At 42.1% G+C, this 57,671-nt stretch carries 48 protein-coding genes and 1 pseudogene (1 of these 49 running past the window's edge); 43 read left to right on the forward strand and 6 right to left on the reverse strand.

All coding sequences use genetic code 11. The features are described from left to right. The 9 genes from H6F63_RS03880 to H6F63_RS03915 all read left to right on the forward strand — a co-directional run. Window positions 1-452: transposase (locus H6F63_RS03880; protein WP_190635049.1), on the forward strand; the 452-nt coding region annotated here is incomplete at its 5' end. Continuing rightward, on the forward strand, window positions 453-1,025 hold the full coding sequence (locus H6F63_RS29245) for a histidine kinase dimerization/phospho-acceptor domain-containing protein (RefSeq protein WP_199297662.1): 573 nt from the start codon (window positions 453-455) through the stop codon (window positions 1,023-1,025). 60 nt (window positions 1,026-1,085) lie between these two features. Beyond that, window positions 1,086-1,523: an ATP-binding protein gene (locus tag H6F63_RS29250; protein ID WP_199297664.1), complete on the forward strand. Its 438-nt coding sequence runs from the start codon at window positions 1,086-1,088 to the stop codon at window positions 1,521-1,523. 132 nt (window positions 1,524-1,655) lie between these two features. Then, complete coding sequence (locus tag H6F63_RS03890) at window positions 1,656-2,057, forward strand: response regulator (protein ID WP_190438455.1); 402 nt, start codon at window positions 1,656-1,658, stop codon at window positions 2,055-2,057. Next, complete coding sequence (locus tag H6F63_RS03895) at window positions 2,050-4,149, forward strand: response regulator (protein WP_190635051.1); 2,100 nt, start codon at window positions 2,050-2,052, stop codon at window positions 4,147-4,149. Before H6F63_RS03890 ends, H6F63_RS03895 begins: the two co-directional genes overlap by 8 nt. Window positions 4,150-4,264: 115 nt before the next feature. Next, window positions 4,265-10,909, forward strand: a complete 6,645-nt coding sequence (locus H6F63_RS03900) for a PAS domain S-box protein (protein ID WP_190635053.1) — start codon at window positions 4,265-4,267, stop codon at window positions 10,907-10,909. Window positions 10,910-10,913: 4 nt separating this feature from the next. Then, the gene (locus tag H6F63_RS03905) at window positions 10,914-12,746 is read left to right on the forward strand and encodes a GGDEF domain-containing response regulator (RefSeq protein WP_190635055.1); all 1,833 of its coding nucleotides are present in this window, start codon (window positions 10,914-10,916) and stop codon (window positions 12,744-12,746) included. Between the two features lie 595 nt (window positions 12,747-13,341). Further along, complete coding sequence (locus tag H6F63_RS03910) at window positions 13,342-16,509, forward strand: PAS domain-containing protein (RefSeq protein ID WP_190635057.1); 3,168 nt, start codon at window positions 13,342-13,344, stop codon at window positions 16,507-16,509. Window positions 16,510-16,584: 75 nt separating this feature from the next. After that, window positions 16,585-18,144: an ATP-binding protein gene (locus H6F63_RS03915; protein WP_190635059.1), complete on the forward strand. Its 1,560-nt coding sequence runs from the start codon at window positions 16,585-16,587 to the stop codon at window positions 18,142-18,144. A gap of 136 nt (window positions 18,145-18,280) precedes the next feature. Here the strand turns inward: H6F63_RS03915 and H6F63_RS03920 are convergent. From H6F63_RS03920 to H6F63_RS03945, 6 genes and pseudogenes are all read right to left on the reverse strand, one after another. Then, window positions 18,281-18,601, reverse strand: a pseudogene (locus H6F63_RS03920) (hypothetical protein); the annotation flags it as partial. A gap of 2 nt (window positions 18,602-18,603) precedes the next feature. Further along, window positions 18,604-19,290 (reverse strand): ROK family protein, encoded by a 687-nt coding sequence (locus H6F63_RS03925; RefSeq protein ID WP_190635062.1) that lies wholly within the window; start codon window positions 19,288-19,290, stop codon window positions 18,604-18,606. 145 nt (window positions 19,291-19,435) lie between these two features. Further along, the gene (locus H6F63_RS03930) at window positions 19,436-19,903 is read right to left on the reverse strand and encodes an ABA4-like family protein (protein WP_190635064.1); all 468 of its coding nucleotides are present in this window, start codon (window positions 19,901-19,903) and stop codon (window positions 19,436-19,438) included. Between the two features lie 289 nt (window positions 19,904-20,192). Beyond that, window positions 20,193-21,197 (reverse strand): tetratricopeptide repeat protein, encoded by a 1,005-nt coding sequence (locus H6F63_RS03935; protein WP_190635066.1) that lies wholly within the window; start codon window positions 21,195-21,197, stop codon window positions 20,193-20,195. A 245-nt stretch (window positions 21,198-21,442) separates the two neighbouring features. Then, window positions 21,443-23,341 carry a nucleoside-diphosphate sugar epimerase/dehydratase gene (locus H6F63_RS03940; protein WP_190635068.1) on the reverse strand — a complete coding sequence of 633 codons (1,899 nt, stop codon included), beginning with the start codon at window positions 23,339-23,341 and terminating at the stop codon, window positions 21,443-21,445. 141 nt (window positions 23,342-23,482) lie between these two features. Next, window positions 23,483-23,620 carry a hypothetical protein gene (locus H6F63_RS03945; RefSeq protein ID WP_190635070.1) on the reverse strand — a complete coding sequence of 46 codons (138 nt, stop codon included), beginning with the start codon at window positions 23,618-23,620 and terminating at the stop codon, window positions 23,483-23,485. Window positions 23,621-23,663: 43 nt separating this feature from the next. Between H6F63_RS03945 and H6F63_RS03950 the strand changes: the two genes are divergently transcribed. The 34 genes from H6F63_RS03950 to H6F63_RS04115 all read left to right on the forward strand — a co-directional run. Further along, complete coding sequence (locus H6F63_RS03950) at window positions 23,664-24,497, forward strand: ABC transporter permease (protein WP_190635072.1); 834 nt, start codon at window positions 23,664-23,666, stop codon at window positions 24,495-24,497. Window positions 24,498-24,507: 10 nt separating this feature from the next. After that, window positions 24,508-25,797, forward strand: coding sequence for an ABC transporter ATP-binding protein (locus H6F63_RS03955; RefSeq protein ID WP_190635074.1), 1,290 nt, complete (start codon window positions 24,508-24,510; stop codon window positions 25,795-25,797). A gap of 14 nt (window positions 25,798-25,811) precedes the next feature. After that, window positions 25,812-26,798: a UDP-N-acetylglucosamine 4,6-dehydratase (inverting) gene (pseB, locus tag H6F63_RS03960; protein WP_190635076.1), complete on the forward strand. Its 987-nt coding sequence runs from the start codon at window positions 25,812-25,814 to the stop codon at window positions 26,796-26,798. A gap of 175 nt (window positions 26,799-26,973) precedes the next feature. Next, the gene (gene pseC / locus H6F63_RS03965) at window positions 26,974-28,140 is read left to right on the forward strand and encodes a UDP-4-amino-4,6-dideoxy-N-acetyl-beta-L-altrosamine transaminase (protein ID WP_190635079.1); all 1,167 of its coding nucleotides are present in this window, start codon (window positions 26,974-26,976) and stop codon (window positions 28,138-28,140) included. Next, window positions 28,137-29,018, forward strand: coding sequence for an aldo/keto reductase (locus H6F63_RS03970; protein ID WP_190635080.1), 882 nt, complete (start codon window positions 28,137-28,139; stop codon window positions 29,016-29,018). The genes pseC and H6F63_RS03970 overlap by 4 nt, the downstream gene beginning before the upstream one ends. 4 nt (window positions 29,019-29,022) lie before the next feature. Continuing rightward, window positions 29,023-29,769, forward strand: coding sequence for a class I SAM-dependent methyltransferase (locus H6F63_RS03975; RefSeq protein ID WP_190635082.1), 747 nt, complete (start codon window positions 29,023-29,025; stop codon window positions 29,767-29,769). 6 nt (window positions 29,770-29,775) lie between these two features. Beyond that, complete coding sequence (locus H6F63_RS03980) at window positions 29,776-30,768, forward strand: hypothetical protein (RefSeq protein ID WP_190635085.1); 993 nt, start codon at window positions 29,776-29,778, stop codon at window positions 30,766-30,768. Between the two features lie 3 nt (window positions 30,769-30,771). Further along, window positions 30,772-31,542 carry a glycosyltransferase family protein gene (locus H6F63_RS03985; RefSeq protein WP_190635087.1) on the forward strand — a complete coding sequence of 257 codons (771 nt, stop codon included), beginning with the start codon at window positions 30,772-30,774 and terminating at the stop codon, window positions 31,540-31,542. 2 nt (window positions 31,543-31,544) lie between these two features. Further along, the gene (locus tag H6F63_RS03990; RefSeq protein ID WP_190635088.1) at window positions 31,545-32,834 is read left to right on the forward strand and encodes an aminotransferase class III-fold pyridoxal phosphate-dependent enzyme; all 1,290 of its coding nucleotides are present in this window, start codon (window positions 31,545-31,547) and stop codon (window positions 32,832-32,834) included. A gap of 16 nt (window positions 32,835-32,850) precedes the next feature. Beyond that, on the forward strand, window positions 32,851-33,504 hold the full coding sequence (hisH, locus tag H6F63_RS03995) for an imidazole glycerol phosphate synthase subunit HisH (protein WP_190635089.1): 654 nt from the start codon (window positions 32,851-32,853) through the stop codon (window positions 33,502-33,504). Beyond that, the gene (locus H6F63_RS04000) at window positions 33,486-34,274 is read left to right on the forward strand and encodes an imidazole glycerol phosphate synthase cyclase subunit (RefSeq protein ID WP_190635091.1); all 789 of its coding nucleotides are present in this window, start codon (window positions 33,486-33,488) and stop codon (window positions 34,272-34,274) included. Before hisH ends, H6F63_RS04000 begins: the two co-directional genes overlap by 19 nt. Before the next feature lie 23 nt (window positions 34,275-34,297). Next, on the forward strand, window positions 34,298-35,512 hold the full coding sequence (locus tag H6F63_RS04005; RefSeq protein WP_190635093.1) for an N-acetyl sugar amidotransferase: 1,215 nt from the start codon (window positions 34,298-34,300) through the stop codon (window positions 35,510-35,512). 35 nt (window positions 35,513-35,547) lie between these two features. Continuing rightward, a complete protein-coding gene (locus H6F63_RS04010; RefSeq protein WP_190635095.1) occupies window positions 35,548-36,474 on the forward strand; it encodes a phytanoyl-CoA dioxygenase family protein in 927 nt (308 codons plus the stop codon). Next, on the forward strand, window positions 36,471-37,493 hold the full coding sequence (locus H6F63_RS04015; protein WP_190635098.1) for a class I SAM-dependent methyltransferase: 1,023 nt from the start codon (window positions 36,471-36,473) through the stop codon (window positions 37,491-37,493). Before H6F63_RS04010 ends, H6F63_RS04015 begins: the two co-directional genes overlap by 4 nt. Before the next feature lie 20 nt (window positions 37,494-37,513). Next, a complete protein-coding gene (gene pseG, locus H6F63_RS04020) occupies window positions 37,514-38,617 on the forward strand; it encodes a UDP-2,4-diacetamido-2,4,6-trideoxy-beta-L-altropyranose hydrolase (protein WP_190635100.1) in 1,104 nt (367 codons plus the stop codon). After that, entirely contained in the window at window positions 38,589-39,152 is a 564-nt protein-coding gene (gene pseH / locus H6F63_RS04025) for a UDP-4-amino-4,6-dideoxy-N-acetyl-beta-L-altrosamine N-acetyltransferase (RefSeq protein ID WP_190635102.1), read from the forward strand. Before pseG ends, pseH begins: the two co-directional genes overlap by 29 nt. Beyond that, window positions 39,149-40,201 carry a pseudaminic acid synthase gene (pseI, locus tag H6F63_RS04030; RefSeq protein WP_190635104.1) on the forward strand — a complete coding sequence of 351 codons (1,053 nt, stop codon included), beginning with the start codon at window positions 39,149-39,151 and terminating at the stop codon, window positions 40,199-40,201. Before pseH ends, pseI begins: the two co-directional genes overlap by 4 nt. 47 nt (window positions 40,202-40,248) lie before the next feature. Continuing rightward, window positions 40,249-41,490: a hypothetical protein gene (locus H6F63_RS04035; RefSeq protein ID WP_190635106.1), complete on the forward strand. Its 1,242-nt coding sequence runs from the start codon at window positions 40,249-40,251 to the stop codon at window positions 41,488-41,490. Between the two features lie 156 nt (window positions 41,491-41,646). Beyond that, window positions 41,647-42,246, forward strand: coding sequence for a class I SAM-dependent methyltransferase (locus H6F63_RS04040; RefSeq protein WP_190635108.1), 600 nt, complete (start codon window positions 41,647-41,649; stop codon window positions 42,244-42,246). Further along, window positions 42,243-43,046 carry a methyltransferase domain-containing protein gene (locus tag H6F63_RS04045; RefSeq protein ID WP_190635110.1) on the forward strand — a complete coding sequence of 268 codons (804 nt, stop codon included), beginning with the start codon at window positions 42,243-42,245 and terminating at the stop codon, window positions 43,044-43,046. The genes H6F63_RS04040 and H6F63_RS04045 overlap by 4 nt, the downstream gene beginning before the upstream one ends. 17 nt (window positions 43,047-43,063) lie before the next feature. Then, window positions 43,064-43,885, forward strand: coding sequence for a class I SAM-dependent methyltransferase (locus H6F63_RS04050; protein ID WP_190635112.1), 822 nt, complete (start codon window positions 43,064-43,066; stop codon window positions 43,883-43,885). After that, window positions 43,882-44,571, forward strand: a complete 690-nt coding sequence (locus tag H6F63_RS04055; protein ID WP_190635114.1) for a class I SAM-dependent methyltransferase — start codon at window positions 43,882-43,884, stop codon at window positions 44,569-44,571. The genes H6F63_RS04050 and H6F63_RS04055 overlap by 4 nt, the downstream gene beginning before the upstream one ends. Window positions 44,572-44,573: 2 nt before the next feature. Continuing rightward, window positions 44,574-45,581 (forward strand): glycosyltransferase family 4 protein, encoded by a 1,008-nt coding sequence (locus H6F63_RS04060; protein WP_190635116.1) that lies wholly within the window; start codon window positions 44,574-44,576, stop codon window positions 45,579-45,581. Then, window positions 45,578-46,693 (forward strand): glycosyltransferase family 4 protein, encoded by a 1,116-nt coding sequence (locus tag H6F63_RS04065; RefSeq protein WP_199297668.1) that lies wholly within the window; start codon window positions 45,578-45,580, stop codon window positions 46,691-46,693. Before H6F63_RS04060 ends, H6F63_RS04065 begins: the two co-directional genes overlap by 4 nt. Window positions 46,694-46,874: 181 nt before the next feature. Next, the gene (locus H6F63_RS04070) at window positions 46,875-48,020 is read left to right on the forward strand and encodes a glycosyltransferase family 4 protein (RefSeq protein ID WP_190635118.1); all 1,146 of its coding nucleotides are present in this window, start codon (window positions 46,875-46,877) and stop codon (window positions 48,018-48,020) included. Continuing rightward, window positions 48,017-48,772, forward strand: coding sequence for a class I SAM-dependent methyltransferase (locus H6F63_RS04075; protein WP_190635120.1), 756 nt, complete (start codon window positions 48,017-48,019; stop codon window positions 48,770-48,772). The genes H6F63_RS04070 and H6F63_RS04075 overlap by 4 nt, the downstream gene beginning before the upstream one ends. Further along, complete coding sequence (locus tag H6F63_RS04080; protein WP_190635122.1) at window positions 48,769-49,791, forward strand: glycosyltransferase family 2 protein; 1,023 nt, start codon at window positions 48,769-48,771, stop codon at window positions 49,789-49,791. Before H6F63_RS04075 ends, H6F63_RS04080 begins: the two co-directional genes overlap by 4 nt. Beyond that, on the forward strand, window positions 49,791-50,924 hold the full coding sequence (locus tag H6F63_RS04085; protein WP_190635124.1) for a glycosyltransferase family 4 protein: 1,134 nt from the start codon (window positions 49,791-49,793) through the stop codon (window positions 50,922-50,924). The genes H6F63_RS04080 and H6F63_RS04085 overlap by 1 nt, the downstream gene beginning before the upstream one ends. After that, the gene (locus tag H6F63_RS04090) at window positions 50,900-51,856 is read left to right on the forward strand and encodes a glycosyltransferase family A protein (RefSeq protein ID WP_190635126.1); all 957 of its coding nucleotides are present in this window, start codon (window positions 50,900-50,902) and stop codon (window positions 51,854-51,856) included. Before H6F63_RS04085 ends, H6F63_RS04090 begins: the two co-directional genes overlap by 25 nt. A gap of 4 nt (window positions 51,857-51,860) precedes the next feature. Beyond that, entirely contained in the window at window positions 51,861-52,688 is an 828-nt protein-coding gene (locus H6F63_RS04095) for a class I SAM-dependent methyltransferase (protein WP_190635128.1), read from the forward strand. Window positions 52,689-52,795: 107 nt separating this feature from the next. Then, complete coding sequence (locus tag H6F63_RS04100; RefSeq protein ID WP_199297670.1) at window positions 52,796-53,965, forward strand: glycosyltransferase; 1,170 nt, start codon at window positions 52,796-52,798, stop codon at window positions 53,963-53,965. Between the two features lie 5 nt (window positions 53,966-53,970). Further along, complete coding sequence (gene asnB / locus H6F63_RS04105; RefSeq protein WP_190635130.1) at window positions 53,971-55,926, forward strand: asparagine synthase (glutamine-hydrolyzing); 1,956 nt, start codon at window positions 53,971-53,973, stop codon at window positions 55,924-55,926. Window positions 55,927-55,980: 54 nt separating this feature from the next. Continuing rightward, window positions 55,981-57,285, forward strand: a complete 1,305-nt coding sequence (locus tag H6F63_RS04110; protein ID WP_190635132.1) for a nucleotide sugar dehydrogenase — start codon at window positions 55,981-55,983, stop codon at window positions 57,283-57,285. A 2-nt stretch (window positions 57,286-57,287) separates the two neighbouring features. Then, window positions 57,288-57,671, forward strand: the start of a protein-coding gene (locus tag H6F63_RS04115) for a class I SAM-dependent methyltransferase (RefSeq protein ID WP_190635134.1). The gene runs 477 nt beyond the window's last position; 384 of the gene's 861 nt are visible here — the first part of the coding sequence; it begins with the start codon at window positions 57,288-57,290; its stop codon lies beyond the right edge, outside the window.

Here is a 57,671-nt window from a genome sequence, read left to right on the forward strand (position 1 = left end):
TGGGAGGACTGAGGTACTCAGACAAGAAAAGATTCGTAGACTTTTTGGATAAAGGCAATGCAGATAACTTTTACAAAGTCCTTAAAAACTTTTATCAAGAGCTAATTTACGAATGGGTAGAAGTTGGTAATCAAGCCAAAGACTTTGCCGATAAAGGAGCGAAGATAGTTATCATTCTTGATAATGCAAGTTTTCACAAGAAAGAAGAGTATATCAAGAAGATTGAAGCAGAGATGCCGAATCTTCATTTAGAATTTCTTCCGGAATATAGCCCGGATTATAACTTAATTGAATTGGTATGGCATTCTACAAAAGAATATGTGGCTAATCGACTATTCAAATCAGTTGAGGAGCTAGAGTATTTATTACATCGGCTTTTAAATGAAGGAGAGCTGGTTATTAAGTGGGGACGAAAGCTCAAAAACAAAGGTAATGCTTTTATCACAATTTAAATGCACAACAGCTTAGCGCGAGATATAAGCGATCGCAAAGCCGCTGAAGAAGCCTTGCATCAAAAAAATGAGCAATTAGCTAACACTCTGCAAGAACTAAAACTTACCCAACAAGAGCTGATTCAATCAGAAAAAATGGCTGCTCTCGGACAACTTATTGCTGGCATAGCTCACGAAATAAATACGCCACTGGGAGCAATTCGGGCATCAATTGGCAATATCTCTACTGCTTTAGATAACTCAATTCGACAATTACCTCATCTATTCCAGCAACTTTCCCTCGAACAGCAAACTTATTTTTTTGCATTATTAGAAGCCACCCGACAAAACCAACCAATCCTTTCATTTAGAGAGGAACGACTGCTTAAACGCGCCCTTAAGAAAGAATTGGAAACTCAGGGCGTTGAGGATGCCGATACTATTGCTGCTACCTTAGTCAAAATAGGTATTACCCAGGACATTACCCCCTTTTTGCCGCTGTTACAATACCCAAATCACAGCTTAATTTTAGAAGCTGTCTATAACTTATCTATGCAACAAAATAACAGTGATAATATTATACTGGCTGTATAACGAGCCTCAAAGATAGTCTTTGCTTTGAAAAGTTATGCCCGTCAAGACAACTCCAGTCAAATGACTATGACTCAGGTGACGGAGGGAATCGATGTAGTTCTGACTATCTATCAAAATATGTTAAAACAAGGTATTGAAGTGATAAAAAAGTATCAGCAAGTTCCACCCATTCTTTGTTATGCCGAAGAACTAAATCAAGTGTGGACAAATTTGCTGCATAATGCTATCCAAGCAATGAGTAATCGGGGTAGATTAGAAATAAGTGTTTTTGAGGAAAATCGTCAATTAGTGGTGCAACTTACTGATTCTGGTTCTGGGATTCCTCCAGAAATCAAAGAGAGAATATTTGACCCATTCTTCACTACTAAGCCCGCCGGAGAAGGCAGCGGATTAGGGTTAGATATTGTTCGTAAGATTGTAGACAAACATCAGGGAAAAATTGATGTAAGCAGCCAGCCTGGACGAACTACGTTTAGCGTTTTGTTACCGATTAGATAGACATTACCGCGTTTTTAGCAGGGAAAGCATAGTTGATGAAAAAGCGCGATCGCAATCTGTAGCGAACGCTAACACCATCTATTTACAACTAATTCTGGCAACTATAAAAATTCAATAAACCGGAGCTGAGGTATGCCTAAAAAAGCGATTTTATGTGTAGATGATGAAAAACTTATCTTAAGAAGCTTGCGCGATCAAATAATAAATCATTTTGGTAATCGCTATAGTTATGAATTTGCCGAAAGTGCAGATGAAGCTTTAGAAGTAATTGATGAGTTAAATGAAGAAGGTGTAAAAATTCTCATTGTTGTCTCCGATTGGCTAATGCCCAATATGAAAGGCGATGAGTTGCTGATTAAAGTCCATCAACAATTCCCGAACATTGTCACTGTACTGTTGACGGGACAAGCTGATGAAACGGCGATTGAACGAACTCGAAAGTACGCGAACCTGTATCGCTACTTAAGCAAACCTTGGGATAAAGCAACATTAATCGAAGTCCTTGAATCGGGATTGGAGGGAACTGATGAGTAAAGGCACGATTATCTGCGTGGATGATGAAAGGGTTGTGCTGATTAGTCTCAGAGATCGGTTAACGCATCACTTCGGAAGCGATTATGATATTGAATTGGCTGAAAGTGGTGAAGAAGCCTTAGAAATTTTTGCCGAATTACTAGAAGAAGAGAGGGAAATTCTTCTAATTATATCCGACCAAATTATGCCAGGGATGAAAGGAGATGAACTTTTAATCAAAATTCATGCTCAGTATCCAAAAACATTGAAAATTCTTTTAACAGGACAGGCGAGTGTAACGGCTGTGGGTAATGCGGTTAATTTCGCTAATCTTTATCGTTATATTGCGAAACCTTGGGACGAAACCGACTTGTGTTTGACAGTTACGGAAGCGATTCGGAGTTATGTTCAGGATAAAGAATTAGAAGAAAAAAATAAATTTTTAGAAAAAATTATTTTTGAATTAGAACAATTAAACGCATCTTTAGAGGAACAAATCGCGTCGCGGACTTTGAAACTTCAACAAGCTAAAGAAGCAGCTGAAGTCGCCAACCAATCTAAAAGCACCTTTCTTGCAAATATGAGCCACGAATTGCGATCGCCTCTCAACGTGATTCTTGGCTATTCCCATTTAATGACCCGCAGCCCAACTCTACCTGGGGAACACAAGGAAAATATCAGCATTATTAGCCGCAGCGGGGAACACTTGCTAACTCTGATTAACGACGTGCTGGATATGTCTAAAATCGAGGCAGGGCGCACCATTATTAATGAACATAATTTTGACTTTTATAGTCTGCTTGATGACTTGGAAGATATGTTCCGTTTGAAGGCTGAGGAGAAGGGATTGCAGTTGCTTTGTAACCGTTCTCTTGACGTTCCTCAATATGTGCGAACGGATGAAGTCAAGTTGCGTCAAGTGTTGATTAATTTACTCAACAATGCGGTGAAGTTTACCAAACAGGGAACCGTGTCGTTACGAGTGTCAGTTGTCACCGAATTGTCAAGTTGGGTTGAAACTACATTCACTTCAAACCTTCAAACACCAACGGACAACGGACAACTGACGATTGCTTTTGAAATTTCAGATACGGGTATTGGCATTCCCCCAGATGAGTTAGACATCATCTTTGAAGCCTTTGTGCAAGCTAAAACAGGTCAAGAAGAATCACAAGAGGGGACAGGCTTAGGCTTGGCAATCAGTTGCCAATTTGTGCAACTGATGGGCGGACAGATTACTGTCAGTAGTGAGGTAGGACGAGGCAGCGTTTTCCAGTTTGCCCTTAAAATAAGCGCGATCGCATCTACTGATATCGCACCTCAACAACCGACTCGGCGAGTTATTGCCCTGAAGCCAAATCAACCCCGCTATCGTATCCTGATTGTCGATGAGAAAGCGGACAATCGCCAACTGCTTCTCCTGCTGCTTTCTCCCCTTGGCTTTGACCTGAAGGAAGCCTGTAACGGTCTGGAAGCGATCGCAATCTGGGAAAATTGGCAACCTCACTTAATCTGGATGGATATGCGGATGCCAGTTATGGACGGCATTGAAGCTACCAAATTGATCAGAACTAAGGAAAAGGAGATGGGCCGAGGCGCAGAGGCGCAGATGGGAGGAGAAAAAGCGTTGTCCTCCTTGTCTCCAATTGCCAACCCCCAATCAATAGTCCCTAATCCCACCGCCATCATCGCCTTAAGTGCCTCCGTTTTGAAAGGAGAACAAGCTGTACTTCTAGCGGCTGGTTGCGATGACTTTTTAGGCAAACCGTTCTGTGAGGCAGATATCTTTGAAATAATTAACAAACATCTTGGGGTGTTATATGTCTACGACGAGAACCCAACTCAATCTACTTTCTTCGAGTCGGATTACCTCAATAATCCACTAACCCCAGCCGACTTAGCTGCTTTACCCGACACTTGGGTAGCCCAGTTACACCATGCGGCTGCCTTGGCAAATCCTAACTTAGCTATTAGTATTATTGAACAAATTTCAGCCGACCATACAAATTTGGCTAAGGGTTTGGCGAAATTGGTCAATGATTTTCAGTTCGACAAAATTATGGACTTAACGAACTATCAGCATGATTTTAACTGTTATAGCAATCCTATTTAAGTGAACGAGTAGGGACATGGTATTGCCATGTCCTTACAGGGGGAATTTATTGGAATTTGAGTTATTTATTCAAGATTTATAACTTAACTTTAGTAAAACTATCGGAGATAAAGTTATGAACAATACAGAATTAAATACAGTAAAGGGCAACATTTTAATTGTTGATGACAACCCAGCAAATTTGCGATTGTTATCAAATATCCTAAACGATTATGGCTATGAAGTGCGATGCGTAACTAACGGGCAAATGGCTCTCACGACAGCTCGGTGGTTTCCGCCTGACCTGATTTTGCTTGATATCAGAATGCCGGGAATGGATGGTTATGAAGTTTGTTCTAAGCTAAAAGCTGATGAAAAAACTCGCGATATTCCGGTAATTTTTATCAGTGTTTTGAGTGATGTAGTGGATAAAGTAAAAGCTTTTTCAGTTGGGGGTGTGGACTACATTACCAAATTATTTGAGCCGGAGGAGGTTTTAGCGCGGGTTGAGAATCAATTGAGCATCCGGAGACTATCTAAGCAACTGCGAGAGCAAAATGCACGGCTACCAGAAGAAATGCGAGTGCGTCGGGAGGCAGAAGAAAAATTTACCCGCGCCTTTCGTTCATCTCCGGATGCGATCGCTATCTTAACGTTGGCAGATGGATGCTACATGGAAGTGAATGATAGCTTCTGTCGCATTTCTGGTTATTCTCCCGACGAGGCAATTGGTTCCACCTTAAAGGAACTAAATTTGTGGGTAAAACCACAAGACTGCCTCAAATTAAAACATCAGTTGCAGCAAACAAAAGCAATCCGCAACTGGGAATGTGATTTTCGCACCAAGACAGGCAAGGTGAAGACAATGCTGATATCAGCAGAAATCATCGACCTGAATGGACAAGCGTGTATCCTCGCTGTTAGTAAAGACATTACAGAGCGCAAAGCTGCTCAACAGGGCCTAAAAGCCTCAGAAGCTGAGCTACGCGCTTTGTTGGCTGCCTTACCCGATGTAGTTCTAGTTATTGATGCACAGGGGCGTTATCTCAAAATCGCACCTACAAATCCATCAAATTTATACAAATCAGCCTCGGAATTATTTGGCAAAACACTCCACGAAGTTTTTGAAAAAGAGCAAGCTGATACCTTTCTTAGCTATATTTGCAAAGCCTTGGAAAGTCAGCAGACACTCAACGTTGAATACAGCTTAAACATTAGAGAGCAAGAAGTTTGGTTTGCTGTCAGTATTTCGCCTATGTCGTCAAACTCAGTCGTCTGGGTAGCACGGGACATCACACAGCGCAAACAACGAGAAGAGACGCTGCGAGAAAGCCAGCGTTTTATTCAACAAATTGCCGAGTCTAGCCCCAATATTTTATATCTCCACGACCTTAGCAAGCAGCGCAATGTCTATACGAATCGGCAAATTGCTGCGATTCTGGGCTATACGCCAGAAGAGATTCAACAAATGGGAGCAGCAATTCCCCAAAATCTGATGCACCCTGACGATTTCGCACGGCTCCCTGAATATTGCCAACAATTCGAGAACGCCTCTGACGGTGAAATTTTTGAGTTTGAGTACCGGATGAGGCACCGGAACGGAGAATGGCGGACTTTGGAGAGCCGGGATACCTTGTTTAGCAAAACTGATGATGGCAAGGCGAGGCAAATTCTCGGCACAGCTACTGACATCACGCAGAGAAAGCAGGCAGAAGTTGAAATTCGTCTTTTGCTGGAAACAACCCAAGCTATTAATCACTCTGTTGACGTTGACAGTGCTTTAGCAGTGATTCTGCGGTTAATTTGTACGACAATCGGCTGGGATTTTGCCGAAGCTTGGATTCCTGCTAATGATGGTACGGTTTTGGAACATAGTCTGGGTTGGTACGAATGCGATAACTCCCTAGAAGAATTCCGCCGCTATAGCGAAACACTCATATTTGCACCTAATGCAGGCTTACCAGGGCGAGTTTGGTCATCTGGTTCCCCAGAATGGTTAGAAGATGTCTCCCAAGCTGAACCGACAGCCTTCCCTAGATCGCAAATCGCCACCCAAGTTGGATTAAAAGCTGGTTTTGGTGTACCAATCCTCGCCAATAACCAAGTTTTGGCTGTCTTAGTCTTCTTTAAACGTACTAAAAGTACAGAAGATCGGCATTTATTTGAGCTAGTTAGTGCTGTTGCGGCTCAGTTAGGTTGGCTGATTGCACGCAAAAAAGCCCAAGCTGCTTTGTGCAAAAGCGAAGAACGTTTGCATCTAGCCTTACAAGGCAGCGGCTTGGGTTTGTGGGATTGGAATATTGCCACAGGAGAAACCTATTTCGACCCCCAGTGGAAGAAAATGTTGGGGTATGAAGTAGAAGAAATCGAAAACAATTACCAGTCTTGGGAGCGGCTGCTGCATCCAGAGGATCTGCCAAAGCTTATGGAAGCTCTAAAAGCTTATCTGGAAGGTGCCACTCCTGTTTATAATGCTGAGTTTCGGATGCTCTGTTCATCCGGTGAGTGGAAGTGGATTCGGGGTTCAGGCAAGGTTTTTGAGCGCGATGAATCAGGCGTACCCCTGCGGATGACCGGGACGAATAAAGACATTAGCGATCGCATCCACGCCGAAAGAGCGCTCACTCTGGCAACCGAACGCCTGCAACATCTGCTCACCTCTAGCCCAGCGGTCATTTATAGCTCAAAAATATCAGGAGATTATGCAGCTACTTTTATCAGCGAGAACGTCAGCGCTGTTGTTGGCTACCAAGCGCGAGAATTTATAGAAGATTCAAATTTCTGGGCTAGAAATATCCACCCAGAAGATGCGAAATGGGTCTTTCCCGAATTACCACGCCTATTAGAAAAGGGATATCACACCCACGAGTACCGCTTCTTGCACAAAGACGGAACTTATCGCTGGCTATACGACCAGATGAAGTTAGTCAAAGACAAAGCTGGCAACCCCATTGAGTGCGTTGGTTATTGGGTAGACATTACAGAACGCAAACAAACAGAAGAACGTTTACGGCTGCTAGAACGAGCGATCGCAGCCTCCAGCAACGGCATTGTCCTTAGCGATGCCCAACTTCCCGACTGTCCAGTTATTTTCGTTAATCCAGCCTTTGAGTCTATAACAGGTTATTCGGCAGCAGAAACAATTGGCAAAAACTGCCGATTTTTACAAGGAACTGACAAAAAGCAACCTGCTCTTGAGGAACTGCGGGCGGCAATCCGCCAAGAAAGAGAATGTCGCGTGGTTCTGCGTAATTATCACAAGGATGGCACGCTTTTTTGGAATGAATTTTCCGTTTCCCCAGTGCGAGACGCAACCGGACGCTTGACTCACTATGTGGGAATTCAGTCTGACATTACCCAAGAGCGTACAGCAATAGAAGCTCTGACTAAACAATTTAGCCGGACTCTAATGCTCAAGCAAATCACTGAGGAAATCCGCTCTAGTTTAGATCCTTCTCAAATCTTTGCCACCGCCGCCAATCAAATTTCTCATCTATTGACAGTCGATCGCTGTCTAATTCATACCTACGTCGCCGATCCGGAACCGAGAATCCCCATAGTAGCTGAGTTTGTAGCGACCGGGGTTCCATCAATGCTGTATGAGAATATTCCCATACTCGGCAACCCCCACGCCGAGCGGATGTTAGCACAAGATGCCGCCATCTCTTCGCCGGATGTTTATGCTGACCCTCTGTTACAAGCTGCTGAGCCATTTTGCCGCCAGAGTGGTTTGAAGTCAATGCTTGTAGTCCGGACTTCTTACCAGGGAGAACCTAACGGCGCGATTGGGTTGCATCAGTGCGATCGCTTTCGCGTTTGGACACTTGGGGATATATCCCTCCTAGAATCAGTTGCGGCACAACTGGGGATTGCGATCGCTCAAGCTTCCCTCCTAGAACAAGAAAAACAACAACGCACCTACCTTGACTGCCAAAATCAACAGCTACAGCAACAAATCCGGGAACGCCAACTTGCAGAAGTGGCACTGCGCCAAAGCGAAGCCAAAAATCGCGCTATCCTTTGGGCTATTCCCGATTTGATGTTTCGGATGAGTAACGATGCCATTTACCTAGACTTCATTTGTAACAGCGAAGTGAAAAATCTGTGGCAATCAGAAGACGCGACCCTTTGCCAGCATATGAACTTCAAAGATTTGCCCCCAGAAGTTGCTCGTCGTTATGTACAACATATGCAACTAGCTCTGGATACAGGGAAACCCCAAATTTATGAACAGCAAGTTTTGATCGAAGGCAAACTGCAATACGAAGAAGTCCGGGTTGTAACCAGTGGAGAAGAGGAAGTGCTGTTCATAGTCCGGGATATTAGCGATCGCAAACAAGCAGAAATTGCCTTACAGCAACAAATCTCGCGGGAACGCCTGGTAATAGCTATGCAAGAGCGAATTCGCGAGTCACTTAACCTGGAAGAAGTCCTAAAAACAGCAGTCGAAGAAGTGCGACAGTTTTTGTCCACCGACCGGACAATTATCTACCGCTTTAACCCAGGCTGGAGCGGCGTTGTCGCTGTCGAGTCAGTGGGAGAAGATTGGATGGCTATAATGGGCAGCGATATTAACGATCCCTGCTTTGGGGAAAGCTATGTCGCCCCCTACCAGCAAGGTCGCATTCTCGCAATCGAGGATATTCACGCAGCTGGTTTAAAACAGTGCCACATTAGTTTCCTCAGTCAGCTTCAGGTTAGAGCTAACCTGGTAGTTCCCATTTTGCAAGGAAATAAGTTATGGGGACTGCTAATTGCCCATCACTGTAGGGGTTCTAGGGCGTGGCATTCTTCAGAGATAGAATCTCTCAGACAATTATCCGTGCAACTAGCGATCGCTATCCAGCAATCCACCCTCTTTGAACAAGCCAAAACTGAAATCATCGAGCGCAAGCAAGCTGAAGAGAAGCTGCGGCAAAGCGAACAGCGTTTTCGCGATGTGTCAGAAGCAGTTGGAGAATACCTCTGGGAAATAGATTCTGAAGGTATCTACACCTTCATCACTGACCGGGTGAAATCCGTTAAAGGATATCCACCCTCACAATTAATCGGGCATAAGCTGATTGATTTCGTTGCACACGAAGATATCAAAAAAGTTGAACAAATATTGCGCGATGCTTCTAGGACAAAAAGCACCTTTAAACTAGAACATCGTAACATTACCCCCACAAAGGAAATTATTTGGGAGGAAGTCAATGGCATTCCACTTTTGGACAATAACGGTAATATTATCGGTTTCCGGGGAACTGGGCTAAACATCACACAACGCAAGCAAGCAGAAGCTGCACTGCAACAGGCTGCCTATGCTGCCGATGCAGCTAATCGCGCCAAGAGCGAATTCCTCGCCTCTATGAGCCACGAACTGAGAACGCCACTAAACGCCATCCTGGGATTTACTCAAATAATGACCCGCGACTCATCCCTATCCGGCGAACAACAGGAATATATAGGAATTATTAATCGCAGTGGGGAACATCTACTAGAATTAATCAACGACATTCTAGAAATGTCCAAAATCGAGGCAGGCAGAATTACTTTTAATGAAAGTAGCTTTGACTTAGTTAACCTGCTAGAAAATCTGGAAGAAATGTTCCGGTTAAAAGTCAAATCTAAAGGCTTAAAACTGGAAATAAACTACGCCTCAAACATTCCCCAATACGTGCGGTCTGACGAGAGTAAATTGCGGCAAGTCTTGATAAACCTCCTGGGAAATGCCATCAAGTTTACTGAACAAGGTAGCGTAGTGCTGCGGGTGTCAGTTGTCAGTGAATTGTCAAGTTCTAACTTGGCAACCTTCCAACCTGACAACATTCAAACGCCAACAAGGGATAAACAACAGACAATCCGCTTTGAAGTCGAAGACACTGGACTCGGCATTGCCCCAGAAGAAATAAACAAGTTATTTGAAGCTTTTGGGCAAACAGAAGCTGGTCGGAAATCTCAGCAAGGAACTGGATTAGGTTTACCTATTAGCCGCAAATTTGTGCAACTTATGGGCGGAGATATCACCGTCAGCAGTTCTATAGGTAAAGGAACAGTATTTGCATTTGATATTCACATCAGCCTTGCTGATGCTACTGAAATTCAGACAAAACAGCTACAACCTAAAGTAATTGCTTTAGCGCCTGACCAACCGGAATATCGCATCTTGGTCGTTGAAGATCGTCTGGAAAATCGCATTCTGCTAGTCAAACTTCTCACATCGATTGGCTTTGATGTCCGCGAAGCGGAAAATGGTCAAGATGCCATTACTTTATGGGAGAGTTGGGAACCACACCTGATCTGGATGGATATGCGGATGCCTGTAATGGATGGGTATGAAGCCATCAAACGGATTAAAGGTCATGTGAAGGGCCATGCAACGGTGATTATTGCCTTAACCGCAAGCGCCTTTGAAGAACAGCGAAACCTGATTTTGTCAGCAGGTTGCAATGACTTCATCCGCAAGCCTTTCCGGGATGCCGTAATTTTTGAAAAAATGGCTCAACATTTAGGGGTGCGTTACATCTATGAATCATTAGAAACGGTTCACCAGCAGAACCCAGAAGGCACAACAGCAGATTCATGCTTTATTCTTCATACTTCATCTTTCCAAGAGATGCCTACCGAGTGGGTCGAAGCTTTATATCAGGCAGCAATTGAGGCAGATGCGGAGTTAATTTTAAGCCTTACCGAGCAAATATCTGCTACAAATACTCCTTTGTCAAGCGCTCTTTCCAATTTGGTTGATAACTTTCAGTTTGAACAAATTACTAATTTAATTGAAGAATTTAATAAATAATAGAATGAATAGCCATCAAGAATTTACAAATAAAGGTAACATTTTACTGGTTGACGATACACCAAATAATTTGCGCCTTTTGTCTGAGTTGTTGAGCGCACAGGGATATAAAGTTCGCAGTGTGACTAATGGACAAACAGCGTTAAAGGCAGCGTTGGCTAAACTTCCGGATATAATTTTGCTCGACATCAATATGCCTGTAATGAGTGGCTATGAGGTCTGTGAAAAACTGAAATCTGACGAGATTACTCGCGTGATTCCAGTAATTTTTTTGAGCGCACTTGATGAAACAATTGATAAGGTAAAAGCTTTTTCTGTTGGTGGAGTAGATTACATTACTAAGCCGTTTCAGATAGAAGAAGTTTTAATTCGCGTCGAGAATCAATTGGCTTTAAGGGCGGCACAAGTAAAAATTCTCCAATTGAATGCAGAACTTGAAATGAGGGTTAAAGAACGCACCTGTCAGCTAGAGGTAGCAAATCAAGACCTCAAGCAGGAAATTATTGAACGCAAGCGAGTGCAGAATCAATTGCTGCATATGGCTTTGCACGATCCTCTGACTGGCTTGCCCAACCGGGCTTTGTTCATGGAGCGTCTAGAACAGGCGCTCAGTCGTAGTAAACAACAACCAGATTATCAGTTTGCGGTGCTGTTTCTCGATTGCGATCGCTTCAAAATTGTCAACGATTCTCTCGGTCATCTCGTAGGAGACGAACTGCTCACTAGCCTCGCTCGTCGTCTCGAATCTTTCTTGAGCATGGTTGATACTCTAGCACACTTAGGCGGCGACGAGTTTGCTATTCTCCTAGAAGAACTCAAAGATATCAACATTGCTTCACTGCTTGCTGACCGAATTCTTAAAGAACTTTCCCACTCTTTTCAACTCTCCAGACATGAAGTATTCATTAGCGCCAGTATTGGCATTGCTCTAGGCAATAGTGACTACGAAAAGCCAGAATATCTGCTGCGGGATGCAGATACAGCCATGTATCGTGCCAAAGCATTAGGGAAAGCTCGCTATCACGTCTTTGATCCAGCCATGCACCAAGGAGCAATCCAACTTTTACAAATAGAAACCGACCTACGAAAAGCGATAAATCAGCAAGAATTTGTAGTTTATTATCAGCCCATTGTAGCCCTTTCCAGAAGCAAAATTATTGGGTTTGAAGCGCTAGTGCGCTGGCATCATCCCCAACGAGGGTTAGTTTCTCCAGCCGAGTTTATTCCTGTTGCAGAAGAAACAGGTTTAATTACCCCTATCGGTGCTTGGGTGTTGCGGGAAGCTTGCCAGCAGCTACGCATCTGGCAAGAACAAAAACTCACTCAAGAACCCTTAACTATCAGCGTAAACCTTTCGGTACGCCAGTTTTCCCAACCTAACTTAATTGAGCAAATTGACGAAATATTGGAGGAAACTAAACTTAATCCTTTTAGCTTAAAACTTGAAATTACAGAAAGTGCAATTATGGATAATAGCGAATCCGCAAAGGCGATTATCCACGAACTCAAAAGGAGGAAAATTCAGTTAAGTATCGATGACTTTGGCACGGGCTATTCTTCCCTGAGCTACTTGCATTTGTTTCCCATAAACACCCTAAAAATAGACAAGTCTTTTGTCAATCGCCTGGATAAAAGTCAAGAAGATATGGGGTTGATTCCAGCGATTATGAGTATGGCTCATACGATGGGTATGGATGTGGTTGCCGAAGGAATAGAAACTCCTGAACAGTTAGCTAAACTGAAAGCGCTAAACTGTGATTTTGGTCAAGGATATATATTTTCTAAACCTTTAGAAAGTAAATTAGCTGTACAACTTATTACAGACCTGCTGACGTAGGGTTGAGGTGCGGGTTGCCCAACGCCTAAAAGTATAGCAATCCAATCCAGAGTTATGAGATACCAACCGTTCAGATACCCGACTTCTTAAAGAAGTCGGGTATCTCCCATTCACAAATCATTTAGGAGTGCTATATTTGTTGGGTTTCGCTTAAGCCCATAGCACGGGACTAACCTACAATTATTCTAAAAGAGGTTCCAGCCTCATCGCACTTCCTATTAAGGTGCTTTCACGCCCACCAGTAAGGATGGGACAATTTCAGGCACTTTCGCTGGAGTTGACAATTGTCCAAGAGGGTGTAGACTCCAAGCATCTGACTAAATCGGGAAAATTACCTCTAGTCTGGGTTTTCGATTTATTGTGCTTTTTGTTACCAAAAATGTTAATTTGTCTGGATTTCAGCGAATATTATAAGTAAATAGTCGCTGAATTGATCCGTCAACCAGGACGCGAATAGCTTTCGAGAGCGATCGCATCTCAAAGTGAACTTGGGTTTATAAACTGTATTCACCCTTATGCTACCCAATAATAAACAATTTAAAAATAAGTAGAATCAGTTATTTTTTAGAATAAAATTGTTTTAATAATGATAAAAATGTCATCAAATTACACCTCAAACGCCGCCGCCACTTGGTTTAAAGTTCTTCTGATTGGGGACAATAAAGACGAGACGGAACGCATTGAAGAATTATTATCACGAACCTGCGATTATGCTAATTTTCGTATTTTTACAACCAACTTAGAGCGAATAGACACGCCACTAGCTCTGTTAAATAAAAAAAGCTTTGATGTAATTTTATTAGACATTTCCCTTTCCCACAATCAAGGATTTGATACCGTTGTCAGGATGCAACAGTATCAGCTAAACATTCCGATTGTCGTACTCACCACAATAGAGGATGAAGAATTAGCGCTTCAATTTATTCAAGCTGGCGTACAAGATTATCTGGTAAAAAGAAACCTTGATAGTCAACTTCTAATTCGCTCTTTACGTCATGCAGTTGCGCGTCAGAAAAGACAAGAAGCTAGGCTACAACGCGAACAAAATAATCACTCTGTTTTAGAGGAAGCAGCAGTCCACCGCGATGTTGCTTTGCCGAGGTTGTTCGTGCGCTCCAATGATGCAGCATACTCTCGATTTTGTGCTATATCTCTCGATCTATTATGTATCGCTGTCGATGGCTATTTCAAGTGTGTAAACTCAGCTTGGTCAAATACTTTGGGCTACACCCAAGAGGAACTTCTTGCTATACCATTTATCGAGTTTGTCCATCCAGAAGACAGAAAAACTACTCTTGTTGAACTCCAAAAGCTAGAAAATGGCGCTTTGAGCGTCAAGTTTGAAAATCGTTATTGCTGTAAAGATGGGTCTTATAAGTGGTTGTCATGGACATATACCCCATTTGCACAGGAAGGTTTGATTCACGGAGTTGCCCGCGATGTCACAGAAAGTAAGCTATCGGAATTAGTGTTGCGGGAAAGCCAGCGTTTTCTTCTTCAACAAATTGCTGAGACGACTCCTAATATTTTATATATTTATGACTTAGAATTAAAGCGAAATATTTATATAAATCGTGAGTTCACTACAGTTCTTGGTTATACAGCAGAAGAGATTGAAGCTATAGGAGAGGCAGTTATTAAAAATCTGATACACCCTGAAGATTTTGCCCGATTTCCTCAACATTTCCAAGAATTAGAATTAGCCTCTGAAGGGGAAATCTTTGAGATTGAGTACCGGATGAGGCACGCCAATGGAGAATGGCGCACTTTTGTCAGCCGGGATACATTGTTCGCTCAAGCTTCTAATGGGAAACCGTTTCAGATATTAGGAACTGCTACAGACATCACCTCGCGAAAGCAAGCAGAAGATGAAATCCGACTCCTGCTGGCAACAACCCAAGCGATTAATGATTGCGAAAATTTTCAGGATGCCTTAGCGGAAATTCTGCGCTTAATTAGTAGGACTATTGGCTGGGATATTGGAGAAGCATGGATTCCGGCTTTTGGTGCCACGGTTTTAAAATATGCTCAGGGTGGATACGGATGCGATCGCGAAGCCGTAGTCGCCTTGCAACATCGCGATCTAGAGGAATTTGTGCAACACAGTGAGCAATTAACATTTGCTGCTAATGTGGGATTGCCAGGGCGAATATGGTCATCTGGGCAACCGGAATGGATAGAAGATATTTCTGATACCCAAGAAGTTTTTTTACGTTCTTCAATTGCAGCAAGTACGGGATTAAAAGCTAGTTTTGGCGTGCCGATTGTAGTTGATAATCAAGTGTTGGCGGTTTTAGTTTTCTTTAAACGAAACAAAAGCGGTCAAGATTTGCGTTTGATTGAGTTAGTAAAGGCGGTTGCGACTCAGCTAGGTTTGTTCTGGCAGCGCAAACACGTAGAAGCTGCTTTGCGGCTAGGTGAAGAACGCTTGCAGATGGCATTAGAAGGTAGTGCTTTAGGTTTGTGGGATTGGAATATTCGCACCCACGAAGTTTATTTCGACGCGCATTGGAAGGGAATTTTGGGGTATGCAGTAGAGGAGGTTGAAAACAATTTTCAATCTTGGCAACATCTAATACATCCAGAAGATTTGCCTAGAGCTATGGCAGTTTTGAACGCTTATCTGGAAGGTAGTATCCCCACCTATGAAATAGAATTTCGGATGCAATCTAAATCAGGAGAATGGAAGTGGATTTTGTCTCATGCCAAGGTGACACAGCGGGATGAAAACGGCAATCCGATGAGGATGACGGGTACTCATAAGGACATTAGCGATCGCAAACAGGTAGAAATTGCTTTGCGAGAATCGGAAGCACGAGAAAGGCACCAACGAACCGACCTAGAAATTGCCCTGAACGAACTCCAAAACGCCCAAGTACACCTTGTGCAAAAAGAAAAAATGGCATCCCTCGGTCAACTGGTTGCTGGTATTGCTCACGAAATCAACAACCCCATCAGCTTCATCTACGGCAATATTACTCCTGCTAATGAATACGCTCAAAACTTAACTCGGCTAATTGAACTTTATCAACAGCATTATCCCACACCCCCAACAGCAATTTCATCGGAGATTAAAAACCTCGATCTCGATTTTTTGAAGACAGACTTTCCGAAATTACTTTCGTCAATGAAAAGCGGTGCAGATCGCATCAAAGAAATTATCTGTGCCTTGCACTATTTTTCTCGCATTGACCAAGGCAAAATGAAGAAAGCTGACCTGCATTCTGGTCTTGAAAGTACCTTGATGATCTTAGAAAATCGCCTGAAAGAACAACCTGGTAGAGTTGCTATTAAGGTAATTAAAAACTACGGAAAGTTGCCATTAGTGGATTGCTATCCAGGTCAGTTAAATCAGGTATTTATGAATATTTTGGCTAATGCCATTGATGCGCTGGAAGAAAGGATGAAAGAAGATTTATCTTTTAACCCCCAGATTTGGATTAGCACAGAAATTGTCAGCAACCATTTATCCTTGGTTAGCAACGCCGAACCAATTGAGACAGATAAAAGAAAAGTTTTAAGAAATAAAGTTCTTGTTAGGGTTACTGACAATGGTAAAGGTATTTTGCCTCATGTAAAGAAACATATATTTGACCCCTTCTTTACAACCAAGCCTGTAGGTAAAGGCACGGGATTGGGGCTATCAATTAGTTATCAAATTGTTGTAGAAAACCATCAAGGAAAAATTAGGTGTAACTCGTATTTAGGAAAAGGTACAGAATTTATAATTGAGATAAATTCAAAAGCGTTATTATCAAGTTAAGTATAATTACTCTTGGCATTTTAAAAATGGCTATTTTATAACTAAAGTAGATAGAAAATAAAAAAAATAAAAAAAATGTGGGAACTCTTAAAGGAGTTATTTTCATCAACTCAGTTTATTCCTCACGGTCACTGTTACCTTTGGCAAACTAAACTGGTATGGCTTCACCTCCTTTCGGACTTGTTTATTGCGATCGCTTACTTTTCAATTCCGGCGATGCTCCTGTATTTCATCCACGAACGGCAGGATATTCCCTTTCAAGGAATATTTGCTTTATTTGGAGCTTTCATCATTCTCTGTGGCACAGGTCACTTGATGGAAATCTGGACTCTCTGGCATCCTACTTACTGGCTAACAGGCGTCGAGCAAGCCATTACCGCTCTGGTTTCCTGCTATACAGCTCTACAAATGGTAACGCTGCTGCCGCAATTTCTAGCTCTGAAAACGCCAGAACAATTAGAAGCAGTTAACCGGGAACTCCAAAGCGAGATTGCTGAACGTCAGCGAGCCGAAGAAGCCTTACGTAACGCCTACGATGATTTAGAAATTCGGGTAAGCGATCGCACTGCGGAGTTATCAAAAACACTTTCTATCCTTCAAACTGAAATGGCCGAACGCAAACAAGCAGAAGCCGCTTTGCAAGAATCAGAAGCACGAGAAAGAGAAAAATCTCAAGAGCTTGAAATTGCTCTGCACGAACTCAAAAGCGCCCAAGTCCAGCTGGTGCAAAAAGAAAAAATGGCATCCCTCGGTCAACTGGCTGCTGGCATCGCCCACGAAATTAATAATCCTACAAGTTTTATCTATGGCAATGTCACCCCTGCCATTGAATATGCCTCAAATTTACTAAAAATAATTTCTCTCTATCAAAGCCACTACCCCCAGCCATCTAACGAAATTCAAAACGAAATTGCCGTCCTCGACCTTGATTTTCTTAAAAGAGACTTTCTCAAATTGCTCTGGTCAATGAGAACAGGAGCAACCCGGATTAAAGAAATTGTTGCTTCTATGCGGAACTTTTCGCGGCTTGACGAAGCTGAAATTAAAGAAGCCGATTTACACTCTGGAATTGAAAGTACCTTAATGATTTTACAAAACCGCCTGAAAGAACAGCCTAATAGACCAGCAATTGAAGTAATTAAAGAGTTTGATAAATTGCCCTTAGTAGCTTGTTATCCAGGTCAGTTAAATCAGGTATTTATGAATATTTTGAACAATGCAATCGATGCTTTAGAAGAAAAAATAAATGAAGGTTATTTATTCACTCCGCAAATCCGGATTGCTACAGAAGTCAGATATCCGGAAGAAACTAATTTCAAATCCCTAATTCCCAATTCCCAATTGATAGTAATTCGGATTACTGATAATGGTAAAGGCATTACACCTTACGTGAAAGAGCATCTCTTTGACCCTTTTTTTACCACAAAACCAGTAGGAAAAGGAACAGGATTAGGGCTGTCTATTAGCTATCAAATTATTGTCGAAAAACATCAAGGGAGACTCAAGTGTAACTCTCAATTAGGGGAAGGGGCAGAGTTTGCTATCGAGATTAATGCAAAAGCGAGAGTTAACGCCGCGCCTCGGTTCGCACCAGCTTTAGTAGAAGTTCACGATAATGCGATTTTTCAAAGTTAAGACGAAAGATAAAGTTATGTAAAATGAATATCTTCGGCCCGGGATCTTCTCTTCAGGAGCGACAACAGGGCTAAAGTGGTTGCTGGATATAAAGGGTTAGATATGCGATCGCCCTGTTGAAACCAAACCTAGTAGTTTACTCAGGCAATTCACCAAAGCGTTCCCGATAGCGAACTAACAAAGCCTGCATTTCTGCTACTTGTTGCTCAGCTTGTTCCTTCTGCTGTCGTTCCTGTTGTGCCATTTCCTCTGGAGTTGGGATTAATTGCCCTTCAGCCGTAAAGAAACGCAACCTTGAGTCGTGAATACCCAAATATAGCTCTAGTTGCTGGCTCCACAACCAGCCATTAGCATTAGGCTCAAGTTCCTGGTAGCGACCATCTAACAAATGAAACCCTTGAAATTCAAGATTATCAGGGCTAAACCAGAAATAGTCAGGAGTGCGGAAAACATCTCTATCTAATCTCGCCACAACGCAATTCCGCCCAATAAACCAGTTACATTAGGAACGATTTTGACATTTGGTGGTAAGTTGAGAGTTACTTTTTTGGCTTCGCCGCCGCCGATGTAAAGGTAATCATAGTTAAACAGATTTTGCAGAGATGCGATCGCTTTTTCCAGACGAGAATTCCATTTTTTCTCACCGACTTTATCTAAAGCGGCACGCCCCAACTGTTCCTCATAGGTTTCCCCTTTGCGAAACTGATGGTGCCCAAGTTCCAGGTTTGGCACCAGTAACCCTTCCACAAACAAAGCCGAACCAAAGCCTGTTCCCAGAGTGATCGTTAGTTCTACACCCGATCCTGAAATCGCTCCCAAACCTTGCATATCGGCATCATTGACCACCGCTACTGGTGTTTTTAAGCGATCGCATAGTGCTGTTGCTAGATCGAACCCGATCCAATTTGGAGACAAATTTACGGCTGTCTTAGTGACACCAGAGCGAACTACGCCGGGAAAGCCCACAGATACGCGGTCAAACTCACCTTGAGAGCTAGCAAGGGTAGCGATCGCATCCATTACAACCTCTGGCACAGGAGGGTTTGGGGTGTCTACACGAGAGCGTTCAGTCAGGGGCTGTCCATCTTCGTCTAAAATTATTGCCTTGATGCCACTGCCGCCAATGTCAACAGCTAGAGTCCGCATAAATTTATCTCTCAATTGGGTAGTGACTTAATTTTTGATTTTAGATTTCTGACAACATTGAAATGAAGGTTTTACACCGCTAGATTCTAATCCCAAATCATCGGAAACCCAGAAACTCCTTCGCCCCACAAAATCCAAAGTTGTATTATGCTTGGGGGTTTGGAACCGAGGAAGTTGCATCAGTTACAGTTGGTGAGAAAAACTTCTGCCTCACCCAGTAAGTCAAAATATGAGAAAGCAATCCCATCGGCCCTGCAAATAAACATAGCAGCAGCGAATGGATTGTCCAGATACCAGTCCGCTGACCCTCCAAATAAATATAGCGACCCACGAACAAATCCATCACCAGAAAATGAATCCACCCAGTAGCAGCCGCTGTTTCATCTGCAAAAAAGTGTGCAATGTCAGCCAGTTGAGGATTCGACAAAGCGGCGGCAGATTCTGGCGTAATTGACGCTACAAACAAATAGATATATAGACCAGCTAACGCCACAAATGGAATATAAGATTCCATAACCCGCTTGGTCACGCCCCAGTTGGGCAGCAGAATCATCAGCGCCCAGAAAGGCAGAACAAACAGATTAGCAACGTTAAACAGTTGAGAGATGATCATATCAATGGCTAATGGGTAATAAAAAGAAAAATTGAATAATTTTTTATTTTGCCTTTTGACGCGATGTGCAACTTTCCCAATCAGAACACTTAAATAACCCCCTAAAAAAGGGGGCAAGGGGAGATTTAGAAGTGAGCTGCACTCTTCGTTAAATACCCCAACCCCCGTGAATAAAAAGTTTTCCTTATCTTCCCCATAAAAAAAATTTCTTTATCTCTGGTTCGCCAGCGAACCAGTTGGAGGAGGTAAGAGGGGCTTATCTTAGTTGCACATTGGGCCTTTTTCCTTTTTACCTCATCCGCCGCCGACCTTTACGATTTTCAGAGACGAGGCTATCTGCTGATGACTTGTATGACTCTGCCAGTTCCTCCCATCCATCATCATCTTGGTCTTCCAGTGCCTCTAGATTATCCATCATGTCGCTATCAGCGTCACCCTCTGCGGCTAAGAGCGTAGCAGCACGGTATGCCTCTGTAGCCTCCCGGTGTAGACCTTGACGATGGTAAATATCTCCCCAAAGCTTATGCTGACGCGGTGCAAGCTGCTTGGTCTGAGGTACTTCTCTAAGAAGCGTAGCAGCCTCTTCCAGTTTATTTTCTTGAATCAAAGCTTCTACTAAGCTTAATCGCACACCAGATGGTACATCCGGGTTCAGCTCAACTGCTTGACGTAATACCTCCGAAGCACCACCATAGTTATTCTGTTTCAAATAGACGCGCCCCAATTCGGCATAACTAATCCACTTTTGGGGATTGATATTAATTGCAGTTTTTAGCTCAGAAGCAGCTTCTGCAAGCTTCTCCTGGTCGATATAAGCTTGAGCCAAGCGGATGCGAATCATTAGCAGCCGGGGGTCTAAACTTAGAGCCTTACGAAACTCCTGTATGGCTTGCTCATACTTGCCTTGCCTCGCCAGCACCTGACCCAAACCTGTATAAGCTTGGACGGCTTTCGGGTCAAGGCTAACAACGGCTTTAAACTGCTCTAAAGCCTTGTCCCAATTCCGCTGCTTCAAATAAGCCTTCCCAGCTTTCAATATGGGCATCGGCTTCAAGGGATCTAATCTTATTGCTGCTTGATAATAGACAAGAGCTTCATCGTAATGTTTTTGCTTGAACTCGATATTTCCAGCACCCAGATTAGCCCGCCTTGATGTCGGATTGTCTTGCAAGACTGACTTAAATTGTGCTAAAGCTTCATCCAGCCGCCCTTGTTTTTGCAGAGCAACACCAAGCTTTACCTGATCCTGCCCGCCTGTATTCAGTCGCTTTACTTTAGGAGTGAAATTGGTCACTGAAAGTTCTTCCTCTAATGCGCGATGTGCAAGTGGGCAATGAAAAAAATTCTACCGTTAGCTTCTAGAGAGACATTCTTCATGACCCTTGGTAGATAGTTTATCTTATGTGTCTTTTGGGGTGCCACTGCCCTTGCTGGTGGCGATCGAGTTTTATTAAATGCTTACTACACTCATGGATGATTGACAATACTTATTATATAAAACTCAATTATCTGTAAAACTTTTTGATGAATGTAAAAAAATTATATCTTAGAAATTCTGGCTTCTAGGGTAAGTATACATTTTTGAGCCACTGCCCACAGTTCATCAGCCGATAAACGATTTGTTATAGCTTCTTTTAAAGTAGTTATGACCTCTGATAATGCTGCTTTTGCTGGCGGTAAGTGACTAAAAACTGCCAAAATTTTAGGATGTTCTGTAACCATGACTTTTTCATGAGAATTTATTAAAGATTCATGTAATTTTTCCCCTGGACGCAAACCGGTGATGCAGATAGGAATATCAATATTTGGGGTAAGACCTGCCAAGTGAATCATTTGTTCGGCTAGTTCAAAAATGTTGACTGGCTGACCCATATCTAAGATTAAAGTTTGCCCTGATTTTCCCACGGCAAGGCTGTGAATTACCAATTGCGCGGCTTCAGGAGTGGTCATAAAGTAGCGGGTCATTGACTTGTCGGTGACGGTAACGGGGCCGCCTCTGGCAATTTGCTGTTGGAATATAGGCACGACGCTGCCGCGGCTGCCTAAAACGTTGCCAAATCGCACAACGAGAAAGCGGGTGTGACTTTTGGTGGCATATGCTTTGACCATGAGTTCTGCTAAGCGTTTACTTAAGCCCATAAAGTTAGAGGGGTCAACAGCTTTATCTGTAGAAATCATGACGAATGTTTCTACTTTGCAGGCATCAGCTAAAGCTGCTAATTGAGCAGAACCAAGGGCGTTATTTTCAAGGGCTTCCGTGGGGTTATGCTGCATCAATGGCACGTGTTTGTGGGCAGCTGCATGAAAGACAATTTCTGGTTTCCAAGTGTTGAATATGTCCTGCATTCGCGAAAAAGAGCGAATATCTCCAATTAAGGGGGTGGTAACTAAATTGGGGAAGTCTCGCCTTAATTCTTGTTCGATATTAAAAATGCTGTTTTCGCCTCTTCCTAGAAGCAATAAATTTTTAAGTTCCAGTCTGGAGAGTTGGCGACAAATTTCTGAGCCGATGGTGCCACCTGCACCAGTGACGAGGACGGTACGATTTTTAAATTGCGATCGCGCACTGGGAAACTGCACAGAAAACTCGGTCGCCAGATCCAGGCGAATTTCCGGCCGTCCCAGGATATCCTGAATTTGGATTTCTCTGGCTTGGGGGGTCAGAGTGCGATCGCGTAAAATTTCTGCCTGTCCCGGTAAAGCTTTGAGTTTCAGATTAGTGCCAACAGCGAAATTAAGCAGTTTGCGGATTTTGGCAGCACTGGCAGAAGGCATGGAAATCAAGACTTCATCAACATTCAGCGCTAAAGCGATCGCTACCATCTGCTCAGAAGATCCCATAACTGGCACCCCTTCCACCTTGCGACCCACCTTAGTCGGGTCATCATCGACAAATCCGACGATTTCTAAATTCAGGTGTGGATTTTGTCGCGCTTCTTGGACAATTTGGCTCCCAGCCATCCCCGCACCCACCAGCAACACCCGCTGAGGCTGTGAAGAGCGCGATCGCATCTGCGGGTGATTAACTGACCAGCGACGAGCATAGCGCAGAGCCGCCATCAAGAGCAGGCAAAAACTCCAGTCAATCGCAGCAATGCTCAGGGGAATCCCCAAAATAGGCATAAAGCGAGGAAAGATGGCACGGGTCATCGCTAAAACCAGGAGGGAATAGACGGTGACTGCCTGGAAAAGTGCGATCGCATCCTTAAGACCGAACAAACGCCACACTTGTTGATACAAGCCAAAACCAGTTTGGACAAGCAGCCGGCCGGGAATGGCAACCAGTGGTAGAATCCATGCCAAGGCTTGATGATCGAAAGCGATCGCTCCATCAAAGCGGAGCCAAAATGCAAAGCTGCAAGCAAACCAGGCAACAAATCCATCTAGGCTGAGTTGTCCTAGTCGATATACAGAGGGAAAAATAACGCGCTTGGGCATGGAAGACTCATTTTAGGGGAGAAAGAAGCAATTGTTCACCATAGATAGCGCCCTGTTTATTACTTGCTAAATCCCAAAGAAAAATTTAGAGCATTTCCTGGTGGTTTAGCTAAGGGCGGTAATATCGATCAAACGGCATTTTTACCGCACTATCATCAGTAATTTACCAAAAGCCATGCCCAAGACAGGATAAGTTGTCACCCGCCTCTGTTCAGTGCCGCCACTTGTGTCGCCCATCATCCCAGCCAGAATTATGGTCAAATCTTGTTTTCTGGTCATATTTTGCATTTTAATAATTAGGTTTAGATAATCGCAGGCAACTATGAGCGATCGCACTCAAGTCGAACTAATAATAGAGTCAGGTCGTACAGAAAGCCAATACTGGAAAGATTTGTGGCGCTACCGAGAGTTGCTTTACTTTCTGGCTTGGCGCGACATTCTAGTGCGGTACAAGCAAACCGCCATCGGTATCGTTTGGGCGATAATTCCCCCTTTTCTGACGATGATTGTTTTCACCGTCGTTTTTGGCAACCTGGCAAACTTGCCCTCACAAGGCGCACCCTATCCAATTCTCGTATTTTCAGCCATGCTGCCTTGGCAGTTTTTTTCTAATGCCCTCTCCAACTGTAGTAATAGCGTTATTAGCAGTGCCAATTTAATATCTAAAGTTTACTTTCCCCGATTGCTTGTACCTGCCAGCGCAGTAGTTGTCAGCTTCGTGGATTTTCTGATTTCTGGGATAATTTTATTAGCTTTGATGGCTTGGTATAATTTCATCCCTAGTTGGCGTATCCTAACCCTACCGCTGTTTATCCTGATTGCTTTTGCCGCCGCGATGGGTGCCGGATTATGGTTAGCAGCCTTGAATGTAAAATACCGCGATTTTCGTTACGTTGTGCCATTTATTGTGCAATTTGGTCTGTATATTTCTCCAGTGGGATTTAGTAGCAGCATTGTGCCGCCACAATGGCGCTTGCTCTATTCCTTGAACCCAATGGTAGCGGTAATTGATGGCTTCCGCTGGGCTATTTTGGGAGAAACGGCAAAAATTTATTTGCCAGGGTTTATACTATCTATCGGCTTGGTTATTCTGTTATTAGCGAGTGGTGTTAGGTACTTCCGCGCCTACGAACGCACCTTTGCTGATGTTATTTAAGTGAAAGCGAATGTCTGATCCAGTAATTCGAGTTGAAAATCTAGGCAAAAAATACATCATCGGGCATCAGCAACAGGCAGGCTACTTGACGTTGCGAGAAGAAATTGCCAAGCGTTTCCACTCTCTCAGCCGTCAAATTTTTACACCTTTTGGTAAAAGTTTTTACCAATCAACAAAAGAGGAATTTTGGGCAGTCAAGGATATCTCTTTTGAGGTAAAGCAGGGGGAAGTAGTAGGAATTATTGGGCGCAATGGTGCAGGAAAATCAACACTTTTAAAAATTTTAAGTCGGATTACCGAACCAACTTGCGGACGGGTTTTTCTCAAAGGACGAGTAGCCAGCTTGCTAGAAGTCGGGACAGGTTTTCATCCTGAACTTACAGGTAGAGAAAATATCTTTCTCAACGGTGCAATTTTAGGAATGACGCGCCAAGAAATTACACGCAAGTTTGATGAAATTGTAGCATTTTCGGAAGTAGAAAAATTTATAGATACGCCAGTAAAACGCTATTCTTCAGGGATGTACGTGCGACTGGCGTTTGCAGTAGCGGCACATTTAGAACCAGAAATTTTAATAGTTGATGAAGTGCTAGCTGTAGGAGATGCTGCTTTCCAAAAAAAGTGTTTAGGCAAAATGAAAGACGTGTCAGGAGAGGGACGCACTGTGCTTTTTGTCAGCCACAATATGGGGGCAATTGAATCTCTATGCCAAAAAGGTATGTTGTTGCATAAAGGTTCTATAAACTTTTTAGGTAGCGTCCAAGAAGCGCTTTCCAAGTATGCTTCTCAAAATAGTGGCTCAACAACTGGGTTTGTTAATTTCTCCGGGGGAACTTTTCAACGTCGAGGAGCGCAAATTTATGCCTCACTCAAAAGTTTGAGCCTTTTGGACGACGAAGGTAACGCTGCTGAAATCTTGAGAATGGGACAGGCAGCCTGTTTTAGATTAGAAATAGAGTTTAAACGAACAAGCTTAGATTTGGAAATTTGTATTGGAATTTCTAACTTATACGGAGTTTATATTCACTTTTTTGTTTCCAACTGGGAGGGCTTGCAGGTAATATCTGAGACTGGGGTAAAAACCATTGAAGTTAAAATCCCAGAAATCCATCTTTTTCCAGGGGAATATCAAGTATTTGTGTGGGTAAAGCGACAGGGTGAAAAGGCAGATGATGCTGTACATGAAGCTCTGAGATTTACGGTGGAGGAAGCAAAAATTACCCCAGCTCACGCTTATTTTAAGGAGTATTCGCACAACACGCAAGTTTACGCTCCTAGTTTTTGGCGTTTCATCAGTTAATTATATTTGGATCGATGTTTGATAATTCTACAATTTTAATTACGGGTGGAACCGGATCGTTTGGCAGGGAATGCGTGAAAACGATTGTGAGTCGATATCAGCCGAAAAAAGTGATTATTTATTCGCGGGACGAACTGAAACAGTATGAAATGTCTCAGGAATTTGATGCGCCTGCGATTCGTTACTTTATCGGGGATGTGCGCGATCGCGATCGCCTGCGTCTAGCCATGCGCGAGGTGGATTATGTCATCCACGCAGCAGCGCTCAAGCAAATTCCCGCCGCCGAATATAATCCAATGGAGTGTATTAAAACTAATATTCATGGAGCCAGTAATGTTATAGATGTGGCGATGGAAAATGAAGTCCCAAAAGTAATCGCCCTCTCAACTGATAAAGCCGTTAGCCCCCTAAATCTTTATGGAGCCACTAAATTAGCTGCGGATAAACTTTTTGTAGCTAGTAACAATGTCACCGGGACATTGAAGACCAGATTTTCTGTAGTCCGCTATGGCAATGTGGTAGGTTCCAGAGGCTCAGTTGTGCCATTTTTTCAAAAGCTGATTCGAGAAGGTGCGACAGAATTACCAATTACCGACCCTCGGATGACGAGATTTTGGATCACCCTCCAACAGGGTGTAGAGTTGGTACTTAAAAGCTTTGAAAGAATGCAAGGAGGAGAAATTTTTGTCCCGAAAATTCCCTCAATGAACATTACCGATTTAGCAACAGCGCTAGCCCCCGGAATGCCACTTAAAATTGTCGGAATTAGACCCGGTGAAAAATTACATGAAGTCATGTGTCCAGCAGATTCCGCCCACCTAACCTTAGAATTTGCCGATCATTATGTAATAATGCCAACAATTGAATTTCCCATTTCCTATGATTTTTCCTGCAACGCTTTAAATGAAAAAGGCTTGCCAGTCCCAGAAGGATTTCAATATAGCTCTGACAACAACACAGAATGGCTAACAACCACTCAACTGCTCAACTTACTGAAGTAATATCATTAACTACTCTCGTTCCCAGGCTGAGCCTGGGAACAAACAAAGAGAGATTCTGCCTCCCGATTACTCGCAATGGTGCAAAATTTAAGTTAAAAATCGAATCTTGCACTAAAGTTAAATCGAGGCACCTCTATACTCTCATTCCCCGGCTGAGCCTGAGAACGAGGCAATAATGAACCAATTTATTCCCTATGCGCGACAGGACATTTCTCAGCAAGATATTGAGGCTGTAGTTGAAGTTTTGCGCTCAGATTTCCTAACACAAGGCTCAGTAATTGTAAGATTTGAACAGACAGTAGCAGAGTATTGCGGTGCTAAATATGCCGTAGCAGTTTCCAGTGCGACAGCAGCACTGCATATCGCCTGTTTAGCAGCTGGTTTAGGTAAAGATGATATATTCTGGACATCGCCAAACACCTTTGTATCTTCTGCTAATTGCGGTTTATATTGCGGTGCAAAAGTAGATTTTGTTGATATTAACCCTAGTACCTACAACCTGAGTGTAGACGAACTAGAACGCAAGCTCGGTTTAGCACAGCAGCAAGGTTGTCTCCCCAAAGTCGTCATCCCTGTGCATTTTGCCGGACAATCTTGTGAAATGGAGCAAATTGCAGCACTCTCACACCAGTATAATTTCCGAGTAATTGAGGATGCGGCTCATGCAATTGGCGGCAGCTATCAGCAGAAATCCATCGGTTGTTGCCAATTTTCTGACATGACAGTATTCAGCTTTCATCCGGTAAAAATTATTACTACGGGTGAAGGCGGTATGGTGTTGACAAATCGACAGGATTTGTATGAAAAATTAGTAAGATTGCGATCGCATGGTATCACCCGCAACTCAAACTTAATGCACGGTGAATCTCACGGTTCTTGGTATTATCAGCAGATAGAACTTGGCTTTCATTATCGAATGACCGATATACAAGCCGCTTTGGGTGCAAGTCAGATGCAACGCTTGGAGGAATTTGTCGCACGTCGCCACTATTTAGCCGAACGTTACAATCAAGCTTTACAAGATTTACCATTAATTTTGCCTTGGCAGCATCCAGACACCTCTTCTAGCTATCATTTATACGTAATTCGATTAAAATTAGACCAAATCAACACAACCCATCGTCAAGTTTTTGAAGAACTTCGCCACGACGGAATAGGAATTAACTTGCATTACATTCCCGTACACGCGCACCCTTATTATCAACAACTTGGTTTCAAGTTGGGAGATTTTCTCCAAGCCGAGAGTTACTATCAAGAGGCGATAACTCTTCCCCTTTACTATGGATTAACAGAAGAAAATCAAGATAGAGTAATAACTTCTCTTAGGGAGATACTTGCATGAAGCTAGGGGTAGGTACGGCACAATTTGGTTTAAACTATGGTATCTCTAACCAGGACGGCAAAACTACCCCGGAGGAAGTAACCAAAATAATAGATGTAGCAGCTTTGAATAAAGTTCGCGTTATAGATACCTCTCCAGCCTATGGGACAAGTGAAGAGGTGTTGGGAAAAACTCTCCCCTGTCCGCATAATTTTGATATCGTTACAAAAACACCTGCTTTTTTAAAAGCTTCCATTACGGGTGATGATGTTAAATTATTAGAAAATACATTCTATCAATCCTTATCAAATCTATATCAACAATCTATCTATGGTTTGTTAGTCCATCATGTAGATGATGTCTTAGCAAAAGATGGAAACCTGCTCCTCCAGAAAATGCATGAAATAAAAGAGCAAGGTTTAGTAAAAAAAATTGGAGTATCTATTTATACTAGCGAACAAATAGACCGAGTTCTGGATAAATACTCTATTGATTTAATCCAAGTTCCTATAAATGTACTTGACCAGCGATTACTATTAAGCGGACATTTGCAAAAACTTAAAAAATTAGGTATAGAAATTCATGCTCGTTCCGTCTTTCTCCAAGGGTTGCTGCTGATGAAACCGGAGCATCTACCATCTTACTTTGATTCAGTCAGAAATCATTTAAAAGATTACTACGAGTTTATCTGTCAGCGCAATATTTCACCGCTGCAAGCAGCCTTAAGTTTTGTGAGCAGCTTAAGTGAAATTGACGCGGTGCTGGTTGGGGTTAATAACTGTCATCAATTACAGGAAGTATTGTTAGGAATCACTCAACACAATATAATTAACAAAGATTTTTCTGAATTGGCATTATCAGATACTTGGGTATTAAACCCTTCAAATTGGAGAATTTAGCATAATGAATCAGGATCAAATTTTATCTGTGAATAAAGATAACCTTAAAATAACGGAAGATTGGCACAATATAAACTATACTGCTGAGGGTTTTGCTGCTCAACGTCTTTACCCTAATGAAGAATTGCTCAGATTTTTCGGTCGAAACTTCTTTCACATGGACAGAGAGCGAAGACAATCAATTTCCGTTTTAGAGGTAGGTTGTGGAACCTGTAGCAATCTGTGGATGATGGCTAGAGAAGGTTTCGATACCTACGGAATAGATTTATCAGCGGAAGCTATTAAATTAGGTGAGGAAATGTTAGCTCATTGGGGTACAAGTGCCAATTTATCTGTAGCTTCAATGACACAACTTCCCTACGAAGATGCTAATTTTGATGTAGTTTGTGACGTACTTTCTAGCACTTGTTTGGATTATCTTAATTTCAAAATTTTCCTGGCAGAAGTGAGTAGAGTTTTGAAAGTAGGAGGTAAATTCTTTACTTATACACCTTCTATCCACAGCGATGCTTTTATCAACTTTGCACCAGCCGAGAAAATTGATGAATTTACCCTCAACGGAATCTATCGGGAAGATTCTCCATTTTATGGTAACTTTTCTCCGTTCAGATTTACAGATACTTCTCTGTTTATAAGAGAGTTAAGAGATTACAGTTTAAGAGTAGAACGTTTAGAATTAGTAACAAAAACCTACAATAACATGAAGGAGAATTTTCAGTTTATTTCCCTGGAAACAGTGAAAGAGAGGTAAATTTAGATGCTTATAAAAGTAGGTGAGGAAGGCTTTAATACCCTGCGAGCGCAACTTATCCATAGTACCTTGCAAGTGCCGCCTTTCTATTCAGAACTTAACAGATTGTATCAGCAAAAATACTACGAACATCTCAGCTTTACGGATGTTTCTTTCCTGATTTGCGAGCAAGATATTCCACTTATGGGGGTAGTTGCTTCAGTTTCACAATTGGCAGACGGGACTTGCGAGCTTTCAAATTTTGGAAGTCGTTTACTGATTTTAACAAATGATTTAATACCTATTCCCAATTTGGGTAAATTAGAAAAATTATTGATTTCGGAAATTGAAAAAACTATTGATACTTTTAAAGTAAAATATTTAAAATTCACAGATTTATTAAACCAAGGAATATCTTCTTATTTCACCCATCATTGGATGATGCAGGGAGCAGTGGCTACTCCTAGATTCACTTGTATTATAAATTTAAGTTTATCGGAACAAGAGTTACATCATAGTTTAAGAAAAAGATATAAAAGCTTTATAAATTGGGGAAAAAAAAATCTTACTTTAAAAGTTCTTGATTATAGTAATATTACCTGGTTAGATATCGAAGCTTGCCGAAATTTGCATATTGAGGCGGCGGGACGGATTACCCGCAATTTACAAACGTGGAAATTGCAGTATGAAATGATTAAGAATCAAGAAGCTTTTATCATTACAGGTGAGATGAGTGGGGAAATGGTAACTTTTGGATTTTTTTTGTATTCTGAACATTACTGCTATTATGGAGTATCCGCATCGAAAAGAGAGCTGTTCGATAAGCCTATATTTCATGTAATTATGTGGCAGGCAATCTTATTTGCTAAGCAGTTAGGATGTAAATATTTTGAGACAGGCGACATCATCTATCCAAAGAAAGATAATGTTACCAAAAAAGAGATTGATATAGGCAAATTTAAAAAAGGTTTCGGCGGTGAAGTGAAAGTCGTGCTTGATGTTTCTTGGCGCAAAGGTTGAAACGTGATTTTAGGCATTCTTCAGGCGCGTGTCTCTTCGTCTCGTCTACCGGGAAAGGTTCTTAAGCCGATTCTCGGCGTACCAATGTTGGTGCGGCAAATTGAACGGTTACAGCGTGTAAAGTTGATGGACTGTTTCTTAGTTGCGACGAGTAAGGATGTCACAGACGATGCGATCGCTAACTTGTGCAGAGAAATTGATGTAGAATGCTATCGAGGGAAATTAGATGATGTTCTCGATCGCTTTAGAGAGGCAGCTAAATTGCATTCTCCAAATCATATCATTAGATTGACAGGTGATTGTCCTCTAGCTGATGCCAAGTTAATTGATGAAGTCGTTGAGTTTTATCTATCTGGAAATTTCGACTATGCTAGTAATTCGCTTGAACCTAGTTATCCAGATGGTTTAGATGTAGAGATATTTCGCCTTACTTGCCTTGAGGAAGCATGGCAGGAAGCAAAATTATCTTCCCAGCGGGAACACGTCACGCCTTTTATCAATCAACAGCCGCAACGTTATAAAATTGGTAGCTACAAAAGTGATATAAATTTATCTTATTTACGCTGGACGGTTGATGAAATCTTGGATTTTGAGCTGGTAACAAAAATTTATGCAGCTTTATACCCCCGCAGCCCGGAATTTATAACTGAAGATATTTTAGCTTTGCTAGATGAAAAACCAGAATTAAAAACTTTCAATATTTGCTATCAGCGGAATGAAGGTTTGCAGAAATCATTACTAAAAGACAACCTAAAACAGGTGAGCGAGGAGTAATCGTGTCCGAACGATATCAACATTCAGAAGCATTCTTAGCAAGAGCGTTGAAGACTATTCCGCTAGGAACCCAAACTTTTAGTAAGAGTAAAACTCAGTATCCTTTTGGTGTTTCGCCCTATTTTGTGAGTCGCGGAAAAGGCAGCCACGTTTGGGATGTGGATGGGAATGAATATATTGATTTTATTAATGGTTTGGCGGCAATTACTCTAGGATATAATGACTCGGATGTGACAGCAGCAGTTCAGGCTCAAATTGAACAAGGAGTGATTTTTTCTCTACCTCATCCAATTGAAATGCAGGTGGCGGAAAAAATTGTCGAGATGGTGCCTGGTGCGGAAATGGTGCGTTTTGGGAAAAATGGCTCAGATGCGACATCGGGGGCGCTGCGTTTGGCGAGGGCTTATACAGGACGCGATCGCGTGGCGGTTTGCGGCTATCATGGCTGGCATGATTGGTATATTGGCTCTACCGCTCGCAATTTAGGAGTGCCAACAACGGTAATAGACTTAACTCATATTTTTGCCTACAACGATTTAGAATCTTTACACAGGATATTTCAGCAATATCCAAACCAGATAGCCGCCGTTATCATGGAACCGATGAACGTAGCTGAACCCCAAGATAATTTTATAGAAAAAGTTAAAGAACTTGCTCATCAAAATGGTGCCGTTTTGATTTTTGATGAAACAATTACCGGGTTTCGCTACGCCCAGGGTGGAGCGCAGGAATATTTTGGAGTCAAACCAGATTTAGCCACATTTGGTAAAGGCTTGGCAAATGGTTATCCTCTCTCTGCTGTTACGGGTAAAGCAGAAATCATGCAGCTAATGGAGGAAATTTTTTTCTCCTTTACATTTGGCGGCGAAACTCTATCACTAGCGGCAGCTTTAGCAACGCTGACAAAGTTGCAGCAACAGCCAGTAATTGAAACTTTGTTCAAGCAGGGGCAGAAGGTAATGGACAAAGTACAAAACCTAATTTTACATTATAAAGTTAGCCATATCCTATCGGTTTCGGGGCATCCAACCTGGTCTTTTTTACTAATCAAAGACGTACCACCTTACAGCCAGTGGCAGATTAAAACCCTCTTTTTACAAGAAGTTTTTGCGCGGGGAATATTAACACTGACTACGCACAATATGAGTTATGCTCATAGCGATGCTGACGTTGAAAGATTGCTAACTGTCTATGAGGAAGTTTTTCCAATTTTGCAGGATGCTGTTGATAACTGCGTTTTGGAAAAGTATCTTCGCTGTCAACCGTTAGAAGCATTGTTTAAAGTTCGATAAACTTATAAATTTCCCCATGACTGCCAATCAAAAAACAATTGCTATTATTGATTATGGAATGGGCAATTTGCGCTCTGTAGCGAATGCTTTATCTTATATAAACTGTCCCGGATTCATTACTAATAATCCTGAAGATTTGTCCCAAGCCAATCACATTATTTTGCCTGGGGTTGGAGCTTTTGGGGATGCTATGGAAAATCTTCAATCTAGAGGCTGGGTAAAAGCTTTAGAAGCAGAAGTTAGAGAGAAAGGCAAGCCTTTTTTAGGAATTTGCTTGGGAATGCAACTACTAGCTACTACCGGAACCGAACATGGCGTTCATAAAGGTTTAGACTGGATTCCCGGAACAGTAGTCCGTCTTCAAAGTAGCAATGCTGGCAACATCCGCATTCCTCATATTGGCTGGAATGACGTTAATTTTACCAAGCCAAATAAACTTTTCGCTGGTCTTAATGATTCGCAGATTTTTTATTTTGTTCATAGTTATGTCCTCGTACCAAACAATCAAGGTGTTATTAGCGGCATTAGCCATTACGGTGCAGAATTTGTCTCTAGCATAGAATTAGGAAATATTTATGCTACTCAATTTCATCCAGAAAAGAGTCAAAAAGTAGGTCTAGAAGTATTAAAAAATTTTGTTAATTTAAGTATATGCTCAAAAACCGCTTGATTCCCGTATTACTATTAAAAAATGGTTTGCTCGTCCGTAGTGAAAATTTTAAAGTTTACCAAATAATCGGCAATCCTGTTGATAAGGTTAAGCGTTTTAATAATTGGAATGTAGATGAATTAATTTATTTAGATATTAGTCGCCATGATGAATATGACTTACGTCGCGATGACCATAGAGTAAAAAGTTTAACTGACCCATTAGAGATATTAGACGAAGTTAGTAAAACCTGCTTTATGCCTCTTACTTGGGGCGGACGCATCCATAATCTAGAAGATATGCGACAAAGAATTAGCCGAGGAGCTGATAAAATTACTATCAATACAGCAGCAGTAAAAAAACCAAAGCTAATTACCCAAGGTGCTGAGGTTTTTGGTAGCCAAGCGATTGTAGTCAGCATTGATATACTGCGCCATCCTGACGGAAAAACCGAGGTACTTATTAATGGTGGACGCGAATCTACCAATCTGAAACCGGAAGCATGGGCAAGGGAAGTTGAAAATAGAGGAGCGGGTGAAATTCTCTTAAACAGTATCAACCGCGATGGTACTGGAAAAGGGTACGATATTGACTTGATAAATGCTGTGGCTTCTGCAACCACAATTCCTATCATTGCTTGTGGAGGTGTCGGGCGATACGAACACTATGTAGAAGGAATTCAAGCGGGCGCTTCCGCTGTTGCTGCGGCTAATATTTGGCATTTTAAGGAATTACCAGACCGCAATGGTAAGCGGACTCTAGCTAAAGCAGGTATTGAAGTTCGACTATAAAAAATACAAGGAGTAAAGCAATTATGGGGGTTCAATACTGTACTCGATGTGTATATCCTGCCGCCAGCGCAGCTCCTTTAACCTTTGACGAACATGGTGTTTGCTCTGGGTGTAGAGTTAACGATCAAACAAAAGATATAGACTGGGTGCAACGCTGGCAGTGGCTCAAGGATTTAACAGACGAATATCGCAGTAATAGCAATTACGATATTATCGTTCCTGTCAGTGGAGGTAAAGATAGCTATTATCAAACTCATGTTGCTGTAAAAGAACTTGGTTTGAAGCCGCTATTAGTCACTTATCACGGCAATAATTATTTGCCTGAAGGCGAGTACAATCTTCAGCGAATGCGGGAAGTTTTTGATTGCGATCATATTATTCTCCGCCCTAGCACGGATACTTTAGTTAAGATGAATCGCATCGGCTTTAAGTTGCAAGGTGACATGAACTGGCACGCTCATTGCGGCATTTTTACAGTGCCAATTCAAGTTGCAGTGCGCTACAAAGTGCCATTGATTTTGTGGGGCGAACATGGTTTTATGGATTTGGGAGGAATGTACTCCTACGATGATTTTGTGGAGTTTACCTCGCAATCGAGATTGGAACATGGTTTGCGGGGTTATGATTGGTACGATTTCACAGATAACGGTTTAGAAAAATTAGGTCGTCCCGAACTCAAAGAAGGGCTAAGAGATAAGGAGCTCTTGTGGGCGCAGTATCCCTCTGACGAAGAGATTGATGAAGTAGGCGTGCGGGGTATTTATCTGAGTAATTTTGCGTATTGGGATGCAAATAAACATTCTAAATTAGTCATTGAACTCTACGGATGGCAACCAGCGCAGCAGCCTTTTGAGCGTACATACCGAACTATTTCTAATCTCGATGATATGCACGAAAATGGCATTCACGATTATTTGAAGTTTGTAAAGTTTGGGTATGGACGAGGTTCAGACCATGCAACTAAAGATATCAGAGCGGGGATGATGACGCGAGAGCAGGGAATTGAAATGGTACGCAAGTATGACTATGTTAAACCGCGTCGAGATTTGGAGCGATGGCTGAAATACGTCAACATGACAGAAGAAAATTTTGACTACATTTGCGATACTTTCCGCGATCCTCGCGTGTGGTGGATTGAAAATGGGCAATGGATAAAAGATAATATCTGGGGGGAACCTTCTGCTTATGGTTGTGTTCATCTAAGTGAAGCTGAACAAATTAAATACATGAGAAAGTAGAAATTCGGAAAGTATCGAGTGGAGTAAGTGTGGGGATGGACGGCTTAACTAACAGTCAAATAGAGCAATTTCATAAAAATGGCTTTTTAGTTGTTTCCTCGGTTTTGACTAACGAGCAAGTACGAGAGCTGCGAGAATTTTTATTAAAATTATTTGAGTCAGGAATACAACGGCAATCTGATGATGGGTGTATAGATATCTGCGCTAGATATCCCGAACTGCGCTGGCTTCTTATCCATCCCCCGATTGTTTCTGCACTCAGGTCTTTGTTAGGAAATGACTTTGTTTACTTGCCAGAAATGGCTGCTCACGATTCTTGCTTTGGGGGATGGCATAAAGATACAGGTTCACAAGAAAAGGCTGGGCATAAATTTCATTATCAGCCTGATTATTTGATGGTTCAAGCTGCCCTTTATCTTCAGGACAATGGCAAATATGGCGGCGGACTTGATGTAATTCCCGGTTCTCACTTACACCCGGACAAGTACATCACAAAAAATTCTCGGCAGTCGGGGTGGCTATCTTTGTCAAAGCTCAAGCGCAAGTTATACAGGCAGCTTGCTAAAATACAATTTGTGCGGACTATAAAAGGCAAGTTAAACAAATTGCGATCGCAAAAGCATTTAGAATCTAATAACTTAGAGAGTTTTGTCAGCCATATTCCCCTAAAACCAGAAGTACCAAGTCAGGTTGGAGAATATTCAATCCCAAGTAAGGCTGGCGATCTTGTTTTATTTGATTTTAGGCTTGACCATAAAGCATCTTGGCCCGAAGTTGTCCCTATACCCCTGGAAAACCGGAAGCTGGTTTTTTTCTTTGCTTGCAGTAAAAATAATGAAAATGTTGCTAAATACAAAAAGTTTTTACTGAGTCGAGAAGTTGGCTATGAATATCTAAAAGGTCATCGCTATCCAAAAGACCTGCTAGAGCTGGCTAGAAAACATGGGATAACACTAGCATGAATAAACCAAAGCCTAAAAAAGTTTCCTTTAGGGAATCGGAAATCAGGGCTGATGAATTTAATGATGGACAGAATCAAGCTTTGGCTAACGATATTCAGCGATTGCTGAGGCATAAAAATAATTTTATTGTCGTTAATTGCCCTGCTTGTAATGCCGACAATAATAGACGAATTTATGAAAAATATGAAATTCAATTTGTAATTTGCCAAGCTTGCAAAACTGTTTATGCAAATCCGCGACCTCGCCCGGAACATTTGGAGGAATATTATCGGGAATCAGAAAATTATGCCTATTGGAATAAATATATTTTTCCGGCTTCGGAAACGGTACGACGCGAAAAAATTTTTAAGCCGCGAGTAAATAAGGTCGTTGAGATTTGCCAAAAATTTAATATTAAAACAAATACGCTTTTAGAAGTAGGGGCGGGATTTGGAATATTTTGCGAGGAAATTCAAAAACTAGGAATTTTTCAGCGGATAGTAGGAGTTGAGCCTACACCGGATCTGGCTCAAACTTGCCGCGATCGCCATCTCGAAATCGTTGAAAAACCGATTGAACAAGTCTTCTTCGGTACTGACAAAATGGATGTAATTGTCAATTTTGAGGTAATCGAACATCTGTTTTCGCCGAGAGACTTTCTGCTCAAGTGTTACGAACTACTTTCCTATGGCGGAATTTTTATCGTTACCTGTCCTAATGTCAAAGGTTTTGATATCGTAACTTTAGCAGATAAGTCTGATTCTGTTGACAACGAACATATTAACTTGTTCAATCTGGATTCGCTGACATATCTGTTAGAAGCTTGTGGATTTGAAGTAATAGAAAAACAAACTCCGGGACGACTTGATGCTGAATTAGTGCGTAAGAAAGTTTTATCGGGCGAGTTTGATATTAACAACCAAAATTTTTTGGAACAAATTTTGATTGACGAGTGGGAAACTAAAGGCGAAGCATTTCAAGACTTTTTATCTGAAAATCAGCTTTCGTCTCATATGTTACTGGTTGCGAGAAAGCCTTAAAAAAATGGGAGTGCTAAAGCATGGAAGCGATCGTTCGTGCAGATGCCTCAATTAAAATTGGTACGGGACACATTATGCGCTGCTTGGCTCTAGCTGAAGCTCTCCCGAAAACAGAGTGTAAAGTAACGTTTATTTGCCGCAATTTGCCGGAAACCCTGCGTGAATTGATTGAGAAAAAAGGCTTTTTAGTTCACTATTTACCGGAAACAGGCTATCGCTATGAGACAATCAGCCAAACTGATTGGGAAATCGATGTCAAGCAAACTATAGATTGTATCAGCAAAAAGCATCAACAAATCGATTGGCTGATTGTCGATAATTACGAATTAGATTATCGCTGGGAGTTGCAACTAAGACCCTACGTTGAAAAAATTATGGCGATTGATGATCTGGCAAATCGACAGCACGATTGCGACTTGCTGCTTGACCAAAATTTTTATAAAAATTTACAGACTCGCTACGATAACCTGGTGCCTGCTGGCTGCGAAAAGTTATTAGGACCAAAATACGCTCTGCTGCGTCCAGAATTTAAACAAGTTCGCCAACATTTGCGATCGCGAGACGGTACTGTGAAACGCATTCTCGTTAGTTTTGGCGGCAGCGATGCCACAAATGAAACTACAAAAGCACTGTTGGCGATCGCATCCCTAAATCGACCAGACATTGCAGTTGACGTGGTAGTTGGTGCCTCTAACCCGTATCGAGAACCAGTTAGACAGATGTGTGCAAAGATTCCGAATGCAAATTTTTACTGCCAGGTAACAAATATGGCAGAATTAATGGCGATCGCTGATTTAGCTATAGCCGCCGGGGGGACAACGACTTGGGAACGCTGCTTTCTCGGTTTACCTTCAATTACAATTGCGATCGCGCAAAATCAGCTAGAAACAACTGCTGCTGTAGCATCAGCAGGTGCTACCTGGCATTTAGGCTGGTGCAGCGATGTCAGCGTACAAGATTTAACTAAGATAATTCAGCAAGCTTTATTAAACCCATCTTTGTTAAAAGAAATGTCACGAAGAGCCATAAAATTGATGCAAACTCACAAACCGCACGCTCGAAACCTTGTTGTTCAAGCTCTCATGGATTTAGTAAATGCCACTCCGCGAAGACTGCCGACTTAGACCAATAGCAGAGTCAGATTTAGAGAAAGTTTTGGCATGGCGTAACTCAGAACGTATCCGTGCCAATATGTTTACTGACCATATTATCACCATAGATGAACATAGGGGATGGTTTAAAAGAATTCAGCAAGATCCTAGCGCTGAATGTCAAATATTTGAGTTAAAAACTTCTGCCGTTGGAGTAGTCAATATCACCCAAATAGACAAAAGTAATCATAAGTGCTTTTGGGGATTTTATTTGGGAGAAGTTGATTTACCTCGCGGCACTGGTTCAGCAATGGGTTATTTGGCATTAGATCATATTTTCGAGAATTTGAATATCCACAAACTCTGTGGTGAAATATTTGCTTTTAATGAAGATAGCATCAAATTTCATCAAAGGTTAGGCTTTGTGCAGGAAGGCTATTTAAAAAACCATATTTTAAAAAATCAGCAATACGAAAATATTTTATTGGTGGCTTTATTGAAAGATGAGTGGCTAAGAATAAAAACTGGATTAGAGCAACTATATTTTAGTAGTAAAGAGCGGTCATGAAACAAATAACGGTTAGTGGGACAAAAATCGGCGGTAATACCAAACCCTTCATCATCGCTGAAATGTCCGGAAATCACAACCAGTCGCTAGAAAGAGGATTAGAAATTGTAGAAGCAGCGGCCAAGGCTGGAGTTCATGCTGTGAAACTTCAAACATATACAGCTGACACGATGACTTTGGATATCGAACGAGGCGACTTTTACATAGATAACCCCAATAGTTTATGGAGAGGAAATTCTTTATATCAGCTATATCAGCAGGCTTACACTCCTTGGGAATGGCACAAGCCAATTTTTGAGCGTTGCCGGGAATTGGGAATTATTGGATTTAGCACTCCCTTTGATGCAACAGCTGTTGATTTTCTGGAATCTCTGGACGTACCTTGCTACAAAATTGCTTCATTTGAAAATACCGATTTACCTTTAATTCGCAAGGTTGCCAGTACGGGAAAACCGATGATAATTTCTACTGGCATGGCGACTGTCGCCGAACTAGATGAAACAGTGGGAACAGCAAGAGATACGGGTTGTCAGGATTTAATTTTGCTCAAATGTACTAGCAGCTATCCAGCGACACCAAAGGATACAAACTTGCTAACAATTCCTCACCTGCGGCAATTATTTGACGTGCAAGTGGGACTATCGGATCATACATTAGGAATTGGGGTTGCTGTTGCTAGTGTGGCTTTGGGTGCGACGGTAATTGAAAAGCATTTTACCTTGCGTCGGGCAGATGGCGGCGTGGATTCAGCTTTTTCGATGGAACCGGAAGAAATGCGCCAGCTGGTGATAGAGTCGGAAAGAGGATGGCAAGCGTTAGGTAAAATATCTTATGAACCAACGGAGGCAGAGAAGCAGTCTTTGATTTACAAGCGATCGCTTTACATTTCCCAAGACATGAAAGCTGGAGATATTTTCAATCCAGAAAATTTAAAAGCCGTGCGCCCGGGGTTGGGTTTACCGCCAAAATACTACGATATCCTGCTGGGAAAGCCAATTAAACGCGATGCCAAAAAAGGATCGCCTGTTAGTTGGGAGCTGATTAGTTGAAACCATCAATTGCTTTCATTATCTTTAGAATGAATTGCTATCGCCTCATGGCATCGGCAATCGATGCCGCATTGCAACGTGGATGGCACGTTGAATGTTGGCATGATATCGGGACAGCAACGCTAGGTAGACCTTTAGATTTTCCCAGCGTCACTAATGCCCCCGCATTCCGCAATGGCAAGGTGACATTCCGAGAATATAGGGGGAAGTCGGAACTAATTGAACTTTTGCAACGAAAGCCAGTCGATGCAGTTGTTAATCTCCTTCCTCCGATAAATTCAATTGTGGGAGAATTGCCAGATAAACCACATCGCCCGTTGTATGTACTACTTGAACCTAGCCCCGGCGATTGGTTTTACCACGTTAAAAATCCTGAAGAACTTAATCAGATTGACCTATTTGCCTTAACTACACTCTATTGGTTAGAACAAAATATCCAGTTGATTAGAGAAATATTGCCTTTCCCTTTTACAACTGAGATGGAAGCAAAGTTTAGACAAAAAGCTATCCCTGTGGGTTGGCCGCAAGTCGATCAGTTGGCTCTAATCGATCCAATGGAGGTGCGAAAAAAGTGGGGAATTCCAGAGGGTAAACCTGTCGTCGTCTATCTTAACTGGCCCGATCATACAGGTTGGGGTTTCAGAGAAGAGATGTTTCAAACAACGTCTCTGCTGGGAAAAATTAAAGTTTTGCTGCGTTACCGGAAACAGTGGAAAACTGCCCTAGAAGTGTTGCGAGAGAGCAATATGGGACAGGTGACAAAAGCACTGAGGGCTTTTTGTGATCGCAACAACGCCTACTTAATTGTTAAATATCGCAACCGAGACTGTGAATTATTGCCAGAAACGCAGATTGCCGATAAAGTAATATTCGACGAATCCTATTATCCGCATAGTATATCTGAAGTAATGAGTATTGCTGACCTTAGCATTAGCTATTTTAGCCTTGGAGTACGCGAATCAGTAGCCGCTGGCGTTCCTCATCTGGCGTTTGATGTAGCTGGGATGGCTGACATCAAAGTTGTACCGCAAGAGAAAATACCATATTCTCGTCGATATTCACAACCTGGTAAACTTTGGAATTATGATGGTGTGGCATATTTAATGGATACAGAACAAATTCTGAAGCACTTGCCGAAAATGTCTTTATCTGACTTCACCCTCGATAGAAAAGCACAATCAGAGTATTATCAAAAGTATTTAGGTGTTTCCTCTATAGCCAATACTGATAATTTTCTAAATGTGATACAAAAGGTAATTGAAAGCAATGGTTTTATCCCCTTTCTATAAAAATTAAGCATTTAATAAATGCCGAATTATTAAGGTATTATATTATAAATATACAATTTATAGGAGCGATTTTGTTAATCAGCTATGATAAAAAACATTAAGCATTCTATATATAGACTTAAAGAGGATATTCAGTTACAGTTATACCGTGCGTATATGAAACAGAATCTAGGGCTGTTTTCTCAGGAATACGAGCAATATTTAGATGCACAGCTGCAACGTAGTTTCTATAAAAAATCAAATCCCTTACAACTGCATACACGCTTGTTAGTTGATAAGTTAGCAGAATTTAGAAATTTTGCTGAGTGTCATTTTTTATGTATTGGTTGTAGAAATACGGCTGAAATAAATTATTTCAAGAGCCAAGGCGCTAACAAAGTTATAGGTATTGATTTATTTAGTAGTAGCCCTGATATCACGATCATGGATATGCACAAAATGACTTTTCCAGATAATAATTTTGATATTATATACAGCGCTCATTCCCTAGAACACTCTTATGATGTAGGCAAAGTTGTTAGAGAAATTATTCGAGTGGCGAGTCCCGGTGCATTAGTAGCTGTAGAGGTGCCAGTGGAATATAAAGTCAGTAGTACCGATTTAGTGGATTTTGGTAACTTAGAAAGCCTATACGCCATCTTTGACCCGTATATATCGCAAGTGCTTTGGAGTGAGGAACAACCGCCGTTGAGTCCTCAAAATGAACAAGGTACTGCCATCATTCGGACTATATTTGAAATAGACAAGAGTAAATGAAAATTCTAACAAAATTGCGATTTCATTTCAAGAATGGACTTTATCGTTTAACGCCAGGTGGTTATGGATACTACCGGAAACTGCGGCGTTACAACGATTCAGAATATGACCACGAAAGAGATAAACATCCGGTACGAAGTAAACATTATGCTAAAGAAGGTTGGAAACAAGAGAAGCAAGAAGGGTTAACTTATCGAGATTATGAAAATTACGATGAGTATATTACTCATCAAAAACAGAAATTTGAAGAAATAATCAAGATTACAGGAGGCTTTAGCAATCAGGTAATTTGGGAATGGCGCTTGAAGTTTTATCGCCGTTTCAGGCTGCTTACCCAAATATTGCCAAATACTGCTTGCATTGTGTGTGCTGGTGCGAGGCAGGGAACAGAAGTTGAGGTGCTGCGAGACTTGGGGTTTCGTAATGCGTATGGTATTGATCTCAACCCTGGTTCTGAAAATCCACTGGTAAAGATAGGGGATTTCCTGCACATGGATAACGCCACGTCTTCGGTTGATTTAATATATACAAACTGCGTGGATCATGCCTGGAACCTAGAAGAGTTATTTTCTGAACACGCGCGGGTAATCAAACAGGATGGATATGTTCTTTATGACTTATCAATGGATATGAAAGATGGTGGAGGACCATTTGAAGCAGTTGCTTGGGAAAGTGAGGAGGAATTGTTTTTGATAATGTTACGGTATTTTAAAACAGTAGTTCGAGTAGAAGTTGATGGTAGTTGGAAGTGGATATTGCTGCAAGGGAAACGAGAAGGAAAGCCTGTATTGTCTAGTTAAATTAAAGCAGAAAATTTATGAGAAAGGATTATATATTAATACCAAATGAACAGGACGGAGTAGATGAAAGCGCCTTTGTCGAAGACTTTTGGACTCAACGCTGGGAAAATGTGGCGCAGTTACCGCAAGCTGAGTCGGTTGCTAGTCGAGAAGAGTACAAGATTATGCAACCTTTTCTGCAAAAGCTACCAGTTGGCAGTTCCATTTTGGATGGTGGCTGTGGAATGGGAGCGTGGACAGTTTTTTTGACAAATCAGGGTTTTAAAGTAATTGGATTAGATATTAGCGATCGCACGATTATTCGACTCAAGCAATTCTTGCCAAATTATCAATTTATTCATGGAGATATTCGCCAGACTAACTTTAAAAATGCTACCTTTGACGCTTACTTCTCTTGGGGAACATTTGAGCATTTTGAAAATGGTTTAGAAGATTGCATCAAAGAAGCTTATCGCATCCTAAAACCAGGAGGATTTCTATTTGTTAGTGTACCGTTCCAGAACTGGTGGCATATCTTGCGCGATGCTAAAGCCTTGCACAAATGGGATCAAGGCTACGATACGCAGCAAGGCTTTGCAGCACCCCTGCGGTTTTACCAGTGGTGGTTGACTGTACCAGAATTTGAGCAAGAGTTGGCATTGCGAGGGTTCCGGGTGCTGAAAGTGCAGCCAATTGGCCGCTATGAGGGTTTGAGTCGGGCGCTAGTACACGATCTTCACTTGAAGCCAGAAAGTTTAAGCGATCGCATCGCCAAACGACTTCTACACCCAATAATCCCGACACGCTGGATCGGTCATATGCTGATGGCGATCGCGCAGAAAACCGATAATACCTTATGAACGCTCTCGATCCACAGGTAGGAAACCTTTATTACTCTGTACGTCGCTATTTTGTAGACGAATTTTATTTTCGTCACGTTCGCAAAATACCCGCTAGCAGTCGCGTCCTAGATTTGGGTGGCACTAAAATTCAAAAGCGGGGCCAATTCAATATAAATTGTTATGATTTGCAAGTAGTTTACGTTAACATTTCGCCTGCAAAACAGCCTGATGTAGTCGCGGATGCAGCAGCTTTACCTTTTGAAGACGCTTGTTTTGATGTTGTAATTTGCTCTGAATTATTGGAACACGTACCCAATCCTTCATCTGTACTTTGTGAAGCGAATCGCGTACTTCGTGATGGTGGAATTATATTAATTTGCGTTCCTTTTATGTATCGCATTCATGGCGATCCTGATGACTATGGACGTTACACAGATTACTTTTGGCAATGTGCTTTGAAAGAGGTAGGATTTGATGATATTGCAATCGAACGCCAGGGATTATTTTTCTCGGTGCTGGCTGACTTTTTAAAGCAGTATGTGGGTGGGGTGGGTGTTCCCAGACCCTTTGGTAGGGTAACGGTTTGGCTGTTAGCTAAATATCAACGCTGGGCTATGAATTATGAACAGCAACCCCAGATAAAAGCTCATTCATTCTTGCGAAGTTTTACAACTGGTTTTGGAATCGTGGCAGTCAAGAAATAAAGATGCAGCAAAAGTTGGAACCCCACTTACTCCAAAAGCAATTAGTCTCATATCGCCGCAATTTGAGGATTACTTTTGATAAGATTGCATCTCAGTTCAGATCAGCTGATATAGCAATATTTCACGAATTTAGCCCGCCGCCTGGGGGAGGCGGACATCAATTCATGCGGGCTTTGTGGAGTGAGTTGGAACGCCGGGGTTTGCGAGTAGAAAATAATACTATTTCAGCTACGACTCGTGCTTGCTTGTATAATTCTTTCAATTTCGACTTTCAACGGTTGCAGCAGCTGCACCGAAAAGGTTGTCGAATGGTGCATCGAGTAGATGGGCCAATTGGAGTTTATCGGGGACTGGATGATGGAAGCGATCGCTATATCTGGCAAATCAATCAAGAACTCGCTGATGCTACTATCTTTCAATCGCAGTACAGTTTACACAAACATCTGGAACTCGGTTTAAAATTCAAATCGCCTAGTGTAATTATGAACGCGACCAACCCCCAGATTTTTCACCCTCACGGTCGTATAGCGTTTGACCGAAATCGCAAAATCCGTCTAATTTCAACCAGTTGGTCTGATAACCCCAACAAAGGCGCAACCGCTTATAAATGGTTGGAAGAAAATTTAGACTGGGAACGATTTGAATATACATTTGTGGGACGTTCGCCTATTCAATTTAACCAAATTCAGATGTTAGCCCCTGTACCGTCCGAACAATTAGCAAAATTACTTTGCCAACATGATATCTTTATTACTGCTAGCCGCCACGACCCCTGTTCCAACTCGCTACTAGAAGCGCTATCCTGTGGATTGCCAGCAATTTATCTCAACAGCGGCGGTCATCCAGAAATTGTTGGCGAAGCTGGATTTGGTTTCGAGTCTCCGGAAGAAATACCAGCATTGTTAAATCAACTGGTAGATGAGTACGAATATCGACAGTCACAAATAGCTATTCCAACTATAGAGGAAGTAGGCGACCGCTATCTAGCGGCGATGGGAATTCTCATATGAATAACCAATTTCGTGCGGTGGTTCGCCAGTTAGGTCAGCCAATTTTACAAGTAGCAGCTAAACAGGTTACAAGCCACTTTTCACCTTATTCGCGTTTATTTCTCGTTAGCGACTCGCCGTTTTGGGTTCTCTCGTGGGAGATGCGGGAATTAGGCGCGATCGCGCAACATCTCGGCATCCATCAAGCCAACCCCCGATGGCTTAATTATACCCAGAACCAAGCTGTATTTTACGGCAGTCAATTTCTGCTTTTAGGCAATGAATGGACAAAGCGATCGCATCGAGTGGGAACTGCCTATTTTCACGGTTTACCTGGTACTGGCGTGGCTGAATTTGACCAGTGTTACCAAAATCTTTGTCAATTCCACCAGCAAATCCACCGCATTCAAGTTTCCCACAGCCAGATGCGAGATGTAGTCTTAAATTCAGGAATTGCACCAGAAAAAGTTTTTCTAATTCCGATAGGAATTAACTTATCATACTTTCAGATCCAAACCCGCCAATCTCGACAGCAAGCACGAGCAAAATATGGCATTCCAGAGTCAGCAGTTGTAGTCGGGTCATTTCAAAAAGATGGCGTTGGTTGGGACGAAGGAATACAGCCAAAGCTCATCAAAGGGCCTGATATTTTTCTGAAAACAATTGAAATTCTAAAATCCCGCATCCCAGAATTATTTGTACTGCTATCAGGCCCAGCGCGAGGCTATGTTAAAGCAGGATTAGAAAGATTAGGCGTTCCCTACCGTCACTATCTTTTAAATAATTATCCCGAAGTAGGGCAGCTATTTCAATCACTGGATTTATATATTGTCGCATCCCGCCAGGAAGGAGGGCCAAAAGCAGTGTTAGAGTCGATGGCAAGTGGTGTACCATTAATAACAACCAAAGTTGGACAAGCGATCGACTTGGTGCAACACGGAAAAAATGCTTGGATGGTAGACGTTGAAGATGCCGAGGGTTTAGCATATTGGGCAGAGTATGTTATTACAAATAAACCTGAATTGAATAGCGTGTTACAGCAAGGACGAACAACAGCCGAAGCCAACACATATACATCTCAAATTTCCCTATGGCGCAACTTTATGAATGGCTTTGTAGAAGTATCAGTATAGTTTTTCAACGCAAAGAACGCAGAGGTTTACGCAAAGGCACGCCAAAATATCTAAATGCCAATTTATCGCGGATTACTCTGTGTACCTCTGCGCTACCCTTAGCGTACCTTTGTGTTAAAAATAAATAATTTAATTAGTATTAATCAATCAGAATATAGCTTTCTACAAAAAATATTTAGCTATGAGCAGGTTACAAGCAATTAAGAGTCTAATTCCCTACAACATTCGTCTCAAGCTGTACAATTTGAGGCAGCAATGGCAAGATCCTTGGCGTTTGTGGAATATTCTGCTGGCTGGAGTTCCCGACCGAAATCAGGCGTATGTCTATTATGGACATGACAATATTCCCCAACCCGGCGAACTAGCGCGTGGAGGAATCGTTAAATTTCAAGGATTGCAGAAGATTTTACCCAACTCTCCCCGCCGCTTCAATATCCTCTATATGGTCAGTAGTCGGATGCCTGAAGATGGGGTACAGTTAGTTTGGCTAGCGCGGCAAAAAAAGGCAAAATTTGTCTGGAATCAAAATGGGGTAGCGTATCCCGCTTGGCATGGAATCGGTTGGGAAGAGACTAATAAGCCATTTGCAAAGCTGTTGCATTCAGCCGATTATGTATTTTATCAAAGTAAATTTTGCAAAGAGAGTGCCGATAAATTTTTGGGTAAGCGCGAGGGTAAGTGGGAAATTCTTTACAATGCAGTTGATACAAAAGTTTTTACCCCAGCTGATTGTGACCCCAACCCTAAACATTTAGTTCTACTACTGGGGGGAACGCAGTCCCATTACTACCGAGTTGAGTCTGCCATTCGCACGTTAGCCATCTTATCTCATCAGCGTTCCGACGTGCGATTGTTGATTACTGGTAAACTGCGTTGGACTGATGAGACAGAGGCGATGCGGATGACGCAACAACTGGTGACAGATTTGGGTGTAAGCGATCGCGTGGAGTTTCTTGGCGCTTACACTCAGAAAGATGCCCCCGCTATCTTCCGAAAAGCCCACATATTGCTGCATACTCAATACAACGATGCTTGTCCGGGGATGGTCGTAGAAGCGATCGCTTGTGGATTGCCAGTTGTATACTCTCATAGTGGCGGTGTCCCGGAATTAGTCGGAGAAGAAGCTGGTATTGGGGTGCCAACCGAGTTGAGTTGGGAACGGGAGATTCCACCCGACCCGAACGCCCTAGCAGAGGCAGTTCTGCAAGTAGCCGAACAACGGGCGCAATACGCCCAAGCTGCAAGGCAACGGGCAGTAGAAAAATTTGACCTGCGTCCTTGGCTGGTACGGCATCAAGAGGTATTTCAGGAGTTACTCTCAAGGTGAAACAGGCTGTAATTCGGGTTGTCTTACCACTATTCAAACTACTGCCATACAGGTTGTGTCGCGTCCTGTGTAACCTTTGGTTGCAGAGTGTCGCCAATAAAGACCCCAAAACAGCAATGCGTCAATTGCTGGAAGTTGAGAATGGTTTAACTGATCTGATTAATTTTGTGGCAGTGGGTTACGACAATGGCGTACACGTCAAACATCGCCTGACCAAGTATCATGATTTCTTTGTAGACCGCTTGCAGCCTGGTGAACTTGTGCTAGATATCGGTTGCGGAATTGGCGCTTTGGCACATTCTATGGCGACGAAGGCGGATGCTGTGGTGACAGGAATTGATCTGAATGGGGAAAATATTGCCACTGCAAGCCAATTCCAACACCCAAATCTGACCTTTATCCAGGGAGACGCGCTGCAAGAGTTACCGCCACAGCCATTTGAAACAATTGTAATATCAAATGTGCTGGAACACATCGAACATCGTGTAGAATTTCTCAACACCGTACAGGAGCAGGTTTTGCCTCGACGTTGGCTAATTCGGGTGCCAATGATTAATCGCGACTGGCTTGTACCTATGCGTCAAGAATTAGGAATGTTTTATTTTAGCGACCCTACCCACTACACCGAATACACCCAACAAAGCTTTGAAGCCGAAATGCAAGCTGCTCATTTTACTATTACCCACCTCCAAATTAATTGGGGCGAAATTTGGGCAGAAGCACAACCCCAGAAGCGAGCAAACAGACAATGACCCCTCTCGTAAGTGTCCTGATGGCTGTCTATAACGGCGAGAGATATTTAGCAGCAGCAATTAATAGCATTCTGAATCAAACATTTACTAATTTTGAGTTTATTATTATCAATGATGGTTCTACAGATAACACCATAAATATCCTCTCTCAGTATCAAAAATCAGACCATCGCATTCACATTTATCATCAGGGAAACTGCGGACTTACTGCATCGTTGAACAAAGGCTTTCAGTTGACAAAGGGAAAGTACATAGCGCGGATGGATGCTGATGATATCAGTCTTCCCAAACGCCTTGCCAAACAAGTCGCTTTTATGGATGCCAACCCAGAGGTAGGAGTATGCGGAACTTGGCTTAAAACTATTGGTGAAGTTGGTGGTTATGTTGAGAAGTATCCAACCGATTATAAAATCATCAAAGCTTGGTTACTATTCAATTCAGCACTGGCTCATCCTTCGGTGATGATGCGTAAAGAGTTATTTATCAGAAATAATTTATCTTACAATAATTCTCAGTTACACTGTGAAGACTATGGGTTGTGGGTAGAGTCTTCCAAACACTTTCAAATGGTCAATTTAGGAGAAATATTACTGCTTTATCGTTATCATTACTGTCAAGTAACGCAACGCCACAGTCAAGAAGTGGAAGTAACATTTAAACGTCTTATAAAAACTCACCTAGAAAGTTTGGGTATTCAACCTACACAGGAAGAACTGGAAATACATAATTGCTTTCGCACCTTCAATTTTAAACTAAATAAAGATTTCTTTCCCTCTGCTCATGCTTGGCTCTACAAAATTAAAAATGCAAACGATAAAAATTTTATTTACGATGAAGTGGCATTAGCAAACGTTCTCGGTTATCGGTGGTTTTTACTTTGCAATACAGCAACAGAATTAGGATGGTGGATATGGGAAACCTTCTGGCGATCGCCTTTTAGCAAAGCAGCTAATTTAAGTTGGCAGGAGCAGCTTAAATTGGCTGCCAAATGCCAAGCTAAACCTAAAAGAAAATTCTAATGACGAAAATAACTATAGTTATTTCTAATATGTCGTTGGGTGGGGCGCAACGTGTAATTTCTACCCTGATGAACTACTTAGAGGGAAAAGGATGGGACATAACTCTTTTGACTATGGAGCAAAGTTCCACTACTTCTTTTTATTATTTAGAACCATCTATAAAATACTTTCGATTAGGTATAGCAGGGTATTCTGCCAGCTTTTTATCGGCTTTACAAAATAATCTAAAACGTATTTATACGCTGCGACAAAGTATACGCCATAGCCAACCTGATGTAGTAATTAGCTTCGTAGATGAAATGAATGTAGTAGCTTTGCTGGCAACCAGAGGCTTAAATATACCTGTAATCGTATCAGTACGCACCGATCCAGGGGTAAGTCCTTTAAGTAGAAGTTGGCAGCAACTACGTAAGTGGACTTATTCGTGGGCAGATAAAATTGTGGTTCTCACTGAAACTGCAAAAAATTTCTTTTCTCCAAAGTTACAAAGTCGCATTTCTATCATTCCCAATGCAGCTTTACCGCCAAAGGTAGAAAAAAATATATCCGGTCAGCAACTAGCTAAACCAGCGGTGATTGCTGCGGGACGTTTGGCAGAAGAAAAACGCTTCGATTTACTGCTACAAGCTTTTGCGAAAATCAAAGACCGCCACCCGCAGTGGACATTGACAATTTTAGGAGAAGGGGAACTGCGTCCACAATTAGAATCTTTACTAGATAAATTGGGATTATGCGATCGCGTTTATCTTCCCGGTGCAGTCAAGAACCTGTATGAATTTTTACAGCAGGCGGATTTGTTTGTCATGTCTTCCCGCTTTGAGGGTTTTCCTAACGCCCTTTGCGAAGCGATGGCTTGCGGGCTACCTGTCATTTCTACAGACTGTCCTAGCGGGCCGCGAGAGATTATTCGAGATGGCGTAGATGGTATATTAGTGCCAAATGAAGATGTAGAAGCTTTATCCTCGGCGATGGGTCGGCTGATGTCTGATGAAAAAGAGCGTCAGCGTTTGGCTGTCCGTGCTACAGAGGTAATAGAGCGATTTAGTTTAGAAAAAGTCATGGGAATGTGGGAAGCAGTAATTAAGGAAGCGGTCGGAGAAAGTGAGGAATGGAAAAGCAACAACAACTTATAGAACCAGAAATAATCTATCAATATAAATTTACAGTTTTTACGCCTACCTATAACCGTGCTTATACCCTCCACCGAGTCTATCAAAGCCTGAAATCCCAAACTTATCGCGATTTTGAATGGCTAATTATCGATGATGGCTCTACTGATAATACCCGGGAATTAGTAGAACAGTGGCAGCAAGAAGCTAATTTTCCTATTCGCTACATTTATCAAGAAAATCAAGGCAAGTATATCGCCTGGAATCGCGGCGTAGAGGAAGCTAAAGGAGAGTTATTTCTCTGCTTTGATTCCGATGACGAATGCGTTCCAGAGGCACTAGAACGGTTTATATTTCATTGGAAGTCTATTCCCGAAACTCAAAAAGAAAAGTTTTCTTCTGTAGTTTCCTTGTGTAAAGATAGAAATGGTAAGCTAATCGGTACTAAGTTCCCTCAAGATATAACCGACTCAGATTTTTTGTCACTTCAATACAAATTGAAAGTAAAAGGGGACAAGTGGGGATTTGATAAAACGTCAGTTTTAAAAAAATGTTTATTTCCAGTGATTAAAGGCGAAAAACATATTCCAGAGGGAGTTGTTTGGAACGCGGTCGCTCGGAATTACAATACCCGCTTTGTAAATGAAGTTTTAAAAATTGTTGAATATTTGCCTGATGGGTTATCTCGCTGTAAAACTACCTCTAAGTATGCCTGTGGTGTTAAAATTTGGCATAAAAGCCTTCTAAATGAATACACAGACTGGTTTTGGCACGCTCCTTTAAGTTTCTTCCGTTCATCTGTTAATTACAGCCGTTTTTCTTTTCATATCGGTGTTTCTCTAATTCAGCAATTTAAGGCACTTAAGACAGCGCTGGGCAAAGTATTATGGTTAACAGCCTTGCCTTTAGGCTACTTAGTCTACACCAAAGATAAGTTAAAAAATCCGATTAAATGAAGCTATGACCAGCACTTTTGAGCAAGAAGTTAAACAGGGCGATCGCTTTGGGTTTGGGAAAAACTGGCAGCGATTTTTATCAGTTCTCAATGATGAACGCATCGCCGAAGCTGAAAATTCCCTTAAACAAATGCTAGAAGTAGAAAATTTACAAGGTAAAACCTTTCTTGATATTGGCTCTGGCAGTGGTTTATTCTCTCTTGCTGCCCGTCGATTAGGAGCAAGAGTACATTCGCTTGACTACGATCCTACCTCAGTTGCTTGTACGCAAGAACTTAAACGTCGATATTTTCCCGACGTGTCTGACTGGACTATTGAACAAGGTTCAGTGCTAGATGTAGATTACCTTAAATCTTTAGGAAAGTTTGACATTGTTTATTCTTGGGGGGTACTTCATCATACAGGCGCTATGTGGCAAGCACTAGAAAATGTTATTTTGCCTGTTGCTAGTGGAGGAGAGCTGTTTATTGCTATCTATAACGATCAAGGTTATAAATCTGAATTTTGGCGGAAAGTAAAACAATTTTACTGTTCAGGAATTGTCGGAAAAAGTTTAGTTTGTGCATTTTTTGTTCCTTATTTCGTTTTAATTGGTTTCGTTGTAGATTTTCTCAAGTTAAGAAATCCATTTACTAGATATATAGAGTACAAAAAATCCAGAGGGATGTCTCTATTCTATGATTGGTTTGATTGGCTTGGAGGATACCCATTTGAGGTTGCAAAGCCAGAAGGTATTTTTAAATTTTATAGAGATAGACATTTTGTTGTTAAAAATTTGGTAGTAAGTGGTATTAGTTCGGGAAATAATCAGTTTGTTTTTACCAAGAAATGAGGAAAGTTGCTTTTTTGGAAAGTAGACTTAAAGTAATTGAAAGCGCGATCGCTTAACAGGAAAAACTTTATCATCCTTCGATTCGTGAAGCAGATAAATGAGGTAATGTGGCTGAAAGGCAAACCAATGCTCCGGTCAAAAAAATACTATTTCTGACCACTGGTTTGTCAAGCGGTGGCGCAGAGATGATGCTTTATAAGCTGCTGTGTGGGATGAATCGGCAGCGATTTGAGGCTGTTGTAATTTCTTTAATGAATCGCGGTACATTGGGCGATCGCATAGAAGCTTTGGGAATACCTGTTTACACAATCGGGATGCAACCTGGAGTTATAACACCAAAATTAATTTGGCAAGTTATCTCTATTCAAAAACTCCAGCCAGATTTAATCCAAGGCTGGATGTATCACGGCAATTTAGCAGCGCAATTGGCGGGAATTTTTCAGAGAGTTCCTGTATTATGGGGTATCCGTCAATCGCTATATTCTTTGGACTATGAAAAGCCAAGTACGGCGGCTGTAATTCGATTTTCAGCTCAAGTTTCCCAGTTACCAAATAAGATTATTTACAATGCTAAAACAAGTGCTAGTCATCATGAAAAAATCGGGTATTTGAGTAAGAAAACTCTGGTAATTCCCAATGGGTTTGAGACGGAAGCGTTTAAACAATCGCCAGAATTTTACAGTAGCGTTCGCTCAGAACTAGGCATTTCAAAAGAGACTAGGCTAATTGGTTTGATGGGTCGTTACCACCCAATGAAAGACCACCTAAATTTTCTAAAAGCTGCTACTTTATTGTTGAAAGATTATCCTGGCGTACACTTTGTTATGGCTGGGGAAGGAGTTGATAAAAATAACCAGCCTTTGAATAGTTTACTTCAAGAATTAGGGTTGGTTGAGCGATCGCATCTTTTGGGCGATCGCTTGGATATGCCCCGCCTTACCGCCGCCCTCGATATCGCTTGTTCTGCTTCTTATACTGAAGGTTTTGCTAATGTCATCGGCGAAGCTATGTCCTGTGCGGTGCCTTGTGCGGTGACAGATGTAGGAGATTCAGCTTTGATAGTGGGAAATACGGGGCGGGTTGTACCTCCACGCCATCCGGAAGCACTTGCAAACGCCTGGAAAGAGTTGATTGATTTAGGTGCTGAGGGTAGAGCAGCATTAGGGCAAGCAGCACGAGCTAGAGTGATAGAACACTTTTCTCTAGAGTCCGTTGTAGCCCAGTATGAGAAATTGTATGAAAGCGTATTTGCTGAAAAACTCAATCAAAAGGCTTAAATTAAATGTGTGGCATCGCTGGATTTTGGGACACATCTCAAGAAATTAGTACCGACAAAATGCAAGCGATCGCTCAAAAAATGTCGGATACCCTCTTGACACGGGGGCCAGATGATGGCGGCGTTTGGGTAGATGCAGCAGCGGGAATTGCTCTCGGTCATCGGCGCTTAGCAATTGTGGATCTTTCCCCAGAAGGACATCAGCCGATGGTGTCTGGTAACGGGCGTTATGTAATTGTATTCAATGGCGAGATATATAACTATTTAGAATTACGGCGGGAACTGGAACAACTCGGTCATCGGTTTCGCGGACATTCTGATACTGAGGTAATGTTGGCTTCCTTTAGTCAGTGGGGACTAGAAGCAGCCGTCCAGCGTTTTAACGGAATGTTTGCCTTTGCCTTGTGGGATAGAAAAGAGCAAGTTTTACATTTAGGACGCGATCGCATCGGTGAAAAACCCCTTTATTACGGTTGGATTGATAATACGTTCTTATTCGCCTCCGAGTTAAAAGCCTTAAAAGCTTATCCCCATTTTTCAGCAGAAATTAACCGGGATGCCTTAGCTTTATTTCTAAGATATAGCTGCATCCCCGCGCCCTATTCCATTTACCAAGGCATTTACAAACTGCCCCCCGCAAAACTTCTGACTTGGAACGGTTCGCCAACTCGCCCCGATCCAGTGCCATACTGGTGTCTTCAGGAAGTTGCAGAATTAGGCGTTGCCAACCCTTTCCCCGGCACCTCATCGGAAGCTGTGGCAAAACTGGATGCTCTATTACAGGATGCAGTAGCGTTACGGAGAGTAGCAGATGTCCCCTTGGGCGCTTTCTTGTCGGGGGGTATCGACTCCTCCACCGTAGTCGCCATCATGCAGGCGCAAAGCAGCCAGCCTGTAAAAACTTTTACTATCGGTTTTTACGAAAATGCTTACAACGAAGCCCAATATGCCAAAGCTGTAGCCCAGCATATAGGCACCGATCATACAGAACTTTACGTCACCCCGAAAGAAGCGATCGCGGTCGTCCCCAAATTACCGACTTTGTACGACGAACCCTTCGCCGACTCCTCCCAAATTCCCACTTTCCTCGTTTCTCAAGTTGCCAAACAACACGTCACCGTCAGTCTTTCTGGTGATGGGGGAGATGAACTTTTTGCCGGATACAACCGCTATCCTTGGGTACGACAAATTTGGCAGCGAATTGGTTTTTTCCCCCAAAGTTGGCGACAAGCAGTGGCGAATGCTTTAACTGCGCGATCGCCCCAAGCTTGGAACCGCGACTATGCCCGACTTGAGCCATTGCTGCCAAACCAACTCAGGCAACGCCTGCCTGGTTATAAAATGCACACACTGGCAACAATTTTGGCATCAGCCAGCCCGGAAGCTATGTACCAGCAGCTAGTATGCCATTGGCAAGCGCCAGAATCTGTAGTCGTGGGAGCAAAAAAAATCCCCACAATTCTCACCGTTCCGCAACAATGGGCAAAGCTGCCAGATTATATTCAGCAGATGATGTACTTGGATACCGTTACTTATTTACCTGATGATATTCTCACTAAGGTAGATAGAGCTAGTATGGGTTTGAGTTTAGAGGTGCGAGTGCCTTTTCTGGATCATCGAGTCATCGAATTTGCTTGGCAAATTCCGCTGTCTTTAAAAATTCACCAAGGGCAAAGCAAGTGGCTATTGCGTCAAGTTTTGTATAAATATGTGCCGAAAAGCTTAATCGAACGCCCAAAAATGGGTTTTGCCATTCCGATTGATAAATGGCTGCGCGGTGAGTTGCGCGATTGGGCCGAAACATTATTAGATGAAACCAGGTTGCGCCAAGAAGGATTTTTTCATCCTCAGCCAATCCGCCAGAAGTGGGCGGAGTATTTATCAGGCGATCGCAACTGGCAGGAGCATCTATGGGATATCCTAATGTTTCAGGCCTGGCTTCAAGAACAGAAAAACTCTTAACCCTTGTGGGCTGTTGTCTCTACTTAATATAAAATCAACAAAAACACTTAAATAATGAGCGATCAGGCAGTATTTTTAAAAGATAATCGTATTGCAGTAATTGGTCTTGGTTACGTCGGCTTACCTGTTGCCTTAGCCTTTGCTAAAAAATTCCCCGTTACAGTAGGATTTGATATCAACGCCGAGAAAATAAAATCCTTAAAAGAAGGAATTGACCGCACTGGTGAAGTTGCCACAAATGATTTAAAAACTTCTACTATTAAAATTACCTCGGAGCAAGACGACTTATCAAAAGCAAACTTCTTTGTAGTGGCAGTCCCCACTCCAATTGACCGCAACCATCGGCCAGATTTGACACCTCTGATTAAAGCCTCCGAAACCATCGGGAAAGTGATACAACCAGGCTCAATAGTAGTCTATGAATCCACAGTTTATCCGGGAGTAACAGAAGATATTTGCGGTTCCGTTTTGGCAAAAGTATCAGCCTTAAAGCAGGGACTTGATTTTAAGCTAGGCTACTCACCAGAAAGAATTAATCCCGGCGATAAAGCTCATACCTTGGAAAAAATTGTCAAAGTAGTTGCTGGGGAAGATGCCGAAACTTTAGAAAAAATAGCTAAAATTTATGAAAATATTGTGGATGCAGGTGTTTATCGCGCCACGTCTATCAAAGTTGCCGAAGCTGCTAAAGTCATTGAAAATACTCAACGAGATTTGAATATTGCCCTAATGAACGAATTAGCTTTAATATGCGATCGCTTGAATATCCGCACCAAAGATGTTTTAGCAGCTGCTAACACCAAATGGAACTTTTTACCCTTCACACCAGGACTTGTTGGCGGTCACTGCATCGGTGTCGATCCTTATTACCTAACCACAAAAGCAGAAGAATTAGGATATCACCCCCAAGTCATCCTAGCAGGTCGTAGAATCAACGACAGCATGGGCGCATATATCGGACAGCGCCTAGTTAAACTTTTAGTCAAAGCTAACTTACAAATTCAAGGCGCAAAAGTAGGAATTCTCGGACTAACTTTCAAAGAAAACGTCCCCGATTTGCGTAACAGTCGCGTACCTGATATTTTAGCTGAGTTACAACAATTTGGTATTCATCCTTTAATTCACGACCCCTTGGTTGATGTCCGAGAAGCGCAGCAAGAATATAATCTTAAACTAGCAAATTGGGAAGATATGGCTAATTTAGATGCACTCATACTCGCCGTCACCCATGAAGATTATCTAAAATTACCTCGCCAGCAGCTATTGGGTTCTTTGCGTTCTGGAGGTGTTTTTATAGACGTAAAATCTATTTTCGACCCTGCTACTATACCACCTGAAATCCATTACTGGAGTCTTTAGAAATGAGGATAAATTATGTCCCTTGGTGGGGAAAAATAGCTGCAAAAATAGTGCTGACTAGGCTAAAGATTCCATACATTTACTGGAGCAAATTTGGTTTATTTCAGCATGGAGAAATGGATGCTCCAAGCTATGCTTATAGAGTTTTTAAACAACATTTTGATAACGTCAAACTTCCAGAAAAATTTGTAAGTTTAGAGCTGGGACCAGGAGACTCGCTTTTTTCCGCTATAATTAGTCAAGCGTTTGGTGGTTCTACGTCTTATCTTGTTGATTCCGGAGATTTTGCGCGTAAAGATATAGACCTATATCGAGCTATGGCAAATTTTATTACTCAAAAAGAATTACCTACTCCTAACATACAAGAATTAAAATCATTAGAAGAA

The organism is Trichocoleus sp. FACHB-40 (assembly GCF_014695915.1).
In the GTDB taxonomy this organism is placed as follows: Bacteria; Cyanobacteriota; Cyanobacteriia; order Cyanobacteriales; family FACHB-T130; genus Funiculus; species Funiculus sociatus.

Excerpts from the sequence above, each read along its gene's own strand:
- H6F63_RS29245 (WP_199297662.1), top strand. The coding sequence starts at position 453 with ATGCACAACAGCTTAGCGCGAGATATAAGCGATCGCAAAGCCGCTGAA.
- H6F63_RS29250 (WP_199297664.1), top strand. The coding sequence starts at position 1,086 with ATGACTATGACTCAGGTGACGGAGGGAATCGATGTAGTTCTGACTATC.
- H6F63_RS03890 (WP_190438455.1), top strand. The coding sequence starts at position 1,656 with ATGCCTAAAAAAGCGATTTTATGTGTAGATGATGAAAAACTTATCTTA.
- H6F63_RS03895 (WP_190635051.1), top strand. The coding sequence starts at position 2,050 with ATGAGTAAAGGCACGATTATCTGCGTGGATGATGAAAGGGTTGTGCTG.
- H6F63_RS03900 (WP_190635053.1), top strand. The coding sequence starts at position 4,265 with ATGAACAATACAGAATTAAATACAGTAAAGGGCAACATTTTAATTGTT.
- H6F63_RS03905 (WP_190635055.1), top strand. The coding sequence starts at position 10,914 with ATGAATAGCCATCAAGAATTTACAAATAAAGGTAACATTTTACTGGTT.
- H6F63_RS03910 (WP_190635057.1), top strand. The coding sequence starts at position 13,342 with ATGTCATCAAATTACACCTCAAACGCCGCCGCCACTTGGTTTAAAGTT.
- H6F63_RS03915 (WP_190635059.1), top strand. The coding sequence starts at position 16,585 with ATGTGGGAACTCTTAAAGGAGTTATTTTCATCAACTCAGTTTATTCCT.
- H6F63_RS03925 (WP_190635062.1), bottom strand. The coding sequence starts at position 19,290 with ATGCGGACTCTAGCTGTTGACATTGGCGGCAGTGGCATCAAGGCAATA.
- H6F63_RS03930 (WP_190635064.1), bottom strand. The coding sequence starts at position 19,903 with ATGATCATCTCTCAACTGTTTAACGTTGCTAATCTGTTTGTTCTGCCT.
- H6F63_RS03940 (WP_190635068.1), bottom strand. The coding sequence starts at position 23,341 with ATGCCCAAGCGCGTTATTTTTCCCTCTGTATATCGACTAGGACAACTC.
- H6F63_RS03945 (WP_190635070.1), bottom strand. The coding sequence starts at position 23,620 with ATGACCAGAAAACAAGATTTGACCATAATTCTGGCTGGGATGATGGGC.
- H6F63_RS03950 (WP_190635072.1), top strand. The coding sequence starts at position 23,664 with ATGAGCGATCGCACTCAAGTCGAACTAATAATAGAGTCAGGTCGTACA.
- H6F63_RS03955 (WP_190635074.1), top strand. The coding sequence starts at position 24,508 with ATGTCTGATCCAGTAATTCGAGTTGAAAATCTAGGCAAAAAATACATC.
- pseB (WP_190635076.1), top strand. The coding sequence starts at position 25,812 with ATGTTTGATAATTCTACAATTTTAATTACGGGTGGAACCGGATCGTTT.
- pseC (WP_190635079.1), top strand. The coding sequence starts at position 26,974 with ATGAACCAATTTATTCCCTATGCGCGACAGGACATTTCTCAGCAAGAT.
- H6F63_RS03970 (WP_190635080.1), top strand. The coding sequence starts at position 28,137 with ATGAAGCTAGGGGTAGGTACGGCACAATTTGGTTTAAACTATGGTATC.
- H6F63_RS03975 (WP_190635082.1), top strand. The coding sequence starts at position 29,023 with ATGAATCAGGATCAAATTTTATCTGTGAATAAAGATAACCTTAAAATA.
- H6F63_RS03980 (WP_190635085.1), top strand. The coding sequence starts at position 29,776 with ATGCTTATAAAAGTAGGTGAGGAAGGCTTTAATACCCTGCGAGCGCAA.
- hisH (WP_190635089.1), top strand. The coding sequence starts at position 32,851 with ATGACTGCCAATCAAAAAACAATTGCTATTATTGATTATGGAATGGGC.
- H6F63_RS04000 (WP_190635091.1), top strand. The coding sequence starts at position 33,486 with ATGCTCAAAAACCGCTTGATTCCCGTATTACTATTAAAAAATGGTTTG.
- H6F63_RS04005 (WP_190635093.1), top strand. The coding sequence starts at position 34,298 with ATGGGGGTTCAATACTGTACTCGATGTGTATATCCTGCCGCCAGCGCA.
- H6F63_RS04010 (WP_190635095.1), top strand. The coding sequence starts at position 35,548 with ATGGACGGCTTAACTAACAGTCAAATAGAGCAATTTCATAAAAATGGC.
- H6F63_RS04015 (WP_190635098.1), top strand. The coding sequence starts at position 36,471 with ATGAATAAACCAAAGCCTAAAAAAGTTTCCTTTAGGGAATCGGAAATC.
- pseG (WP_190635100.1), top strand. The coding sequence starts at position 37,514 with ATGGAAGCGATCGTTCGTGCAGATGCCTCAATTAAAATTGGTACGGGA.
- pseH (WP_190635102.1), top strand. The coding sequence starts at position 38,589 with ATGCCACTCCGCGAAGACTGCCGACTTAGACCAATAGCAGAGTCAGAT.
- pseI (WP_190635104.1), top strand. The coding sequence starts at position 39,149 with ATGAAACAAATAACGGTTAGTGGGACAAAAATCGGCGGTAATACCAAA.
- H6F63_RS04035 (WP_190635106.1), top strand. The coding sequence starts at position 40,249 with ATGGCATCGGCAATCGATGCCGCATTGCAACGTGGATGGCACGTTGAA.
- H6F63_RS04040 (WP_190635108.1), top strand. The coding sequence starts at position 41,647 with ATGAAACAGAATCTAGGGCTGTTTTCTCAGGAATACGAGCAATATTTA.
- H6F63_RS04045 (WP_190635110.1), top strand. The coding sequence starts at position 42,243 with ATGAAAATTCTAACAAAATTGCGATTTCATTTCAAGAATGGACTTTAT.
- H6F63_RS04050 (WP_190635112.1), top strand. The coding sequence starts at position 43,064 with ATGAGAAAGGATTATATATTAATACCAAATGAACAGGACGGAGTAGAT.
- H6F63_RS04055 (WP_190635114.1), top strand. The coding sequence starts at position 43,882 with ATGAACGCTCTCGATCCACAGGTAGGAAACCTTTATTACTCTGTACGT.
- H6F63_RS04060 (WP_190635116.1), top strand. The coding sequence starts at position 44,574 with ATGCAGCAAAAGTTGGAACCCCACTTACTCCAAAAGCAATTAGTCTCA.
- H6F63_RS04065 (WP_199297668.1), top strand. The coding sequence starts at position 45,578 with ATGAATAACCAATTTCGTGCGGTGGTTCGCCAGTTAGGTCAGCCAATT.
- H6F63_RS04070 (WP_190635118.1), top strand. The coding sequence starts at position 46,875 with ATGAGCAGGTTACAAGCAATTAAGAGTCTAATTCCCTACAACATTCGT.
- H6F63_RS04080 (WP_190635122.1), top strand. The coding sequence starts at position 48,769 with ATGACCCCTCTCGTAAGTGTCCTGATGGCTGTCTATAACGGCGAGAGA.
- H6F63_RS04085 (WP_190635124.1), top strand. The coding sequence starts at position 49,791 with ATGACGAAAATAACTATAGTTATTTCTAATATGTCGTTGGGTGGGGCG.
- H6F63_RS04090 (WP_190635126.1), top strand. The coding sequence starts at position 50,900 with ATGGAAAAGCAACAACAACTTATAGAACCAGAAATAATCTATCAATAT.
- H6F63_RS04095 (WP_190635128.1), top strand. The coding sequence starts at position 51,861 with ATGACCAGCACTTTTGAGCAAGAAGTTAAACAGGGCGATCGCTTTGGG.
- asnB (WP_190635130.1), top strand. The coding sequence starts at position 53,971 with ATGTGTGGCATCGCTGGATTTTGGGACACATCTCAAGAAATTAGTACC.
- H6F63_RS04110 (WP_190635132.1), top strand. The coding sequence starts at position 55,981 with ATGAGCGATCAGGCAGTATTTTTAAAAGATAATCGTATTGCAGTAATT.